Below are 57,671 nucleotides of genomic sequence, written 5' to 3' on the forward strand. Positions count from 1 at the left end.
TTTTTATTTATTGATTATTTATTCGTATCAGGTAAAACAAGAGGGCAAGGTCTTGGTAATAAACTCCTTGATAAACTCAAAGATAAAAGAAAACCAATCATTCTAGAAGTGGAACCCGTTGATGAAGATGATCATGATACAGAAAAACGACTTCGTTTCTACAAGAGAGCAGGTTTTAAACATGCTCGTTCAATTGGCTATCGTCGCCGTTCTCTTGCTACAAATGAAGTGAATACAATGGAGATTCTATATTGGTCACCTAATGAAGAAACAGAAGAAGATATTTTAGAGCATATGAAAAGAACATATGAGACAATTCATACTTATAAAGATAAACAATGGTATGGCAGATCTTATCTAAATGCTGATGAAGTATTAAAGCTTCGTGAAGAAGAACATGATAACATTCTAGATGATTTATAAAAAAGACAGGATGAATATTCATCCTGTCTTTTCCTTTTTCTTTATCCTTCTTTGTTCGAACATATAGTATAAAGTTGGAATGAAAATGAGCGTAATAAAAGTAGAAACTGTAAGACCAAATATAATGACAATTGCCATTGGACGCTGGATTTCTGTGCCTTCTCCAATCCCGAACATAAGGGGAAGAAGGCCAAGAACAGATGTGAGAGCTGTCATCATAATAGGGCGGAGTCTTGTAGGGCCAGCGAGTAAAATGGCTGCTTTGGCATCGTATCCTTCTTCTCTGAGCTGCTTTAAATAGTCTATAAGCACAATGGCGTTATTAACCACAATGCCTGTCAAAATAAGAATTCCCACAAGAGAACCAACCCCAAGCGGTTCATTTGTGATGAAGAGCCCAAGAATAATCCCAATGAATGTTAATGGAACGGAAAACATAATTAAAAAAGGATGAAAAAACGATTCAAACTGAGCAGCCATTACCATATAAACAAGTACAACGGCAAGTGCAAGGGCAAGAGATAATTTATAAAAAGCATCATTCATTTGTTCATTTTGTCCGCCAAAGGTTACTTTGTATTGATCATTTGGTAACGGCAAGTTTTCTTTCAATGTTTTTTCAATATCTTTCGTAATGGTACCGAGATCACGATTTAGAATATCAGCATTTACGGTAATCTCTCTTACTCTGTCACTTCTTGTAATTTGAGAAGGACCCGTATCTCTTGAAATGGATGAGACAGCTTTTAAAGGAATAGATGCCCCCCCTTGTGTTTGAATAGTAAGATTCTCAAGCTCCTCTGTTGAGGAAATGTACTTTTCGTCTACGAGAAGACGAACATCAAGCTCTTCACCAGCGTTTCCTGAAAGTTTTGTTGCAACAAGACCTTTAGTGGCGTCTGAGACTGTTTGAGCAACAGAAGCACTGCCAATTCCATATTGAGCAGCTTTATTACGATTAATAGAAATACTAACTTCAGGATTTCCTTCTTCATAATTTGCTTTCGGTTCTCTTACTCCATCTACTTTTGAAATAAGGTTAATTGTTTGGTCTGAAAGGCTTCGCAATGTTTCAAGATTAGGACCTGATATTTTCAAAGAAATAGGATTAGCAGAAAAACCAGAAGTCCCAGAGGAAACCGTAATATCTGCGTTTGGGATGTTTTTTAACTTCTGGCGAATGTCCTCTGCAATTTCTAAATCGGTTCTTGAACGATTTCCGATATCTGTTAATAGAACGCTATAATTTGCTTCATTATTGCTATTTCTGCCACCCATTGAAAAACTGCTGCTGCCACCAATCGTAACGTACGTGTTCGCAATTTCTTCAACAGGTCTTATTCTCTCATTAATTTCCTTTACTTTTCGGTACGTTTTCTCAACTGTACTTCCAGGAGGAAGTTCAGCCTCAATAGATAGATAGCTTTGATCTTGTGAGGGTAAAAACTCTGTGCCAATAAAAGGTATCCCTGCAAAGGAAAGAAGAAAAAGAACAATAACAACACCGACCGTTTTTTTCGGATGTTTTAACGAAGAGGAAAGCAGTGCTTTATAGCGATTGTTGAATTTATCGAAGACACTTTTTTTCTCAATCTCCTTTAACTTTAAAATTAGAGAAGAAAGAAGAGGAACGATAATAAGGGCCGTAAATAGAGCGGCAAACTGAGAGTATGAAACAACAAGAGCAAGCGGTTTGAAAAGTTGAGCAGCAAGGCCATCGACAAAGATAATCGGTAGAAATACAACAACGCTTGTAAGAGTAGAAGCAATAATTGCCTGTCCAACTTGATTGGTACCTTTTATAGCGGCGTCTTTTTTTCCTTCTCCTTCTTGTCTTAAACGATAAATGTTCTCCAAAATAACAATGGCATTATCAACCATCATTCCGACACCTAAGGCAAGCCCACCAAGCGTCAATAAATTGAGTGTTTGGTTACTGAAATACATAAATATAAACGTTGTCATAATGGACAGTGGAATCGCTAAGGAAATAATCATTGTACTTCTAAAGTTTCGTAAAAATAGAAAAAGAACGAAAGCAGCAAGTAAACTTCCTACAATCATATTGCTTGAGACAGCAGAAATGGATTGGTTAATAAACATACTTTGATCGAAGATGGTCTGAATCTGAATGTTGCTTGGAAGCTCTTCTTTCAAATTTTCTATCTCATTATGAATATTTTTAGCAACTTGTACTGTATTTGTTCCTGACTGTTTTAAAATAGAAAGACCAACAGCGTCTTTTCCATTTAAATAACTTAACCCATTTTCTCTTTGTGCTTTTTGTTCTATTCCTACTAAATCGTTTAAAAGAACAATTCCTTTCTTAGTTGGAATGGGAAGCATTTCTAAATCATTTAAAGAGTCAAACTTACCTGTAATGCGAATTGGCAGTGTTTCTTGGTGATCTTCCACATTTCCGCTAGGTAAATCAATATTCTCTGATCCAATGATTTCTTGTAGATTCTTCAATGTGATGCCATAAGAAAGTAGCTTTTGCGGATTTGCAATAAGTTGAACTTCTCTTTCTGGTCCACCTTCAATAGAAGTTGAGGCAATTCCATCGAGCCGGTCAACCGCTGCCTTTACTTCCTTCTCTGCTACTTCTTTTGCGTTTTCAATATTTCCCTTTGTATCTGTTATAGCAAGCTGCATAATGGGAAGATCACTTGGGTTGAAGCGAAGTACTTTTGGTGTTTGGACACCATCTGGTAGAACATCACGAACCGCATCAATTTGTTCTCTCATTTTTAGAGTGGCAAAATCCATATCTGTCCCCCAATTAAACTGAACAAGAACAAGAGCACCACCATTTTGAGAAACAGAAGAAACCTTTTCAATATTTGGAATGGTCCCCATTGCACCTTCAATCGGTTGGGCAAGCAAATTTTCTACTTCTGTTGGACTCGCTCCATCATATGTAGCTGTCACAACGGCTGTAGGAAAGGTAAGTTCAGGAAATAAATCAATAGACATGTTTTTAACGCTAACACTGCCAAGGATAATAAGAAAGAGAATAACCATTGACATAGCAATAGGACGAAGAACAGAGAATTGGACAATTTTCATGAAACGTCTCCTTTGATCACTTCTACATCACTGGTGTCATTTACATCTTCTTTTCCTTCAATAATTACAAGGTCTCCTTTTTTTAGCCCTTTTTTCACTTCATATGCATTATCACTTTTTATTCCAAGTTCAATTTCTCGTCGTTGTGCTTTATTATGATTTGCAACATAAACGTATGGTTTAGAATTGTTATAAAGCAAAGCTTCTACTGGAACTGTAAGAGCATCTTTGACTTCTTGAACAGAAACCGAGGCAGAAACCCGAACACCACTTTTAATGGCACCGTTCTCATTTTGTACAGAAATGGAAGCAGGAAATAGGCCTGTCTCTGGATTTGCTGTTGGAGAAATGCTTGTAACTGTTGCTCGGTAGTTTTCTTTAATTCCATCAAAAGCAAGGGAAGCATTCATATTTGGTTTTATTTCTGCTATTTCATAGCTGTTTAGCTGAAATGTTGCTTGTATTGTATCTTGATTCACAATGACAGCAGCAGGAGAGTTTGGTGAAAGTGGACTTCCTTCCACAGCTGTAATATCTGCAACTTGTCCACTGAAAGGAGCCCTGAGGACAGTGTTTTCAACCGCTGTCTTAGCTTCATCAACCGCTACTTGTGCTTGTTGTTTTTGTAGATTCAACGTTTCTGCTGGGACAGTTGTTGTTTGGTTTTCTAGAATCTTTTGAGAAAGTTGAGCCTGAGTTACCACTACTTCTAGGCCTTTTGCTAAAGCTTCTTGTTGTCTTTTTTCTCCTTGCTCTATTCCCTCTAACAGAGATTTAGAAGCAGAAATAGAGGTTTGCAAATCTTTACGAAGCTTTTGAACTTCAGCACCAATTTCTTCATTTTTAGTTTCATTTAGAATGGAATCAATAGATGATAATGTATCCGATGCTGTATTAAGCTGTTGCTGAGCTTTTGTATCGTTAAGCGTAATAAGCACATCTCCTTTTTCTACGCTATCGCCTACTTTAACATGAACTTTTTCCACAGGAAGGGGGAGAGATGTTACAATAGGAGCCTGTTTGGCAGGCTTAGCTATGCCTGATAGCTCCATTAGCCCTGATATATCTTGTTCTTTTACTTTGGCTGTTTGAATGGGGATGGCTGTTTTCTCAGTATTATCCGTTGTAATTTCTTTTGGAGCACAAGCAGCTAAAGTAAGAATACTGGTTATTAACCATAACTTACGCATATGTTCACCGCCTTGATGAGTTTATGTAGTATCTCTTCATAAATAAATGAACTCATATTTAACGTGCGCTCTTTTTCAACTTTTATAACGAAAAGGGAGGAATATTCCTTCAGATAAGCCAAATTTTACAGGATAACTTCCTTTTTAAGAAAAGAAAAATAATTTGTTCAAAAAGTTGTCACGAATATTTATCAAGAACATGAAACCCCTTATGACGTTTATTCGTATATTAGGTGTGGTAAAAAAAAAGGGAAGCACAAGAAAAATTCGAAAAAGTATACCATTAAGGTCAGATTTGTTGTATAATACTGATAGAGATTCTCAATTTAAACTTATTTTAAATTAGTATCTATTTTAAATAAGTATTATACAAACTATGCTATTTTTAGTATACAAAAAAGAACCGCTTCCATCATGTTTGAAGTGTTTATGATTTTATTCCAATGAGGAGGAATGAAAGAATGGTTACACTATATACTTCACCAAGTTGTACTTCATGTCGAAAAGCAAGAGCGTGGTTAGAGGAAAATGATATTGCTTATACAGAACGTAACATTTTTTCAGAGCCATTGTCTATTGATGAGATTAAAGAAGTTCTGCGTATGACTGAGGACGGAACAGATGAAATTATTTCAACTCGTTCTAAAACGTTCCAAAAGCTGAACGTTCAGCTCGATGCAATGCCATTAAAAGATTTATACAGTCTAATTAAAGACAACCCTGGTTTATTGCGTCGCCCAATTATTCTTGATGAAAAACGCCTGCAAGTTGGATATAACGAAGATGAGATTCGTCGTTTCTTACCAAGAAAAGTTCGTACATTTCAACTACGTGAAGCACAAAAATTGGTTAACGAATAAGAAACATATTTCTTTCTATAAAAAAAGTGGCTTAACAATAAGTTAAGCCACTTTTTTTCGATTTGTCTTTTTTTGATTGACAATAAATCCAATTGCAACGACAAATATAACAAGCAGTGTTGGAACAATGTAGAGAGTTGACGAGGAGTGAAAGAAAAAAGCAAGCTTTTCTTCGTGGGTGATCATTTTACCTGCTGTAAACGCAAGGATACCAGAACCAACGTATACAAGAAAAGAAAATTGCTCCATCAAGTAAAGAACTATTTTGCTTCCCCAGACAATAATTGGAACTGAAACAAGCAAGCCAATGACAACAAATGTTAAGTTTCCGTGTGCAGCTCCAGCGACAGCTAGTACGTTATCAAGACCCATTACAATGTCCGCAAAAACAATCGTTTTGATGGCCGCAAAAATGGACACACTAGCCTTAATATGTTGTTGTTCTTCTTCTTGGATCAGTAGCTTAATGGCAATGCTTATGAGCAAAATACCACCAGCGAACTGTAAATAAGGGATCGTAAGCAAATAGACAGCAACCATTGTCAGAAGAATGCGTACTATAATGGCAAGGCCTGTACCAAGTACAATCGCTTTATTACGCTGATTTTCTGGTAAGTTGCGGCAAGCAAGAGCAATAACAATGGCATTATCGCCTCCAAGTACAATGTCAATGCCGATAATCATTAAAATAATGGTGAGCGCTTCAAGTTCCAATTTGACATCCTCCCATCTTCATTACCTAAATATATTCAAAAAAGTCTCAAGCTTGTCTGTTATTTTTTAATTGAAGAAAAAAAGTGATATGAGAGTCTTCTCAAACATTTTATTTTCTTTCTGAGGTATTTTGTCATACAATGAAGATATAATTTACCGTAGTAATGAATATCTACAGTGAGAGCAGAAGTTTTTAGTACCGAAGTCTTCCACTTCTATTCAAAGTCCTTTTTGGGAAACTAATGTTAAGATTTAAAAAGGGAGAGAGGAAGAAACTTTACGAAAAACGTGTTCTAGTGTAGAATATGTCCAACGCAAAGCAAAGAGCTGATGTATAACGTTTTCTCGGAGCGATTAAGAATGAATGTAAGTGGGTAAAAGAAATACAAAAAAGGGGTCATACCGTCCCTTCAGAAACAGGTCAAATGCCTTGTAATGAAAACGAGAAGGGAGAGAGCTACGAATGGAAATAGAACGCATAAATGAAAATACAGTAAAATTTTACGTTTCCTATATTGATATAGAAGAAAGAGGCTTCGATCGAAATGAAATTTGGTTTAGTCGCGAACGAAGTGAAGAACTCTTTTGGGATATGATGGATGAAGTTCATCACAAAGAGGAGTTTACAATTGAAGGTCCTCTTTGGATTCAAGTGCAAGCAATGGATAAAGGAATCGAGGTTGTCGTTACACGAGCAAGTCTTTCTAAAGATGGTCAAAAATTTGAAGTCCCTGTTGGGGAAGACAAAAAAATTGATATTCCTGTTGATGAAAAGTTGGAATCCTTGCTTGATGATCATAATATAAGTGAAGTTGCTGAAGATGAAAATGATGAAGAATCCCTTCAGTTTGTACTTCATTTTAAAGATTTTGAAGATCTAATTTCTTTAAGTCATCGTATTCAGCTTCCCGAAATTCCGAACAATTTATATGCTTTCGAAAATCGTTACTACTTATACGTAGAGTTTTTCAACTGCCAAGATGACATTGAAAAGTTAGACGATATTCTTAGCATTTTGCTTGAATATAGTGAAGAATCAAGAACAACTGTTCATCATCTTGAAGAGTACGGTAAGCTTGTTATGAAAGAGAATGCACTAGAAGAAGTAAAAAAACATTTCCCACTTCTTGCAAATTCTTAACTTTTAGTTTTGAGCTTGAAGGTTGTGCGATATATATAATATGTGGAGAATGAGTCGTTGCCTTGTTGTGGTAACGACTTTCTGTTTTTTCACAATATAAAATGAAATAGGTGCATATTTGTTGAAGAACGGAATTAAGCTTATTTTATTTGTTTTCGTTACCGTCTCCTTCGTTCTATTAACTGAACGTTTATGGAACAGTACACTGCTTGGCATCTTGAGCGTTCTTATGACAATAAGCGTTATTTTCATTAGCATCCTTATTTCTTTAGAAAATCGCCATCCTAACCAGACGCTTACTTGGCTCGTTGTTCTTGGAAGTTTCCCACTTTTTGGCTTCATTTTTTATATATTTTTTGGACGTAACGTTCGGAAACGAAGACTTTTCGAAAAGAAAGGGAAGTTAGATGAAAAAGTTCTCAAAGAACAAGAGGGAGAACTTTTTAAAGATGTTCAACATCCGTTTAATCAGCACGAAAAACGATTGTTCTATCTTGCTCATAATGTTGGTAAAAGCCCAATTTCCTTTAAAACTGAAACGGAAACATTAACAAATGGAACAGAAACGTTTGCTACCATTATAAACGCTTTGTATAGTGCAAGACATCACATTCATTTAGAATATTATATTGTAAGAAGTGATAAGTTAGGAAATCAGATTAAAGAAATTCTCATTGAAAAAGCTTTGCAAGGTGTGAAAGTTCGTTTTTTATACGATGCAGTAGGAAGTTTTAAACTGAAAAAAAAGTATATAAAAGAGCTTGTAAAGGCAGGAGTAGAAATGGTTCCTTTTCTGCCTGTTACTTTCCCGTTGCTAACAAGCAAAGTGAATTTTAGAAACCATCGTAAGTTAATTATTGTAGACGGCTCTATTGGTTTTGTTGGTGGATTGAATATTGGAGAAGAGTATCTTGGACATAGCAGGCATTATGGATTTTGGCGTGACACCCATTTGAAAATAAGAGGAGAAGGTGTTCGTTCTCTTCAGCTTACCTTTTTACAGGACTGGTATTACATGACAGGAGAGGATTTGTTGAACTCTATGTATCTTTTTTCAACACTTCCTGATGTGAAAAAAGACGGTGGTGTCCAAATTATTGCTGGAGGTCCTGATAGAGAATTTCAAGTGATTAAGCAGCTTTTTTTCTCTATGATTACAACAGCAAGAGAGTCTGTTTGGATTGCATCTCCTTATTTTATTCCTGATGAAGATATTGTGACTGCTTTAAAAGTCGCTTCTTTGAGCGGTGTTGACGTGCGAATTTTAACTCCGAAACGGCCTGATAAAAAGATTGTTTTTTATGCTTCTCGGTCTTACTTTCCTGAGTTGATGGGAGCTGGAGTGAAAATATATGAATATGAAAAAGGTTTTTTACACAGCAAAATTATTATCGTAGATCATGAAATAGCTTCCATTGGGACAGCTAATATGGATATGAGGAGCTTTCATCTGAATTTTGAAGTTAATGCTTTTCTTTATAAAACGGGAAGCACCCAGAAACTTGTGTATGCTTTTTTAGAAGATTTTGAGGATGCGAATCATCTAGAAAGTAAGCAATTTGCTCAAAGGTCTTTAGCCATTCGTCTTATAGAATCAGCGTGTAGACTCCTATCTCCTCTTTTATAAAGTTCTCTTATTGAGAACTTTTTTTATGGGAAAAAGGATTTTAGAAAATGTTGTCGAATAATGACTCGTACTCTAAAAAAACAAAAAGGGGAGGTTTTAAAATTTTGCTTGTTGCTCAAACTGAAACAGGTCAAAAGATTACTTTGTTAGAACGCTATTCATATGATTATTATCAAGCCCTAAAGGAAACAAAGTTTTACTGTCCAATTTGTAAAGGAAAGCTTATATTGAAAGTAGGGGTGAAAAACATTGCTCACTTTGCTCACGAACCGCAATCATCATGTGCCTGCGAATATGAAAGAGAAACACCTTATCATTTAGAGGGGAAAAAAGGCCTCTACAGATGGCTCGAAAAACAAACAAAAGTAAAAATGGAAGAATATTTGCCTTCTATATCACAGCGTCCTGATCTTTTTTTACCTGCTTCTCATATCGCTATTGAATTTCAATGTTCAGCTCTTTCGCTTGAAGCACTTCGAAAGCGAAATAAAGGCTATTACCGTTTAAATGTTACGCCTCTTTGGATCTTAAGTGCGAAACGTTTTAGAAGAAATACAAAAGGAAGTCTGAAGGTATCCTATAATGAATGGAAGTTTCTTCAACCCCCAGTTTCTCATTCATCTCCCTATCTCCTCTATTATTGTCCGAATTTTTCCCGTTTTACTATCGTTAGCGATATTATAGCTTTCTCCCCGACATCTGTATTTGCCACTGTTTCTTACTACAGCACAGCTTCCTTATCTCTCCACTCTCTTTTTCATCCCCGTTACTCAAAAGCTTCTTTCTTTGTGCCTTGGGTTATTAAAAAAGGAGAATGGAGAATGAAATACGCCTTATATCCGAAAAATCCGTACGCCCCTCTTTTAAAACTTCTCTATACTAACCATATTCCTCCTTCTCATTTTCCTAGTGAGGCCGGTCTGCCTGTAAAAAGTGGTTATTTCATTGAGAGCCATTCTTGTGTGTGGCAACTTTATATATTACTTGATCATTTTCTACCTCAAAAAAGAAATTGTATTATCCACTATGAAACCATTCTCAAGCAGTTTAAAAGAAGGATACAAAGTCGACATGTAAAATTACGAGAACTTCCGATGATAACAAAAGGAAGCTTTGAAGACGCTTTGAAAGAATATTTAAGGTTGCTTAGTACTGTTGGATTTATTACTGAGATAGAAACCAATTGCTTTTTAATCAACAGAATGTGGACAACAATGCCTATACACAAGCATCCAATTGATGGGGACTATCAAATTATGAATAAACTCCAACTCAAACAGCAAAAAGGATGACAGCATAGAAAGAAAACGATACGATAAAAGGATAGGAAAAACATCCCTATGTTTGAAAAAAAGCAGGGAAGCATAGAATAAACAAAGAATTTATAAAGAAGTAGTAAATTTTTTAACAACTAAATTTGAACAATTAAGATATGGAGGGAAAATGATGACAGAACAAACTAAAAAACTACCAGCACGCAGCGAAATTCCTGAGAAGGATACGTGGAGACTAGAAGATATTTTTGCAACAGATAAAGAATGGGAAAAAGAATTTGATGAAGTAAAAGAACTTATCCCATCTGTTACAGCTTATGCGGGTAAATTAGGAGAGTCATCAGAGAACCTATATAATGCTTTAAAAACACAAGATGAGGTAACACTAAGAGTAGAGAAACTGTATGCATATGCGCATATGCGCTACGACCAAGATACAACAAACAGTTTTTATCAAGGATTAAATGACAGAATTCAAAATTTATATACGCAAGTAGCAAGTGCCTTATCATTTATGACACCAGAAATTTTAGCTATTGAAGAAGAGAAGATTTCTTCTTTCTTAGAAGAGAATGAAGCATTGCGTCTTTATAAACATGCTTTAGAAGAAATAACAAGACAGCGTCCACATGTATTATCCGCTGAAGAAGAAGCATTACTAGCTAAAGCAGGAGATGTTTTAGGGGCTTCAAGCACAACATTTGGAATGCTGAATAATGCGGATCTAGAGTTTCCAACGATTAAAGATGAAGAAGGAAACGAAGTAGAAGTAACACATGGCCGCTATACAAGATTTTTAGAAAGTGAAGATCGTCGTGTTCGAAAAGAAGCATTTTCAGCAATGTATGATACATATGGGAAATTTAAAAATACGTTTGCAAGCACGCTATCTGGAACAGTAAAACGTGATAATTTCAATGCGCTTGTTCGGCATTATGAGTCAGCCCGTCAAGCAGCTCTTAGTGCAAACAACATACCGGAAGAAGTATATGATAATTTAGTAACAACAATTAATAAACATCTTCCGCTTCTTCATCGCTATACGAAGCTTCGCAAAAAAGTGTTAAACGTTGACGAGCTTCATATGTATGATTTGTATACTCCGCTTGTTAAAGACGTTAATATGAAAGTAACGTACGAAGAAGCAAAAGAATATACGTTAAAAGGCCTCGAACCTCTTGGAGAAGAGTATAAAAGCGTACTTGAAGAAGGATTTAACAATCGCTGGGTTGATGTGCATGAAAACAAAGGAAAACGCAGTGGAGCCTATTCTTCTGGTTCATATGGCACAAACCCTTATGTACTCATGAACTGGCAGGATAATGTGAACAATTTATTTACTTTAGCACACGAATTTGGCCATTCTGTGCATAGTTACTATACAAGAAAAACGCAGCCATATCCTTATGGAGATTACTCTATCTTCGTAGCGGAAGTTGCTTCAACAACAAATGAAGCACTTTTAAATGAGTATTTATTAGAGAATTTAGAAGATGAAAAACAAAAACAATATGTGTTAAATCACTATTTAGAAGGATTCCGTGCAACTGTATTCCGTCAAACAATGTTTGCGGAATTTGAACATGATATTCATGTGAAAGCGCAAAACGGCGAACCGTTAACACCTGAACTTCTTTCTAAAACATACTATGATTTGAATAAGAAGTATTTTGGGGAAGATATGGTGATTGATGAAGACATTAGTTTAGAATGGGCACGTATTCCTCATTTTTACTATAATTACTACGTTTATCAATATGCAACAGGTTTCAGTGCTGCAACAGCTTTAAGTAAACAGATCTTAGAAGAAGGAGAGCCAGCTGTTGAACGCTATCTAGAGTTCTTAAAGGCTGGAAGTTCTGATTATCCAATTAACGTATTGAAAAAAGCAGGCGTAGATATGACAAGTGCAAAACCAATTGAAGAAGCTTTAAAAGTATTTGAAGAAAAACTTGATGAAATGGAAAAACTTCTAAATCAATAAGAAGAAAGGCAGGAGATTATTTCCTGCCTTTTTCTATTTGAATCCTGAAAAGCGCTTTCGGTTATTAAGATAGGAGAAGAAAGCTAAAATAACAAGGAAAAAAAGAGGCGCAGCAATAAGCAAAGAAACAAGGTTTAATAAAGAAAGACCATAGAACAGGAACGAGCAAAAGGCAGTGAAAAAAAGCAAAAGTGGATAAAGTTTTTTCATGTTTTTCTCCTTTCTGTACTTTTGCTACTATATATATGAAGAAGAAATCATAACATCCGTATTAAAAAGTTTGACAAAAATGTGAAATGAAATACAAAGTACTTGTCAGCACTAGATAATATTTGCTATATTATAGATGTGAAATTAATCACAAACATATACCCCTTTGTTTGACCGTGAAAAATTTCTCCCATCCCCTTGTTGTCTTAATGACAACGAGAAAGACCCAGCAAATTTGCTGGGTCTTTCTTTTGTTTAAAAAAGATATAAGGACTGTTTTAGATGATTAAATAATATAGCGCCAAAATGTTCCATGTTTGACAGGGACTTTTTCAACACGCTGTTGAAGCTGAAGTTTTTTTAGCACTTTTTCAGCTTGTTCGATTGATAAATCATAAACAACTGCAACTTCTTTTGTGGCCACAAATGTATAATATTCTAAAAAGATTTCAAGCGGTGGCAGTGGAGAAGGATCAGGCACTTCTTTTAACATTTCAAATAAAATGTTTTTAAATAATTCATAATCATAGTATCCAGAAACTTTAATTCCTTCATCCTCAATATTTTCGTTAAAGAACACAAGTGTTGGACTTTGATCAACGTCCATTTCATACATAATCTTTGCATCACATTGGAAAGCTTTTGCAGAGCTTTCGCTTAATAAGTCTTTTTTAAATTCTTCGACATCAAGTCCTACTTGTGCGGCAAGGTCAAGCAGTACATCTGGGTCTGTAACATTTTGTTTTTCAAGAAAAAGCGTTTCTTGCATTGCTCTTAAAAACCGTATACCATGCTGTTTTCCTTGAAGCCACGCTGACTTAATAGCAATTGAAGCTGCATGTGGAGTAGAGATTGGATTTTCTAGCCACAAGCTTCCATCACAGGACATTCCAGAACGACTCCCTGTTTTTTCCCAAACTTGCGCCATTTTTTCAGGCTTTGCTTTTTTTAACGTATTCAGACTCGTTAACTGAGCAGATAAAACATGTTTAAGACTAAAATACTCTCCGTATTCAATTTGAAGTTTTTTAACAATCGGCTCAAGTGCCCAACATTCTGGACAAAGTGGATCAACAAAAAAGTAGACTTCGACCGGCTTTTTGTTTGATCCTCTGCAAAGGTGTTGTAAAGAGAACGCCTTTCTTTTTTCACATTGTTTATTGTTCAAGGTAATACGCCTTCTTCATCTGGAGTATTCACCATATGCTGAGCAGTGAGCGTGAGCCGATGAAAAATTTGGGTTCGCAACATACCGTTAAGTCCTACTTCATCCATTGCGTCACTCATACAGGAGAGCCAAGCCTTTGCTCGCGCTGGCGTGATTTCAAAAGGCAAGTGCCGAGCCCTTAACATTGGATGTCCATGTTCGTTTGTGTAATCGGAAGGCCCTCCTAAATACTGTGTTAAAAACTGTTTTTGTTTTCGAGCTGTTTCAGTTAAATCGTCTGGAAAAATTGGAGCTAAGTCTGGATGGTTTCCTACTCTCTTATAAAAAGCTTCTACAAGGTCAGAAATCATGTGTTCACCCCCGATAGCTTCATAAGGCGTCATATCTCTTTTTTCCATTGTCATAACTCCTTTATAAAAAATCTCTATTCAAACATAAAATTGTGAATAAATCCAAAATAGCTTTGTTTAGGTTATGTCCGCTTTCGTTAATATATTGCCAAAAACTTAATGATTCTACTATAGCAATAACAGTCAGAAACAACGGTTTACTTTGTTATATTGTAGCAGTCGTCTCTCTTTAACTCAAACTATCCGCCTATAAGCATCATGCAAAAAAAAGCTCCTATCTTAGACAGGAAGCCTTTATACTTGATAATAACCCATTACTTTTTTCACATATTCTTTCGTTTCAGTAAAAGGAGGAATTCCTCCATATTTGTCTACATTGCCAGGACCTGCATTATAGGCAGCAAGAGCAAGGGAGACATCCCCATCATATTTCTCAAGCATCTTTTTCAAATATTTTGTTCCCCCTCTTATGTTTTCAAGAGGGTTTAAAGGATTTAGTACACCTAGACTTTGTGATGTAGCTGGCATAAGCTGCATAAGGCCTAATGCTCCTGCACCGCTCTTAGCATCTTTTTTAAAATTAGATTCTTGTGTAATGACGGCTTTGATGAGTTTAGCATCTACTCCAAATTCTTCACTCGCTTTATGAATAAGGTTCATAAATGGCTCATCCCTTTTTTCTGACGCTTGTGCTTGTACAGGTGGGCTCGTCATACTCAGAGGAGAGGAAAGTGTAAGCTGATTCTGCAAAAAGGCAGTGCCAGATGAACTTTTTTCCACTTCAGGTGATGAAGCGGATGTCAGCAATACATCGCTAAGGATCGATGAAAATAGAGAGTTTAAAGATGATTCATTTGCGGGTAGTTTATTAGATGTCATCGTTTGAAAAGCCTGAAGCTGTAGAATTGCTAAATAAGATTGAATATTATTCATCATGCTCTCCTAGTTGCTTATGTTTTAAGTTGAAAAAACGCTGAATTTTATTGTTCGTTTCTCGCATTGGAATATGAAAATGGTTGAGAAGCTCTAGGAATGCTTTTTTTCCACTTTCCTCATTTCTTACTTCATATTCAAGTTCAAAATCTTCATGATTAAGGTATGTGCTATGATCTAAAACAAGCAGTCCGTCCTTATAAGGAACCTCCGCTCTTCTCGTTGTAAGACTGCCAAATAAGTTAACTTTCCTTACTTCAATACCAAGGGTTTTGATTTGTTTTTCCATTGAAGAGGGAAGAGGGGATTCACCCTTTAATAAACGAGTTGCTTCCTCCTTTGTTAACGTTTCATGGGTTTCAAGAAGGCCAACTTTACTTGGCTGTTTAAGTGTCAAAACATAGCAATCATTTTTACATCGTATCCGAAGAGCAGCTCGGTTTTCTTTAATATCAAACGTTTGAGTATCAAAATAGTAGTTTGTTTGTTCTTTAAACTGACTATTGTCTATATGAAAAGCATCCATAAGCTTATGAAATTCAGTAGAAGTTAATAAATTTTTAAATTCAATCTCAATTTCTTGTTTCATCATATATTTCCTTTCCTTGTAAAAAAATAATATCTTTTCTATTATTCCATGTTTTAAAAGTAAACTCAATTGTCTCTGTTTTTCTTTATTAAGTGCCTTTCTTTACTAGTAGGACTTCTCTACGAATTTTAGCTTTAATATGGTAAAATGAAGGCGGGTAATTCAGAGGTTTCAGTCTAAATATACATAATATGCTCATTTATTGTTGAAGGGAGATTTACTGCTATGTCAAACAGAATCGAAGTAAATGGTACAGAATGGAAAGAGGGACGCTTATATATTAAAACAGAAGCGTTAAACCAAAACATTGAAACAATAGAAGATACAGGTCAAATGATTGTTGATTCTGATAATTTATCTTTCATTTATATTATAGATGTAAACGAAGCGTTTGTTTATGTTAGTATTACGGAGCCATACTGGAATGACATTAAGGAAGCAAAAGAAAATAATACCAATGTTGTAGCTCTTATAGGTGAACATGAAGTACAACTTGAAAATATTTTCACAGAATTAGAAGACCTTGTAGAAAACATCGAAGGAAACTCTAACTATGGAGAAGAATTTATGGGTTCTGTTGAAAAAATATTTTTAAATAAAGCTTAAAAGAGCACATATTTTCTTGAACAAAATTGGTGGTGTAAATCAGTATGTTAAAACATTGGGATTTATTTTTAGCTCCTTATAAACAAGCGGTTGAAGAATTAAAAGTAAAATTAAAAGGAATGAGATCTCAGTATGAGTTGAAATCAACTCATTCTCCAATTGAATTTGTAACAGGTCGGGTGAAGCCGATTCCGAGTGTCCTTGATAAAGCAGCAAGAAAAGGGATTCCGCTAGATCGTTTAGAAGAGGAAATGCAGGATATCGCAGGGCTACGTATGATGTGTCAGTTTGTCGATGACATTCCCTCTGTTGTAGAGATTTTAAAAGAAAGAAACGATTTTGAAGTTGTAGAAGAAAGAAACTATATTACAGAGAAGAAGGAAAGTGGCTATCGTTCTTACCATGTTGTATTACGCTACCCCGTTCAAACGATCGAAGGCGAGAAAAAAATTCTCGTCGAAATTCAGATTAGAACGCTTGCGATGAATTTTTGGGCAACAATTGAACATTCGCTGAACTACAAATATAGCGGCAACTTTCCAAGAGAAATTAAGGAGCGTTTACAACGCGCTTCAGAAGCAGCTTTTCAACTTGACGAAGAGATGTCTAAAATAAGGGAAGAAATCCAAGAAGCCCAAGTTATGTTTTCACGAAAGAAAGAAAAATAACAATCAATGGAGGGAGCCACAATTGAAATTTGTAGTAACGTCAAAAGGTGATGAAACATCGAATACGCTCGCACAAAAAATGCGTACATATTTGCTTGATTTTAATTTAGAGTATGATGAAACACATCCAGATATTGTTATCTCAGTTGGAGGAGATGGAACACTTCTCTATGCTTTTCACCGTTATCAACATCGTTTAGATAAAACAGCTTTTGTTGGAGTTCATACAGGACATTTAGGCTTCTATGCGGATTGGAGACCGAAAGAGATTGAAAAGCTTGTTATTGCAATCGCTAAAACTCCGTTTCAAATTGTGGAATATCCCCTTGTTGAAGTGATTATTCGTTATTTAGGTGGAGGGAAAGAATCGCGCTATCTTGCTTTAAACGAGTGTACGATAAAAAGTGTTGAAGGTTCTTTAGTTGTAGACGTTGAAATTAAAGGGCAGCTCTTTGAAACGTTTCGAGGGGATGGTCTCTGTATTTCGACTCCTTCCGGAAGTACTGCTTATAATAAAGCATTAGGAGGAGCTATTCTTCATCCATCTCTTCAAGCTATCCAAGTTGCAGAGATGGCTTCTATCAATAATCGCGTATTCAGAACAATTGGTTCACCGCTTGTTTTGCCAGCCCATCATACAGGGATGTTCAAGCCTGTGAATGACGTCGATTTTCAAATTACAATTGATCACCTGACGTTGCTTCATAAAGAAGTAAAGTCTATTCAATGTCGTGTGGCTCAAGAGAAAATTCGCTTTGCGCGCTTTCGTACATTTCCGTTTTGGCAAAGAGTACGAGATTCATTTGTTACAGAATAAAAGGAGGCAGCTTTATAAAAAGCTGCCTTTTTTGTATAGTTTATATAAAGAACGAGTTGCGTTTTCTTTTTTAAATAAGTAATAAAAAGTTTTTGATCTATATTAAATAAAGAGGTAGAGATAATGGAAAAAAGGTTTACACTCTTTTGGGAAATTCCAGCACACTATGATGGAACAATAACAAGAGACTTTTTAAAGGAACATTCCATCTCAAAAGCATCGCTTACAGCAATTAAATTTCAAGGTGGATTTATTAAGGTTAATAATCAAGATGAAACAGTACGATATATATTAAAAGAAGGTGATGTTTTAGAGGTAGCTTTTCCACTTGAAAAACGAAGTGAGAATATTAAAGCGGAGAAAATGCCCTTGGATATTCTCTATGAAGATGAGCATTTTCTCGTTGTTAATAAAAGGGCGGGTATTGCGACAATTCCTTCACGGGAACATCAATCAGGTACGTTGAGTAATGCGCTTTTGTACTATTATGTGCAGAACGATATTCATGCGACACTACACTTTGTTAATCGACTTGATAAAGATACATCAGGACTTCTTGTTGTGGCAAAGCATAGATATAGTCATTATTTATTTTCAAAAGCGCAGCAAAGTCATAAAATCCATCGCTTTTATCAAGCATTTGTTCATGGTGTTCCTGCAGAAGAAGGAACAATATCAGCTTCAATTGGTAGAGCAGATGATAGCATTATTAAGAGAGAAGTTGTGGAGCATGGTCAGCATGCTGTAACTCATTACAAAGTGCTTGAACGCTTCAAAGAGGCAGCTATTGTTGAGCTTTCTTTAGAAACGGGAAGAACACATCAAATTCGCGTGCATATGAGCTATATCGGGCACCCTTTACTTGGAGATGATTTATACGGAGGTAAGCAAGGGAGAATGAACCGTCAAGCGCTCCACTGCTGTAAAATGGAATTTAAACACCCATTTACAGGTCAATATTTATCATTTATAGGAGAACTACCAGAAGATATGTTGAAATGTCAAAGAGAGCTTGCACAGTAAAGCAAGCTCTCTTTTTTTAAGAGAAAGTAGAGAATTTCTCTTCAATATACGGCATTGAGGAGGGAATAGACAGCGTTTCATATTGAGGATATCGGAAAGCTGTGAGAGCTCCTCCGAAAACTACTCCCGTATCAATGTTATATGTATTATTCACTTTTCGGACGCTTTTAACAGGGGTATGTCCATAGACAATAGTTGCTTTCCCCTCATAGTGCTGAGCCCAATCTCGACGAACTGGGGAGCCGTTTGGATGTACTTCTCCTGTGATGTCTCCATAAAGAACGAAGGTCTTTACATGATGACTATGTTTTCCAATATCTTTTTCTCGGATGCCAGCATGTGCAACAACTAATTTTCCTTTATTAAGCACAAGATAAAGAGGAGCATTTTCATACAGTTTCATGAACTGTTCACGAACGAGCGCCTGCTTGTCGTTGGAGAGGGAGCTATATTCAGCAACAGTTGTTTCAAGTCCATGGGTGATTTGTACTTTATTTCCTTTAAAGAATCGATAAAGTTTGTTGCAGTGGTTACCAGGACAATAAAAAGCGGCCTTTTTGCTAACGAGTTTTGAAACGGTATCTATAACAGCTAAGGAATTTTTTCCTCGATCTGTTAAATCACCTAAAAATACGAGTTTCCTTCCTTCTGAATGTAAGGGGATATCGGTATTCCACTGGTAACCAAGCTCTTTTGTTAAAAGGACAAATTCATCATAGCAGCCATGAATATCACCGATTACATCAAATCCTTGCGCAGATTGTTTAACCATGTTATCATTCCTTTTTAAGTTTATCCGTAGTTTAATTTTAGAGGATTTTCTTCTATATTTCTCTTTGATATGTGGTAATTCTAGAGGAAACGTTCGAAGTTTCTAGAACTTTTTCAACACATTTTATCATGTCCTATCCGTTTTTTTTCTACTCTAATATTAAAAGATAAAAACTAAAACAAAAGAGGGTACATTGATTTTATCGGAATACATGTATTGTCTAGCTTCTATAGATGAACAACTTCATGGAGGTGGGTTATGATGAATAACGAAAAAGAGCAGGAAAGAAAAGAGCAGACAGAGCTCGTTTTGTTTCATTTACTTCATTTACGTGACATTGAAACATTTAGAGAAGAGTTTCTGAATCTCCATTCTTATGATCAAGCTCAGTTTTATGAAGAGCTTAATGAAGAAGAACGCCTTATTTTATATAGTTTCCTCTCACCAGAGGAAATGGCTTCAATCTTTGAAAGTATTGAAGTTTCAGAGGAAGAGTATAAGGAGCTTCTTGGCGAAATGATGCCGGACTTTGCAGCTAATATGTTAGCAGATATGTACGCTGATGATGCAGTTGACGTGTTAAATGAGCTTGATAAAGAACAAGTTGCAAGCTATTTAACAATTATGAATGATGAAGCAGCAGATGAAATTAAAGAGCTTCTTCATTATGAAGAATCAACTGCCGGCAGTATTATGACAACAGAGTACGTAGCTATTTATGCAAATGAGACAGTAAGTTCAGCAATGAGAATTTTAAAAGAAAAAGCACCTGTTGCTGAAACCATTTATTATGTATTCGTCATAGATGATGAGAAACGCCTTGTTGGAGTTATTTCTTTACGTGATCTTATTGTGGCAGAAGATGACACGTTAATTCGTGAAGTAATGAGCGAAAGGGTTGTATCTGTTTCTGTTGCTGAAGATCAAGAAAAAGTAGCACGTACAATGCGAGACTACGATTTTTTAGCTCTTCCAGTTGTTGATTTTCAGAACCACCTCCTTGGAATCATTACCGTTGATGACGTAATGGACGTTATTGATGAAGAGGCATCTGATGATTATTCAAAGCTTGCCGGGATTTCAGATGTTGATGATACGATTCGCACTCCCTTTTCAGCGGCAAAGAAACGCTTGCCGTGGCTTGTCATCCTACTATTTTTGGGAATGCTAACAGCAAATCTTATTGGGCAGTTCGAAGAGACACTTGATAAAGTGGCAATACTTGCAGTCTTTATTCCTCTTATTGGCGGAATGGCTGGTAATACAGGAACACAGGCATTAGCAGTTGCTGTTAGGGGAATTGCAACAGGTGAAGCAGATAAGGAAAGCAAATGGAAACTTATCGTCCGTGAAGGATTAACAGGGGTAATAACAGGAGGAAGCTGTGGAATCCTAGTCGTTTTTGTTGTTTATATATGGCAACACAGCTTCGTGTTAGGGCTGCTTGTTGGAGCTTCTATTTTTGCAACTCTTATTGCAGCAACAATTGCCGGAGCGCTTGTTCCAATTATTATGCATAAATTTAAGATTGACCCTGCTGTTGCTTCAGGTCCGTTCATTACAACCGTAAATGACATTATTAGTGTATTAATTTATTTTGGGCTTGCAACAACATTTATGAGTTATCTTACTTGATAGTAAATAAATTAAAGAAAGAAGGTGGAGTAACATGGAAGAACATGCTTCAGTTGTCTCACTAGCTATTGTTGTTATCTGTGCTTTCTTAACTCCTATTTTGCTACATCGTTTCAGGTTAAGAGTGATCCCTGTTGTTGTAGCTGAAATTATTGTTGGTCTTATTATTGGAAAAAGTGGATTTGATCTTGTTCAACAAGATATGTGGCTTGAAACATTATCAACCCTAGGCTTTATCTTTTTAATGTTTTTGAGCGGAGTTGAAATTGATTTTTCTGCTTTCACGGGTAGTAAGCAAAAAGAACAGCTTTCAAATGGGAAAAAAGCTCCTAACACATTTGCTGTTTCAAGCTTAATTTTTGGAGGAGTTTTTATTCTCTCTCTTATCCTTTCCTATTTGTTTGTGTGGATGGGATTTATAGACAATGCGTTCTTAATGACCCTCATTATTTCAACTATTTCACTTGGCGTTGTTGTTCCAACCCTGAAAGACCGTCAAATTATGAAAACAAATATCGGTCAAATTATTTTACTTGTAGCTGTTATTGCTGACCTTGTTACAATGATTCTGCTTGCCGTTTTCGCTTCACTTCATGAAGGTGGCGGAGGAAGCATGTGGCTGCTGCTTATTTTATTTGGTGCTGGAATTGTCCTTTATGTTTTCGGGAACTATTTCAAAAAGCGATCTTTTGTTGAATCCTTATCAACAGGAACAATCCAAATTGGGACCCGGGCCATTTTCACTCTGATTATCGTACTTGTAGGATTATCAGAATCAATTGGGGCAGAAAATATTTTAGGTGCCTTTTTAGCGGGTGTTCTTGTTTCCTTATTGTCACCAAACCATGATATGGTACAGAAATTGGATTCCTTTGGATATGGCTTCTTAATTCCAATTTTCTTTGTAATGGTTGGAGTAGAGTTGAATTTAGGGGAGATGTTGAGTGATTCAAAAGTAATTATTCTTATCCCACTTCTTGTTGTAGCTTTACTTATTTCAAAAATCATTCCAGTTTATCTATTAAAGAAATGGTACGATACAAAAACAGTATTTGCGGCGGGTTTCTTATTAACTTCAACATTGTCTCTTGTTATTGCAGCTGCAAAAGTTGGTGAAAACTTAGGCGTTATTGATCAAAAAATGAGCGGAGCTCTGATTTTAGTTGCTGTTATTTCAAGCATTATTTCACCAATCTTATTTGCTAAGCTATTTCGTAACCCATCATCAGAAAATCCAACTGTTCGGGTTAAACTGATTGGAGCAAACCAGCTTACTTTACCTGTTACAAAAGAGCTTAGCCCACATGTATATGATGTTACATTATTTCATCCAGCACAGGAAAAAGTTGAAGATGAAACATCAAGTTCACTATTTGATATTGTTGAAATTGAAAGCTATGATATAGGAGAACTAAAGAAGCAAGATGTATTTGATACAGACATTCTTGTTGTGACATCTGGGAATGAGGAACGAAATGCAGATATTGCTCTTTATGCGAAAGAGATAGGTGTTGAGCGTGTTATTGCGCGAATTGAAACGCCAACTTTACAAGACAAAGTCCGTGACCATGATGTTGATGTTTTTTCAGTATTAACTTCAACAACGTCGTTAATGAAAGCTCTTATCGAGTCACCAAGCTTAATTGGGATTTTAACAAATAGAGATACAGCTCTTTATCAAATTGACGTTCATAATCCAAAGTATATGAACATTCCACTTCGGAAATTTCCATTTACAGGAGATGTGATTTTTGTTCGAATTTTTAGGGGGAACGAGTCCCTCATTCCTCATGGAGACACTGAACTATTAAGAGATGATCGGATTATTGTAACGGGTTCTACAGAGTACGTAGAAGAATTAAAGCGAACATTGCAGTTTGGAAAGAGTCGTTCAATCGAGAAGCCTGAACTTTAAGTTCAGGCTTTTTTTTTTGATAAGCATTTGTTGAGAAGTGATAATGTGGTATACTGAAGATGATATTAGTACCTGATACTAATACTAACAATAAAAAATGTGAGGAGAATCTTCAATGAAAAGTTTATCCTTAGAAGGCCGTACATACGTAGTGATGGGGGTTGCTAATAAACGAAGCATTGCTTGGGCTATTGCACGTTCTTTACACGAAGCAGGTGCTCGCCTAGTTTTTACATATGCAGGAGAACGTCTTGAAAAGAATGTCCAAGACTTAGCTTCTTCTTTAGAAGGAGCAAATTCACTTGTATTACCTTGTGATGTAACAAATGACGAGGAAGTTGAAAAATGTTTTGCACAAATTAAAGAAGAAGTTGGAACAATTCACGGAATCGCTCACTGCATCGCATTTGCAAACAAAGAAGAGTTACAAGGTGAATACATGAACACAACGCGCGAGGGATTCCTGCTTGCGCATAACATTAGTTCTTATTCATTAACAGCTGTTGCAAAAGCAAGCAAAGATCTCATGACAGAGGGCGGCAGCATTGTTACCCTAACTTATTTAGGTGGAGAACGCGTTGTCCAAAACTACAATGTAATGGGCGTTGCCAAAGCTTCCCTTGATGCAAGTGTGAAATATTTAGCATCTGATCTTGGTCAGCATGGAATTCGTGTAAATGCTGTTTCAGCAGGTCCAATTCGCACGCTTTCTGCAAAAGGAATTAGTGATTTCAACTCTATTTTAAAAGATATTGAAGAGCGTGCACCACTTCGTCGCACAACAAACCCTGAAGAAGTTGGGGATACAGCATTATTCTTATTCAGCGACCTTGCACGCGGAATTACTGGAGAAACAATTCACGTTGATTCTGGTTTCCATAGCATGGCACGATAACTAATAAATCAGCTTTTCATTATGAAAAGCTGATTTTTTTTATGTTTTTTAGAGAAACGAACAAACTTTGCTCCCTTACAGCATACATTTTTAAAAGAATGTCGCAATTTTAAGTGAACGTCAGCATGGAAGGGGAGAAGAGTTTGAAAAAGTTTAATAATGAAGGGGAAAACACGCCGCTTATGTATATTGTCCAACCAGAGATGATAGAAAAGCCAAAGCGATCGATGCAATCTGTGTACCAAAACTCCTTTTTTAAGAAAGTGAAGAAAACAAGAGATGAGCGTGAAAAAGTAGCATCGCTTTCAAAAGCACTTGAAGTAGTCCAAAATCCTTTAGCAGAAAAAGAAAAAGAGAAAAAAGAAAATAAAATGTTTCAGAAGATGAGTATTGAAGAAAAAGCGGCTTTTTTAGCTGATTTTCCACCACACCTCTCACAGCCTGTTTGTCAAGTAGAAACAAAAGAACGAACTTATAGTGGCACAATTGTAAAAGTAGAAGATAAGACTCTTTACATGATTAATCCAGCTAAAACGGAACAAACTGTTGTTCCTACAAGTGAGGTAAAAGATATTACCATTTTAAAAATATAGGAATCTTAAGTGAGCTGAACATAATGTCTAGACTATGAAAGGAAGGCAAAAACTTTTATGACGTGGATGACTTTGCTACTGCTCGTTCTTGCTACGTTTCGTCTAACACGACTCATTGTTTTTGATAAGATTACCTCCTTTATTCGTCGTCCCTTTCATGAAATTGTAGAAGAAACGCTTGAAGATGGTTCTGTAACTACGTATATAAAAATGAAAGGAACAGGTTTGAGAAGGTGGATTGGGGAACTGTTAAGCTGTTATTGGTGCACAGGAATGTGGTGTGCTATCGGTCTTTATGTTCTTTATTCAATATATCCAGATATTTCATTTCCATTTCTCTTTGTACTTGCGATTGCAGGTATAGCTGGGATTATTGAATCATTTGTAGAATAAAAAACAAGGTGTGGTTTTGAACCACACCTTGTTTTTCTAAGATGAGAAGTTGAATATCGCTTTATTTAAGAATGGAACGCCTTCTTTGAACTCAGTTGTGTATGCATATCCTTCTAAAATAAAAGACGAAAGACTAGAACTAAGAGTTAGTTGAAAAGAATCAAAGGTAACAGATTCTCCTGGAGGAATTTCATGCGTTTTTAAAGGTTTCAACCAATACTCTCCATTTTTTTGAACACGTTCTTTCCAATCCTTTACAGCGTATTCCCATCCTTCTGAGTTTTGTTCTGAAAGACTAGGTTCTTCTTTATGAGATGAATCTCGAATTTTTCCGCTTATAATACACTTTGGTTCACTTACTTTTAAACATAAAAGGGGAGCGTGGACTGTATCCTCCGTTTCATTTTTAATAACAGCATTTCCAATGAGTGTTACATCTTCTTCTTCTCCTGACGGAATAATTGATGAGTACATAAAATAACATTTCAAAGTTGTGAGAGTGGCTTTAGGAGAAGAGAGAATTCTTTCTGCCTGCAAGCGTTCATTAATCATTTTTTGCTCAGAAAGCTCATTTTTTAATAGAGAAATTTCTTTTTTTAAGACTTCCGTCTGTCCGTCATCTAATGAATGAATAGGTGGGATATATTTCTTTTTCCAAAATGCTACATTTGCTCGTTCTGTCTCAAGATCTTGCTCGTACTTTTTTATTGTATGTTCCAATCGATTAATTTCAGATTTATAGTGAATAAGTTTCTGTTGTAGCTGTATAGATTGATTAGAAGATGAAGTTGTTTTTTTACCCATAGTTTTACCTCCTCTTTTTATATGTATGAAGATACGAAGATAGATTTGTCAATATTCTAAAAAACTCTCTGCTTTATAAGAAAAAGGCAATTGGAGGGGGCCAATCGCCTGTTGACACATCACTTATTGAGGAAAGAGAGGAGAAAAAATCTCCTCTTATTCATATAGAGAGTAGCCAGGGAAAATCTCTGGGCACTGTGGTGGAGCCTGTTTTACAGGGCAAGATCCGTTTGTAACAATGTCGATATCTGGACGTGGATCACAGAACTTTCCTTCAACTTCAATTTTCACATATGCTTCCATTTGGATGTCTAAGCAAAGTGTTAAGCATACATCAAGCTGTTGGAAGCAGTTATGTGGGTTGCTGATAATTGATGCGTGACAGTCAGCAAACGTAACATGACCTATAAGCTCTGTTCCTTCTGGAGCGCATAAGAAGAATGTTTGAATTGTTGCAAAAGGCTGTGGAGCTGAGTAGCAAAGATCGCCATCTTCATCCATAATACGAACAACATAATAACCTCTTACAAGTACTTTAACTCTTTGAAGTGTTACACACTCTCCATCTGGAAGTGTAACTGTTACTTCAGGACGACCACCTGATTGAATAATTTCTGTAATTTCTAATCCTTCTTCGCAGTTGTAGTCAACTGGATTACCAGAAGAATCTGTAATCATACAAGATGCTTCACAAGTTTCTGATAAGAAATCAAGTTCATACGGATCTGTATCTCCTGGTAAGTCGAAATGAAAATCAAAGTCTAAGTTGTCAAATCCATGTTTCCCCATATGACAAGAAACAGGTAATTCAACTTCGCGATTAACCCAATCGTAGACTTTTGGCACGCGGATGCATAGTCTCTCTTTAATAGGTTCCATCGTTTTACCTCCTATAAATAATTGTCCTCGCTCTCATCCCTGAAACACGTTTAGGACTAATACATAGTATGAAGAATGCTCTGTTATGTTCCTTAACGATAGCGGAATTTCATGGGTAAAAGCGGAATTATTTGCTCAGTGACAGCATATTCATAAATGACAAAAGTGTTAGTGTTCTTTTGAAATTATTTTAGATTTTTCGTCGAGATGGATAAATGTTCTGTGCGCTTATATGAGATTTCATCAAAGACAGCAAGGAGTGTATGACAGTGTCTCAAACAAAACCAACATATGAACAGCTAAAAGGCTATCTACAGCGAATGAGGGCAGAGCTTGAATTTTATAAAAGTGAATACAATAAGAATCGTTTGAAAACGTTAAGCTTACATGATATTGAAGAAGAATTAGCGGAGCAGTGGCTTGAGGAAAAAGAACAAATTATGCTTGAAAAAGAGCAAATTATACTTGAAAAAGAAAAATGGCGTGAAAGAGCCGAGGAACTAAGCAAAAAAATTGAAACGGTTGAAAACGAGAAAGAAGAAGAACTTCTTAAACTTCAAAAAGAAGAAACAGCTAAGCTGAAAGAGCAAGTTGCTATTCTAGAAAAGAAAGTACACGATCAGAAGCCAGCTGACCAATCTCCTAACGTAAAGAACTATGATAATGATTGGTTTATGCGTAATTTAAAAGAGCAAAACTTCTATAAAGAGAAGCGAAGACCAAGAAAATAAGGTAAACATCCTATCAACAGAGAGCATTATAAAGAATATAGTAAAGAGAGAGTTTCATATTGTTTTTCATACTCGTGCTAGCAAACGAAAGCATGACAGTAGAAAAGAGGTGAATTAAACATGCAATATCCTCAATATCCTCAAAACGGTCATGTCTATTATCCTTCATCACATAAGCATCCACAAAAGAAACCCAAGCTTTATGCAAACAAACAACAAGTTAAAGACTGTGGATGTGGAAAGAAGTTAAAAGTAGATCCAAAACGTTAATCACGAGATTATACGAAAGAAAGGGCAATGTATTATTGCCCTTTTTTCTTTTTCCGAATAAACATGAAAGTGTGAGGTGAAAGAAATGAGTGATTTCTTAGAGGAGCTTGAAACTTTTTTTGAGAATTTCCATAGTAACAAAATGGAGAAAGAAGAAGAGCAAATACAGAAATTAGAAAGATATGTAGAGAAGAGGGAATACGAGAAAAAAATGCATGACATTGAAAAAAGTGAAGAAGCGTTTGGGAAATATGAGATGAATGATCCTTTTGAAAAATAAAAAAAGAAAAACAACATGCGCCCATACCAAATGCACTCCTTCAACATATCGTGTTAAGGAATAAGGAAAGAGGAGGTGTAAAGATATGGGCTTCGGATATGGTGGTTACGGTTGTGGCGGTAGTTACGGCGGTGGCGGCTACGGTTATGGTGGCGGCTGCGGTGGCGGCTTTGCGCTAATCGTTGTATTGTTCATTCTATTAATTATCGTTGGTGCTGCTTTTTGTAGCTAAACAGAACTTTGGAACACTTCCCTCCTAAACAATACTGTATGTTAAAGAGTGCGAGTAAACTTTTACTCGCACTTTCTTTTTCACCAATTCTTCTTTAATTTCATACGATATATTACTGTGATAAGGAGGGATCATGATGGATAACAATCTCTTTAAAAACATTGAAAAGAAAACAGGCGTAAATATGAAAGACGTATTTGAACTTGCTAACTCTGTGCAAGGAGCAAACTTCAAAGATGAAAAAACAGTACGCAATCTTGTACGCCGCGTTTCACAAATTGCAAACAAACCTGTATCAAAAGAAAAAGAAGATAAAATTGTTAAAGCAATTACAGATAACGGTCAATCACTTGATTTTGGAACAATCGCGAAAATGATTAATAAAAAATAAAACCCCATCTCAAAGATGGGGTTCTTTTTTAAAATAAACCTTTGAGGAAGCGGGATGGATGGGCTTTCTTTCCTCTACGGTGTTCTGGTATCGACAGAAAAAGAGATTGTTTAGCTCGTGTCATCGCTACATAAAGAAGCCTTCTTTCTTCTTCAAGGGGGGCCTCGTCTCCATTTCGATAAGCATCAAGAGCATAGTCATGAGGGAGAGCTCCATCAACAACTCCTAATATATATACATGGTTATATTCAAGACCTTTTGCACGGTGAATAGTTGTAAGTGTAATCGAAGAAGGAAATGTTTTGCTAAGTTTCTTCATTTCCTCATTCATTGCTTTCATGTGATCAGCATGTTCTATAAATTGTTTTACAGTGTTAAATTTTTTCGCCACAACTTTTAAATCCCGAATATCATCAGAACCTTTTTCAATAGCATTTCCTTCATTGCCACGCTTTTTTACAAACTGATTAAAGCCCATTTCTTTTTCAATAATATCAATTGCTCCAAGAGGAGAACGATTTTTTAATGTTGAAAACAGCGGAACAAGCTTCATAAGCTTTCGTTTTTGAAAACTTTGAAGGTTTGTTAAATGGATAAGCGCTTCTACATATGAACAATCATGCAAAATGCTCAATGCTTTTACATCATTCAAAGCAGAAGCTTTTAAAAATAAGGCAGGTAAAAGTTGGCCTAAGGCTTCCTGGTCGTTCTCATTTATACTCAATCGTAAGAAGGCAAGCATTGCTTTGATCATACGTCTGTTATAGAAAGAATCTGCACCATAATCAATTGAAAAAGGTAAATTAGAAGATGAGAGTCGTTCAAAGAGAGCTCTTGACATCGTATGTGTGCGATATAGAATGGCAAAATCACTAGGGTCTGCTCCCTGTTCGATCTTTTCTTTAATATCCGTTACGATCATTGTTGCTTCTTCTTCTTCATCATAAGGAGAAAATGAAAGCGGAGTGAACTCATTTTCAAACTGAGCGCGCATTTTTTTAGTATAGCGATCTTTGTTTCGCTTAATTACCGCATTTGCTCCGTCAACAATAGCATGACTTGAACGATAGTTTTCACTAAGTGTAACAATCTGGGTGCCATTATTGTCATTACTAAAGTTTCGAATAAAACTTGGATTACTTCCACGAAACGCATAAATGGATTGATCATCATCGCCAACAACACAGATATTTTGAGATTTTGCACTTAAAAGCTTCATGATTTCGTATTGCACAAGATTAATATCTTGAAATTCATCAACTAGAAAGTAGTGAAAGCGGTCTTGATAATAAGAACGAATTTCTTCATTTTCTTTTAAAAGCTCATAGCAACCTAGAAGCATGTCATCAAAATCAAACATTCCTTGCTCTATTCGCATTTCTTCATAGCGTCTGTAAAGATATTGAACATCTTTTTCCCATTGATTCTCAGGCTTAACATCACTCGGTAAGATGAGGGTGTTTTTCCAATAGCTTATTTCGTTTAAAGCTTGGTCAAAAGGAAACTGTTCTTCTTCAATATCAAGCTCTCGTGTTGCTATTTTTACAAACTTTTCGCGTTGCCATTCCCACTTCATTAGACGGTCGTTTCGCCACTCTTGTGGCTTATGATAGCTTAATATTCTATAAAAAATACTGTGAAATGTTCCAACTACCATCTTCCCTATCATGGAAGATTGAATACCCTCATATGAACGAAGCCGCTCTTTCATCTCTTGAGCTGCTTTTGTTGTAAACGTTACAAGCATAATGGAAGATGGATCTACTTTCTTCTCCGCGAGCAGGTAGGCAGCACGTGCTGTGAGAACTCGTGTTTTTCCACTTCCAGCTCCAGCCAGAACAAGCAACGGACCCTCTGTCTTTTTTACCGCTTCTTCCTGCTGTATATCAAGAGACAACCCAGCATAATTAATAACCGTGCCTCTCCGTGTTTTGAAGGAACTTTGAGAAACAAGCGCTTTTGTTTTTGTGAAAGGCACATCAACAGTTGCTGTATTGCCACTAATTGTTCTACTTGTAGGTAAGCGAAATCCAGCACTTTCACGGTAGACAGGTTTTGTTTCTTTTACAACCTTTTTTTGCACCTTTTCTTCTATGCTTTTTATACATTCAGGACGTTCATAAGGTTTTAAAGAATGATAAAAATAAGGTTTTTTTTCCATCCCTATATAAAGCTTTACACTTTCATGACAGTGAGCGCATGTAATGAGTCCACGCTGACTTTCTTCATACAAAGATTGATAAAGCTCTCTTTTCATTGTTGAAAGTGAAATCATTTCATTTTGATAAATGGCTTGATTCATGAAATAGTCTCCTCACTTTGCACTTATCTAAACATTATAATCAAACTTCATCATATCAGAATGGAAAGGAGAACGAAAGAATAACAGTATTTTAAGAGGATTAGAAAGAAACAAATGAGGGCAAATAATAGGGAAGAATAGGAGGGAGAAAGCGTGGGATATATTTTACCAATTGAAAATTACACGTACCTTCAATACACTAATAGAACACTAAAAGGTTATAAGGGCAGAGCAGTGCATAAAATAGTTCCAACACAAGCTTTATACGGAAGTAATGAAAGATTTCAAAAAGAAGAAATAGAAATGAGAAGACAAAAGAATATGGAAATACAAAAGACGATAAGTGAAATAACTGGAAAAGGAAAGTTCTTTAACAATCTTGTATAAAGAGGGGAACATAAGGAAGCTTTAAACTCATTTTAAAGAATATTTCAGGAAAAAATTTACTTTTTATAGTAACTAATACTTGTAATTAACATCGAAAACATATTATCATATAGGATGTTACTAGTAGCATGACATTTTGTGGAATTTAAGAGATAGTTTGATAAGAGTAAGGAGATTTTGCAATGAAAAGCGTACATAATCTTTTTTATTATTTTGTTCAGAGTTTTAAAGTTTCAGCAGCATTGCTTGTTTTTGTAGGAGCCTTTTTTATGTTTAAAATCAAAAAAGCACGGTAGCATCCCTGTAAGATTAGGGATGCTACCGTGCCTTCTTTTTTTATGATGTTATTCGTGTCCAAAACGAAATGTTTCATAAACCGTCCATGAACCATTATCAAGTTGGTAAAGAAGATGAAAACGATCAATAACTTCTTCATGATTAATATCAACTAGTTTAAGTTGACTGTATACATCAAGATGTTCATCATCTGATAGGTTTTGCCCAATTGTAATGTGAGGAATATATGAATATTCTACTTCTTGAGCAAGAGGTCCGCTATGAAGGTGCTCGTATAGCGTTTTTAATTCATCATTTTTTTCAACTTTTAAATAAACTGTATTATTTGCAGGAGAAAAAGAACTAACTTTAGTGACATTAATAGTGATTGGCTTGAGTTTATGAGCGATATCACGAAATGTAGGAATTAACGTCTCAAGCTCCTCATTAGACGTTTCAAATTGTTCTTTAACTGTAATATGTGGCGGGATTAGAGCATATCTAGCATCATAGCGTTTTCGATAAGAGTTTGCAGTATCCTGTAATTTTTTTGATGGAAATAAAACAACTCCGTATTTCATCATACAGTCCCTCCTTAAATTGTATAAAGATGCAGTTTCTTGTTAATTATAGCAAATTTCTGAAAAACATTATATTCTCAAAAGTATGTTGGTTAACTTAACATTTTTCTTAAAGCGCGAGGCATATCTTTCTGCCAATATCTCCACGTATGGTTTCCTTCCATCTCTTCATAAAAGTAAGAAAATCCTTTTGCACTAAGAAGTTGATAAAGGTCTCTGTTAGGTGTTAGGAAGTCAGCAATTTTCTTGTCTGTTGTCTTCACTTCTGTCTCCTGAAGGCCAATTGTATGATAAATATGTAAGGCATTTGGAGAAGAAAAGTCAGCAACTTTATTTAGAAGCGTTTCATTTACAAGTGGTGACTGAGCCACAACTTTGTTAAATGTGTGAGGATATTGAAGTGCTGTTAATAAAGAAACTGTTCCACCTAACGAATCTCCAATAAGTGTTCTTGTTCCTCCCATTTTATGAGTTGGAAGAAGGTCGTCTAAATAAGAAAGGAGTTCATGAGCTAAAAATCGAACGTATTGTTCAACTTTTTCTCCATCAGGATGATACATTTTGCGTCGCTCATCTACTGATTTATAAGGAATACCCACTGCAATTGTTGGTTCAATTTCCTCTTCCTCAGACAATTCATCAAGCGCCCGTGATAGCTTTCCAAACATAAAATAATCTTTCCCATCTTGAGCAATTAATAAGGAATATTTATAAAGTGGAGAATATGTTTTTGGAAGATATAAAAGCAGCGTCATTTCTTCCTGAAGTTCTTCACTATAAAACGTTAGTTCCTCAATTTTTCCAGGGCGATAATCCATTAAAAATCCTCCAAACTTGAAAGCGTTACCTTTATTTTATCACAGGAAAAGCAGCGGGGGAAAGCGGTGTGTGCTGTTTTTCGTTTGTCCTTCTGTCGTATTCTTTTCACTCCCTTTTTCACATGATACAATGAAAAAGAAACACCTTACTGCGTTCATAAGAGGAGGAACTACATAGTGAAAAAAAACCCTTTTGTTTCAAGCAAAGAAATTACAGAAGCAACCTTCAATTTATTAAAAGAACGTGGCGTCACTGTTGTGGATATAGCCGAAATTGTTTTTGAAATGCAAAAGCCCTACAATGATAAGCTAACAATCGAAGAATGCGTTACAAGTGTTGAAAGAGTTCTCACAAAAAGAGAAATTCAGCACGCTATTCTTGTTGGAGTTGAGCTTGATAAGCTTGCTGAAAAGGGGATGTTATCAGAGCCGCTTCAAACGATTGTAGAACAAGATGAGGGGCTGTTTGGTGTTGATGAAACAATTGCTTTTGGGGCCACATTAACATACGGAAGTATTGGTGTTACAACATTCGGTCATCTTGATAAGTGTAAAATTGGTATTATTAATAAACTTGATACAGATAAAAAGAGAGGCGTTAATACGTTTCTTGATGATCTTGTCGCAAGCGTTGCGGCAAGTGCAGCAAGTCGTCTTGCTCACAAACAACGTGATTTGCTTGAAGAAGAACAAGAACGAGTTAATTAATAAAAAGATCATCCTAATTTTGTTAGGATGATCTTTTTATTAATGGAGTTCATAAGACATTAATTTTCCAATTTCTTTCATACCAAGGCGGTTATAAAAAGCAACAGCATTTTGATTAAATGACCACACATTAAGATGAATTGTCCTTGCTTTATTTTGTATAGCCCATTTCTTTACTTCTTCAAACAGTTTACGTCCAATGCCGCTCTTTTGATGAGAAGTATCAACGCCTAAGTAGTACATGTAAGCAGCACGCGAACTAGAACGTCCAATTCCAGAACTAGTTGCCGTAAGTTCAGTTATTGAATATCCAATAAGTTTTCCATACTCTTCAGCCACCAGTATGTGAAAGTTAGAACCATGAATCATTGTCTGATAATCAGGGTAGGGGATGACTGTTCGCGATATAGAAAAAAGCTCTGGAAGTGCATTAGCATGCATACGCTGTGACTCAAATAAAAGCGTGTTTAGGGCTCTAAAGTCTACAAGTGTTGCTTTTCGAAAGTTCATAACCGTCTCCTCTCCGTGTTCATCCCAAGATAAAACAGTATATGAGTAAAAGCCAAATAGGGTGTTAAGTTTATAAAGAAGAGGAAGGAATATGAAAGTAAGTTTGTAAAATATGAAAAAACTGATCTTCTTTGAATGTTTTTTTCGTTTTGGTTTCTTCATGCGCAATTGTTAGCGTATTATCAGAGAGTGTTACACGTCCTCTTGGCGTAGCGATTGTTACAATTCTACGACCTGTAAAAGGAGAAGTAGGAGACGTTTGAGTAAAGATACAGGCTTCTTTAAAGGAATCTGCAGCTTTTTCTTCTGTAGAGAAGAGATATTTTGTTATCCATTTTCCATTCAGCTTTTTTTGTAAGCAAAAGTGTTGCTGAGACTTGGAAATTCGATGTGTTCCACTAACATCGCGAACCATTTCACCTGAAAGAGGCAGTGGTTGCCGAACTGAATCTCCAAATCCAACATCAACAAGATATTCTTTTCCATTAAGAAGAACGAGCGTTGTAGCATGGCTTTCTTCTCTAAATGCTTTTCCTTGTTCATCTTGAACAGTGGCGCTAAGAAGTTTTGCTTGAAATCCGATTTCTTGTAAAAAAGCACAAAAGAGACTATTTAGCTCATAGCAAAACCCACCACGATTTTTCTCAATGATTTTATGAAAAAGAACATCTTCATTTAACACAATCTCTTTTTTATAGACAACATCTAAATTTTCAAACGGAATATGAAAAAGATGCTGTTGTTGTAAATAAGTTAGATAAACGAGCGTGCGCTCTTGTTTAAATACGGCATGAATTCTCTCTAAATAGCGTTCAATATTCATACAAAAGCCCCCTTTTGTTAACAGCCGTTCTTTTATAAGAATATCAAACACTGACTAATTTTGTCATATAAAAAAGGAACAGAGAAGGGCTCTGTTCCTTTTTTATTTCTTTTCTTCATAGGCAATCAATACAATATGCTCATTTAAAGAAGAAGCAATTTCTTGTTCAAGCTGCTGAACTTTTTCAAGCTGAACTTTTGATAATTCCGCAACTGGGTAACCTTCATATTTTTTGTCCATTTTAATCCCTCGTTTTCTAAAGTAAGAAAGCCATTTATTAGAATATCCGAGGTGTTAATTTTTATCCGGAATTTTTTGTATAAAAATAAGGAAACTGTACAGTCTATGAAATGGATAAACATAACAACATGGAGGTTTTTACAATGAAAAAATGGCTTTTAATTCTCGCAGCATCTCTACTCGCAAGTTTTGGTCTTACTGCTTGTAACAATAACGGAAATGACGATAATAATCAGCAGGAAGAAAACGACGTGACCGATGATAATGGCACAGATAATGAGAATAATGATGAAAACATGGACGAGAACATGAATAATGAAGATACGAACACTACAGATGATAATACAGACAATGATAATGATGGAAATACAAATGATGCAGACGACAATGACAATATTGACGATGATGCAAATATTAATGACGATGGCGCTGATAACAATGATGATCCTAATTACAGCGGTGACGAGAATAAAAAAGATGATGACAACAAGTAAGAAAAAAAGGCTGACTAACACTCAGCCTTTTTTCTCTTTTAGGACTGTCTCCTATTTTGTGAGCTGCGTATAAAAAGGTTGACAATAAGGGAAGCAATCCATAAAATTAAGTCTATACTATGTTGATCTGATAGTTCAGCGGGAGAACACTACCTTGACAGGGTAGGGGTCGGGGGTTCGAATCCCTCTCAGGTCATTACCAAAAGCGTATCAAGGGTTTAAGCGGATTTTAAACAACTGAAAATGTTGTGGTCGTGTACGAACCTGTTACGATCATTGGAAGTCACTTTGCAGATAATGCGAGGTGGCTTTTTTTGTTGTTAAAATTTGCGATTCAAGATTTTTTAGACGATAGAGAGTTTAAAAATCTCTCTACTACTACAATTACCAACTACAAAGATATTCTTAAACAATTTTTAGATTTCTGCAACGAGAATGAAGTCTTAAATGTTCAAGATATTACCCCTAATACAGTGAAGAAGTTTCTAATTCATTATCAGAAGAAAGGAAACAATGTCACTACTACTAATTCTAAGCTTCAACGTATTAAAGCCTTTCTTAATTACATGATTGAGATTGAGGTTATTTCTAAGAGTCCTGCGGATAAGATTAGGCGTTCTAAAGAGGATATTAAGATTGAAGTGTTTACGGATTATCACATTAAAACTATGTTGAACTACTACAGACGCATAAAGCAACGAGAGAAGGCTTTCTTTGCCTATAGAGATTACTGTATGATAGTCACTTTGTTATCAAGTGGAATTAGATTAACAGAAATGTGCAATTTGAGATGGAATGATATTGATTTTAGAAATGAAACTTTAGGTGTACTAGGTAAGAACCGTAAATATGAAACAATTCCTTTAACGGATAAGTTAATTAAAGAACTATCTGCCTACAAAATGTATTGTGAACAAACAGTTGGTAAAGATGATGTGAATGAATTTGTATTTACTAATGTTTATAACAAGAAACTTACACCTGACGCAGTTAAAAGTATATTTAAAAGACTATCAAGGGTTATGAATTTTAAAGATGTACGTTTATCTGCTCATACTTTTCGTCACACCTTTTGCCAACGTTGTATCCAGTCGGGAATGAGTACCTTTGCTATACAGAAGCTTATGAGACACAGCTCTATAGCAGTTACAGAGAAATACGCAGCGATGTGGGGGAATGATTTAAAAGAGCAAAATGATAAACATAATCCCCTTAACAATTTAGATATTTAATCAACTGAAGACTTATGTAACGAGTAAACAAAAAAGAGGTAGGACGCTCACAACGTCTTACCCCTTTGTGACATTTTGGACTAACCAAACCAAAACATCAAATATTGACAATTTGATTGTACCTTTTTTAAAAAGTGAGGTCAAGTAGGTTAGTTCAATCTGTCCATTCAATCGAACGTATGTTTCTAATGAGTGGAGGATAATCTAATGAAAAGTGGAAATATTAATCAATATAAAAGTTTGAGTCAATTTGATACTTTGAAGTCTTTTAATAACTCTATAGAGCAGTGGATGGTCGATTGTAAGAGTAAGTTTACTAAGGGTGAATTGGTAGCCCTAAAACGCCTTGTACGCTTCTCTGCTAAGGTGTTTGGAGTATGTAATGCAAAGATAGGTACAATAGTTAAAGCCACTCATGAGGGTACTGTAGGCATTTCCAGAAGCACATTCAAACGAATGTTAAAGAAGGCGCAAGAAATGAATCTTCTTACTGTTCATCATACTTTTAATTATGGTAAACAAGGGCATAGTGTTTATGTATTCAATCCCTATCAATCTATGAATCAACAACAAGATGTATCTATTTCAGAATCAATTGAACCACTGCAACAGGAGCAAATTGAACCACTAGAAAACTATACTTCTCTTAAAACTAACAATATAAATAATAAAGAACGTAGCAGTGATCGATTAGATAAGAAATACACCTCTTCAAATGTGCCTAAAGAGTTCACTGATCTAGCAGGTTGTTATTATGATGACTATAAAGTTATTGAAGAGCTTTATAAATGTGTAAAATTATCTACACGTTATTACTCTTACTATACGCAATCAGACCGTACAGAATTGGCTTGCAATGCCTTTAGACAACTAATTCGTAACATAAAGCAAGGTAAAGGTGTGAAGAATATTTACGGCTATTTCTGGGGCATTCTGAACAGGATTATGGATAATGAATACTCCATGTGGTTGTTCGGAGAGAGTGCTTGATATACCTGACTTCAATTTTAAGGTGTCTATCGTCCTTTCTTAGAGGTTTAAATTTAATTATAGTGTAATTAGTCTCTTTGATATTAAAACACCTTATAAGAGAAAATAAACAATATTAAGTGTAATTATAAAATAAGATAAATTTATCCACTGTAAGTATGTTAAGAAATTTTAAAATCGCTGAATCATGCATCACTGTAGGCTTTATAAAGGTTAGGTGATTTTCTCTTATTATGATATAAGAAAAATTCATGTCCAAAAGCTTGATACCCTCAAATCCCTTGTGAGAGTAAGGCTCAGAGAATTAGCAAAAATTTTTGCTTAAAAAGTGAAAGCCGAAACCCATTGGTACTATTGAGTTTATCGCACATTTGGAGTGAATTTGTAGAATAGTCTTTAAAGGAGACTCTAGGGCAGGACACTGTGTCCAGTCCTGAAATCTCATTTCACAAGTTTGTGAAACAGGGGTCAAATTTAACCCTAGTATCAAATTCGATACACAGGTAAGGTCTTAGGTATTTCTCCTATGACCAAAGAGAGGTCTTCCGATTTTCAGCGACTACCGTATAGAGGTCGTCACTGTTTCAGTTACGAGTGAAGAAAGTTTGTGAAGTGACCACATTCTAAAACGAACCGATTTCCCTTGCCACCATTAGTGTTATGCGCTTTCAAAAAACCAAACTAAGTTTGTGAAAAGTGCTCTCAAGCTATATGGCTCTAGGGTTACGGCTATTTTGAGTTAGCAGTGGTTAAAGGAGGTATTTTATAAAATTTATGTGTATAAACTATAAACGCTCAAACCCCTTGGGAGAGTAAGGCTCTAGCGTTTAGCATCATATTACCTTAAATTACCAAACGTTAAACTCCTTGTCTCTCTAAGGCTCAAGGTACTTCAGAGTCAAAAATCTAGAATAGTCGTTAAAGGAGCATAAAAAACTCTTTACCTAACTAAAGTGTACAAAACTCAATCATATCAAGGGTTAGAGCAATCACTAAATAAAAAGATAACCGTCTTTAAAGGAGACAAAAAAGCGATAGGGTGAGTTTCAATTCAGAATCCCTTTAAATCAACATTAATGACGCTGAGTTTCATTTTACACTTTTTTACATATCGTCAAATCCATTGTCATATATAACCTTTAAGGGTGTCTATATCGAAAAATTATAATAGTCTTTAAAGGAGGCACTAAAAAATGTGTCACGATGAGTTTTAATTCAAAATGTTGTTAAATCAACGTTTATAGAACTGGATTTACTTTTACATTTATTTACATACCTCTAAAACCCTTGTGACTACTACGTTTAAAGGGTGTTAATAGCGAAAAAAGATAATTCGCTGTTAAGGAGCTTTTTTAAAATGTAACGCACGAGTTGCAAAGTGCCCTTTCATCAAGAATGCTCAAACTCCATGTGGGAGTAGAGTTAAAGGGGTGTTGAATGAGGAAAAAGATAATCGTCTTTAAGGGAAGGGTTATATATGTGAAGTTTTAGAAAAGTTCTATATCCTTTATCAGAGTAAGGATTAGTAAGATCAAGCAAATTTCCTTATTGTGATAAGTGATATAAAATTTATGTCCACATTTAGAAAAACGTTGTATCTGTTGGGAGAGTACGACTTAAAGAGTATTGGCAAAATTGCTTATTAAGGTAAGGGGATAAAAACGTGTATAAATAGAAAAGTGCTAAACCTCTTGTCACTCTAAGGATAACAGTTGTATGGTAATTTCTTTTATTATGGTAAGACATATGAAAAATGAATTTAGGAAAATAGAGAATTCCTGAACCTATTGGGAGAGTATGATTACAGGCTACATGGCAAAACGCTTATTATGGAGAGACGAAGAATGTTTGAAGTTTAGACACCCCTCAAACCCTTGTGGCTCTAAGACAATAGGCTACGTTGCCAAAACGCTTATTATGGAGAGACGAAGAATGTTTGAAGTTTAGACACCTCTTAACCTCTTATGGCTCTAGGTGTATTAGTACTATTGCATTTTTCCTTATTATGAATATAAGCTCAAAACAAATTCCGGTTTATAAAAATCTCAAATCTCTTGTCTCCGTTGAGGTTCAGGAATTAGTAAATTTTAAGCACTTTTAGTGAACTCTTGAAAGTCTTGTGGGAGTGAGAGTCTGGCGATTATAAATGTGAAATTTAGAATAGTCTTTTAAGGAGCTTTTCATTGAGTATTGGATAAATCTAATATTGAATGAAGGGTTTTTATTTATTTTTCCCTTCAACTTTACTTAAAGTCATAATAATATTTCCTACTTTCACTTTTTTTACTTTTCTCACTTTCCTTGTTTGGAGTGTCGTCATGGCACTCCTATTTTTCTATCTAAAACTATATTTTTTTAGTTATATTTTTAACCATTAGGAAAGGAGTGAACAGGATGGACTTTAATTCAATCCCCTATGAACTAATTGCAGGACAAGGAGTATTTGGTGTCTTGTTTATTTGGTTACTACTTACAACTATGAAACGTGCAGAGCAGCGTGAAGATAAACTAATTGCTCAAATTGAAAAGCAAAACGAAAGCCAATCACGTATTGTGAAAGCCGTTGAACGTCTAGAAAAACAAATCTCTACATTGAAATCAAAGTTTTAATATGCCCATCAACTTGAAAGGAGTGAGGAAAGTGTAAAAGTGAATAGTAAAACAAAAATATTTAAAATTTTAATCTAAAAGGAGATGGTTATGTGAGTGAATCTTTTACTCAAGAACAGGTTAATGAAGCAATTGAGAACGCCAAGAATGAATGGATTGAACAAGAACTTAATCCAATTGCAACTGAGCGTGACGACTTACTTCAATATAAACCTAAAGAATTATCAGAAGCAGAGAAGGCTTTTCAACAACAACAAGCCGAATTTAATCAACAGAAAATTAGTTTTGCAATTGAAAAAGCAGGATTAACTGAGTTTGCAGAGTTTTTACAGGTAGATGATTTAGAGAAATTAGAAGATAAGATTAATAGCTTTAATGACTTACTAACTAATGTAAAGAATCAAGTTAAAGTTGAATTAGGTTATAAACCTGCCGATCACAGAAAAGATGATGAATACTCCGTCTTTGAACAAAATAAAGACGTAAGAGGTATGATTGGAACTAAGTTTGCCAAATTATTCAAATAATAAATAAAGCTTATATATATAAGGTACGCTTAGTACTAAGTTTGCTAAATTATTTAAATAGTACATAAAAATTATATAACAAAATTGTTTTAAACGTCCTAAAAGGGCGCTTTTTTTATACCCAAAATACAAATTAAAAGGAGAAATGTTAAATGTTTACATCTAAAAATTTCACACAATCTGAGGTTATTTCATTATCTAAGGAAATCGCATTAATTGGAGTAGAAGCAACGCCATTCACATCATTACTAATGAGCAAAGGCAATATTGAAAAGGCACTAAGCACTGTATATACGTGGAGAGAAAAGACTATTGATACTACAGATGATATTAGTGCCGTAGAAGGTTCAGACGATATTGTTTTCTATGAGTCTGCTAGAAAAGAACTTAATAACGTATTAGAAATCTTCTCTAAAGGTGCTAAGATTTCAGGAACTGCAATCGCTATGCAATCAGGTCAATTGGATCAAGAGATTGCGGAGAGAATCCTTGAATTAAAAATTAATATGGAAAAGAAATTCTTATTAGGAACTAAAGATACAGGTGAAGCTTCAGGTATTCGTAGAATGGGTGGCCTTGTTGCATTTGCAGATGAGGGTAACGCAGTTCCAGTTACTGGTGCAGTTACAAAAGATACGATTAAACAGGCTATGCGTAACCTATGGAATCAAAACTTGGCAGAAGGACAATATTACCTATTTGTAAATGCCGACATTAAAGAGCAAATTGACGCTTTATATGAAGGTGCATATGGTTATCAACATAAAGAAACTAACTTTGGTCTTATTGTAGAGACGCTTAATACAAACTATGGAGTTGTAAATGTAGTTCTTTCTAAACATGTACCAGCCGATAAAGCAATTCTATTCAATGATGCTTATGTAGACCTTGCTTATCTACGTCAACCACACTTTGAGCCACTTGCAAAAACAGGTGATAACGTGAAAGGGATGGTTATTGCAGAAGCGACACTTAAAGTAGGTTCTAAGAAAGCAGTAGGAGTTATTACAGTAACACCGCAGGCTTAATAAACTAGTCCAATATTCTAATCTAAAAGGTGGGGTATGGGCTAGTTTTAGTCTGTGCCCCATTTTTTTTTTATTAGAAGGAGGACGCAATGTTAACAGAACGAGAAAGTTATTGGATTAAACGTAAGAGAAACAAAATTAAAATGATTGACCTTGCCAAGTATATAGGCATTAGTCAAGCAGCCGTAAGTAAGTTTGAAAATGGAAAGATAGATTTTAAAGAGAGAAATTTAGAAAAATACAAGGAATTTATAGATAGTTATGAAAGGAAAGGTGAAAAAGGTGAGAGGTTTTAGGATATAGCCACTCTCTTTGTGTACGCTCATTTAGGGTGTTTCAAGGAGATATGGCAAAATCTATATCAATTGTACTTGATGGAGTTGCAACACTTAACACATGGGTTATGGCCAATTTTAGAGCCTAATCCTGTTTATTATGCTTAAAGAAAGTTTAATGAAACAATTACCCCCATTTGTAAATGAAACTCAATTGGAACATGACTTGATGCTTGGTGATGATGTAGATAGCTTCTTGGGGTGTAATTTATTACAAGAGATAACTAACGGTAAATGGAAGGTAAACTATTACTTCAATTTTCAAAACACATATCAAATAAATAAAACGTCCTTAAAGCCTATTGGTGTTGATATGGCTCTAGGACGCTCAATACGCACGTTTGATAATCATTTAACACAATTGTTCCCCAACAGTTATGCTAATCAAAACTGCGTTAATTTGAATGTTTACAATAACATCACTGTCCAATCATATGCTAAAAAATACCCATTGTCAACATTGTTGTTAATTATGAGTATATATGACATTCCATTGCCAAAAACACAGTTAGGTAAAGAAATATTGTTATCTGTAGACTCATCACATAAGGGTTTCTATGCTTCAAATAGCTATTTTAAAAGTATCTATATCAATTGGTTAGAGGAAATTGGCTATACAGAGTTGATAGATGTTTTGGACAAAAGGAATAAAGAATATTTTCATAAGGTACAGAACCATTACAACTTAAATGATAAAATTTTACTTAATGAAGAAGGACGTTTACATACCAACATTATGATAAATGAGATACAGCCTCATTTTGATTACAAATTAAGCTTACCAGAAGAGAAGTTTAAGTTAAAAAAGAAATATAAACATATTAGAACACATGCCTATGATAAGCTACCGCCAACGGATCAAATTATTAACCTTGTTTATCCATATAAAGATAAGGTTATGTACAACTATATTCCGCAGGATTAAGTCTTGCGGAGTATTTATTTTAACTAAGGAGACGATCATATGAAACAATCTAAATACTTTTTTTGCTACAATGCACGTTTATCTACATTTCTAAGAGAGGTTAAGCAATTGGACTACATTACTATTGCCAAACATCCAGCGTCAGATGCGAAGTTTACCCTATTTGAGCAAAGTGAGGCTCTTCAAATTGGAATTAAAGAATATAAACAGTTAACTAAGTAATACCGATATAAAACTTAAACATTAAACTAATACGATTAATCAGGAGAGATATATATGAAAATTGAATTCATAAAAGATGGCAAAGTATTTAAGAATCATAGAGTTATGTGTGAGGAGTTGGGATTAACTTTTAAGAACAATACTAATAGTAAGAAGTCTCAACTCAAAGAATTAAGCTGTTATTGCGATTGGCATAAATCAGGACATTCAATTGTAATTGATAAAGTATTTGAAGTAGCTCATAAGAAGGTGGAGAACAGAGGGAAGTCTAGTGTCTATAGTGATATGGTACAGGCTCTAATCCTTCATACACTTGCAAAGTCTAAAAACAAACAAATTGCGATTAGTCGAAATAATTTACTGTATCATATCAACATGATTAATCAAAACTATGGGTTTTGTAGTATTAATGTTGGTAAGTTATCGAGGTATCTTTCAATAGAAGAAGATGTTGTGTATGACTTTTTTAATAAAAGCAATGGAAGCTTAAAAGGAGTTATAGAAACAGCTATCTGTAACTTAGAGAAAGATAACATTATAAAATATGAAAGAACATTTAAAGTACGTGAGATGGATAATCAAAATCACAGAGAAGCTAAAGCAGAAGAGAAATACATTATCAATGCTTGTAACAAAGAGATATTGGATAAGTTAGGATATAGTTCTATTTCAGATGTAATGATGACAAGAGATTGGTTTGAGTTCAAACATGAGTCTCAAAAAATGATACAGAAACAAGCTAATATTGCTTATTACTATAATGCTTATAAACTAGTACTCTGTGATGAATACTTAAATGAAGATTCTCTTGAAGAGTTCATATTAGCTGAGGATCAAAAAGTACAATTAAGAGAGCAGTTAAATGCCACAGTGAAAGAACAATTTATGTTAAGCGCTCAGAAAAGACATGATAAAGGGTTCAATAGTCGTAAAATGAGTAAGCACCGTATGGATACTAACTATTTAAAGCATATGGATACACTAATTCAATTATTAATTGATGACTCTCAATTAGATATACACCAAGCTATTTCAGAAGTAGATGATTATACAATTGAAGGAGACTTAGCTAGAGAGATGGAAGAATTGTCTTTTGGACTCTAAAAAATCGACCATTTTTCTCTGCTATTATATAAAACCTATAACAGTATATAAGAATGAGCGATTTTATATATTATTGTAGTTTGAATGTAAATAAAGAATATCCAACGCAAATACGTCAGTATTTAAGTTGAGATGTAGACTAAGCTCGCTTAGGATGCATCTGAATAATCACTACATAAAGTTAGAGAACGTAACGAACATATACCATACACATAACGAGAAGCAAGCTACCGCAAGTCTAAGCAAAGTGCGCTTATCCTTTTGCTTGCCATCTAAAAAGAAGAGCACTTTTTATCTGTCACAATTCTTTTTTTTATTAATCAATCACATAACTAATATTTAATCAAATGGAGGAATCGAAATGGAAAATAATCAATCATTCACAGAGTTAGTAGACGAGACTAAAGGTAATATTACTGAGTTAGATCAATTAATCTTAGAGATAAGACAGGATGCAAAGAAATTTCAGGAGGAAATAAAAAATATACCCAATTATTATGATGAAATCTTAGAGGTTATAGCTGAGATTAGAGAGCGAAATGAAGCCTATAGAAAAGAAACGGTGTCTCTTTTTAAAGAAGCAAGAGGTGAAGCAGTATGAATATATATGAAGCATTAAAGCAAGTTGAGGAGAAGAAGGCTCAATACTTTCAGTGGAAGCATGATATTCGTTATGATCGTACAATTCCTAAAAAAACAGAGGAGGAATTCTTAAAGCAGGTTGACCGTAAGACATTGAATCCTTTTATAAAATGGGAGAAAAGTGGAGAATACAAGTCATTAATCTTATTACTTTTAGGAAGCCAAGTATCTCAGGACTTACAAGACGTTTATAACGCTGTCTTAGATAAGGCTAAAAATGGTGATAATATCAACGACTTTATGAAGTTGTATAAGGAAATCAATAGTAACGCAGAATTAGCAGCGAAGAGTTTTAATGTTATTGAAGAAGATGAAGAGGAAGAAGATGACGGATTAGAGGTTTAAAAAGTGATTCACTTTTCGGATTGCAGTTTAAATATATTCGAGTGTGCGCTGATATTTTCGGATTGCACATTGACGTTATCAAACTGCAATCGGTCTTCACGTTTGGAAACTGTTGATATAACTGGTACTATACATTATCGAACTGCAATCAGGTTCAAGTCCGACTGCAAGCATGTTGCCACAGGACTCTACGTTGCAATTAACTTTTGTTTTATGACTAATGATGCAACTAAATGCAAATTTAGATAAGGAGGTAAATAGATGACAATTAAACCTACAACAATGAAAAAGCTTAAATTGATCGAGAAAGATTTTATAAAGTATGCAAAGAACCATATTAAAATTATTGATAACAACAATGACACTATTCCTTTTGTTCTCAACAAAGAGCAAGAGGATTTTTTATATTCAATGACCAAATTCAATATCATTCTAAAAGGGCGGCAAATAGGCTTTACAACCTTTTCATTAGCATACATGCTTTATTCTGCTTGTACTAGACCTGATACCTCTTATCTTATTATGACTCACCATAGTAACGTTACATCTTCTATATTTAATAAATTGAAAAAGATGTACAACTCTCTGCCTCATGAAAAATTTCCAGACTACTTTCCAAAGATTAAAATTAGTAATAGAGCCGAGTTAACACTACAGAATGGAAGTCGTGTCATGGTGGCAACGGCAGGTGGAGATGATTCAATTTCAGGTAACACATTTCAAATGATTCATTTGTCAGAGATGGCAAAGTATCCAACAGAAGCACAGGAGGAAATCATTGCAACGGCTATACCTGCACTTGCCAAGAACCCTGATAGTCGTATTGTTATTGAGTCAACGGCAATGGGTTATAACGAATATCAAAAGATGTTTATGAAGGCTCATAGAAGTAAAGATTCAGTGTGGAAAGCACACTTCTATTCATGGTTGGCTAGTGCTTATTCTAATCAATTTAAGCATACTTTTGATGAAGCCGAAGCATGGTATAAGGCTAATAATGGACGTAGAATGAGTAAGAAGGATTTAGAATTTGATGAGATTGAATTACATAATAGTTATAAAGCAAACTTTAGACAGTTAATGTTTAGACGTTATTACATACAGACTAACTCATTAGAAAAATTTAGACGTGAATTTCCAACTACGCCTGATGAAGCTTTCCTTACAACTAATACATCTGTTTTCGATACTATGAAAATTATTAAGCGTATTGAAAACGTAATGCCACCATTAAAAGGTAGAGAAGTATTAACGGAGTTACCACAAAGTTTAAAGCAGTATCTTAATAAACAACTCTTTATTTATCATCTACCTAAAAAGGGAGAACGTTGTTTTGCAGGCGTGGACGTGGCTAGTGGTAGTGGGGGAGATAATGATTCATCTACTATGAGTATATTTGATAATGAAGGTCAACAATTAGCTTCTTTCTATTCCAATGAGATTCCAGTATATGAGTTTGCAAAAATAGTAAATGACTTAGGCAAGTTCTTTAATTATGCTTTTATTTGTGTTGAGCGAAACTATTTAGGAAAACCGTTACTTGAACGACTGCGTAAAGAGTTAGGTTACATGAACCTGTTGAAACAACGAATGTTTAATGAAAAGAATAAGAACAAGATACAGTTAGGTTTTATGACTACCGATACCACTAAGCCTACATTAATTAGTGATATGAAAACTAACTTTGAGTTAGGCCTTATCAATATAGAATGTGTTCAAACCTTAGAAGAAATGAAGATATATGAAGAGGTTAACGGTAAGTTTGGTAACAAGAAAGGGAAAGGTCTGCACGATGATTTAGTTATATCTGTAGCAATGGCAAGCCAAGCACTAAAAGAAAACAAATACTATGTAGCAATTTAGAGGTTTAGTTCAGTTGAACTAGACCTTTTATTATGAGGAGGAATGTATATGGGCATTGACGAGTATGTACAATTCAAACATAACAGTAACTCAAAATGGTTTATTGAAGAGGTATCCAGTGTTAAGAATCAAGCGAGAGTACAACGTGTACTGGAACTAAAGGAGTACCTTGATGGAGAGCATGATATTTTATATTCACCTAGTTACGAATATAATGGGAAGACATTTGAACCAAGAAAGATTGTTCTTCAATATGCAAAGACTATCCTCAACTTTCAGACCAGCTTCCTTATGGGGAATCCTATAACACTAACAGGTAAAGAGAATGTACAGAAGGAATATCAAAAGGTTTATAAGCGTGGCAACTTCCATACAGTTAATCGCAAGATCACAGATAAGTTGAATAAGTATGGAAGTTGCGCAGAGTATGTATACTTGGATAGTGATAAGAAGATTAAGAGTAAGGTAATTGATCCTTCCGAATTGTATCCAGTGTATGACCATGAGAATATGTTAGTAGCAGTTATACAGGCTAATATGGTTGATAACATTCAATACTATACTGTATTCAAGCATGATACTGTTGAGCGTTATGGTATGAAGGGAGATAAGTTACAACTTATTAGTGTTAACCCTTCTTTAACAGGACTACCTATCATCTATCACACTAATGATAATGAGCAGAATGAGAAGGAAGGTAGAAGTTCATTAGAGGATTATAAGCGTATCCTTGATACGTTAGAGCAATTGATTAGTAAGTTTGTTGATTCTTTTTACAAGACACATTCCCCAGTACTCGTTACAGTTGGCCAAGGTATTGCAAAGGACAGTAATATACCATCTAATATAGCAGGTGTAGGATTAAGACTTGATGACGCAGGTGACGCTAAGTTTCTTGTTCCAACTTTAGATAGTAAGTCATTCAGAGAATCATATGATACGTTATTACAATCTCTGTTAGATGTGTCGCAAACTCCTGCCGTTAGTATGAATAAGACAGATATAAGTAACCTATCAGAGACAAGTATTAAGATGTTATTTCAATTGGCCATTATTCGAGCAGGGATATATGAGGACATTTTAAGAGAAGGTATTGAGCAGCGACATGAAAAGATTAAAGTATTATTAGCCCTAAATGGTGTAAAAGTAAATGAAGATGATTATGACACATTGGATATGGTATTCAATTTAGCTATGCCAAGTAACGATCAAGAGACTATTGAGAAGTTAAGTAAACAATTTAATGATGGGGCATTAAGTGTTGAAAGTTACCTTGAACAATCTCCTTTTGTAAATAATCCTAAGTTAGAGATGAAACGGTTAGGTGAAGAGAAGGACAAGGTTGTCCAAAAGGTTGAAGACAATAAAGATAAGGATATAGATAACGATAAAGTTAAAGAAGAATTGTAAGTTTCAAGATGAAATTGCCTTTCTAAAGGGGTGTCACAAATACGATCCTCCTAAGTTTAAGGCGATAATAGCGCACTCAGGTCATTACTAAGTCTAAGGTGAACTAATGGTACATTCAGGTCAGAATCTATATAGTAGCAACTGGATACAAATGATACATAAGAGTATGAATGAGGATAAGAAACTATTGTAGGTGGGGTAGTAATTGGGAATATGTATGACAAATTAGACGTATAAAGGATTAGGATAATATAGAGTGGTGTAGTTAAAAGAAAACGTTGATATATAGGGGATTATGGTTAAAGATGATATAGCGACTCACACGCACATATTATTGTCATTTATAAAGTTTAAATACTTGACCATTTTCCTCTCCATTTTATTCATTTTTAAAAATTTTTCAGATGGATAATCAACTATTAAACTACTGTTATAAATAAGAACGAATGTTTGTATTTTATCGATTGTCCGTATAATTTAATTTATACGACAGTTAAACACCTTAAAAATATGCAATATTCTTAGTTAGGATGGGGAGAGGGATGACTTAAAAACGTTGGTATATCAACAATGTATAAAATCCTGTATATTCTATAAAATGGGTAGTTGTAGAAACGTTGATATATCAATACTTCACAAACTATCTAACTTCCTAGAACAAGTATTATGTAAACTAAAATTGAATGTGATATACGTTAATATGTATAGAATATGGCTCTATAAGGCTTATATTGAGCAGTATTTAAGGATATATAGCGTTACCCCTAGTTGCCTAAATAAGTCCTTAGCATACCTATTTACACACCCACAAAAAAATAGAAAAATATTAAAGTTTCTTACAGTGCTTCCATCAATCATCTCTTTATGTTACTAGTTTGCTTAGTATAAGGTAATAAATGAGGTGATAATACAACATGACTAAACGTACTGCTTCAGGACTTGAATATGAAATAATTGGTGAGGATAAGACAATCGAATACATAGATGATGAAGGACGACTAGTACAAGAACATCCTAGGAGAAAGTATAAAGGAAGAGGAAAAACAGAATTACAGGCTAGATTTATCTTCCCAAAAATTGAAGGAAAGAGTCCTCAGGAATCAAAGGAGTTAACGATAAAGAAGATAAATGATGTATTCCATGAGATTGGTATTTGAGCCAGTCTCTTTTTTATTGTCTAAAGGAGGAATAAGAATGAATAACATTGATCGTTTAAAAATGGAAATTGAAGGATTTGAATTACCTGATGAGAGGTTAACTGTTCATCTTGAAGAAAATGAATTAATGGCTACAGGAGAATATAATGCTCAATCTAAAACAAATAAACGTAACATTTACAAGGCTGCGCTTTCTGTATTAGAGAGTATGGCCAATAATCCTAACTATATGAAGAACTACAAAGTTGAAGATACGTCTGTTTCGTATTTACATAACAATTTAATGAAGCGTATTGATGACTTGCAACGTAAAATTCGTGTTATGGCTACAGATGAAGATGATAATGAAAATGGCTTTTTTATGTTGTTTTCATAAGTAGAGGAGAAATTATCATAATACCAATCACGAACATCTGTAAGTGGCTTCATGTCCAAAATTCGTCAGCCTAAAAAGAAGGCGAACTCCATTTCAGACGTATTGAGTAAGTATAAAAGGTAACTCGATCTTCTATTTTGATCTTCAATTTTCATTACCCACTTCGTTACCGAACATAAAAAATAACGTTACCCATATCGTTACCGCCTACGTGGGTAATTACCTGAGCGTTGGGTAACGTGAAAATGATGAGTCTCATTTTCGGGTAACGTTATCTCTCTTGTGGAGGAGCTAATTGAATTACTTATATATTGAATCGAACAATGTCTTGTTGGATTAGAGTTTGAATAAGTTGTTTACATTGTTCGGAATCCAATCCAATTTCATCAAAAATATTTTCGTCAATTTGAGCTAATTTGTAGTCGATTTCTCGATCATCTAAATCAGATAAAAATGAAAATAACATCAGCGTCACTTTCCTTTAGGCTTAATTTTTTGACCATCTTTAATTGTTTGATCGATGAATTGATCTAAGTTGCTTTGCATTCAAACACCAACTTCTACATCTATTGTGATAGTTAGCCTGTCCATAACAAAGAGAACTATTCATTTTCTGTAAATATAAATAAAATTTAGGAGGGGATAGGATGTTTAATTATTTTAGTGTTCCTATAAATGAATTTCAATTTATTCTAGAGCAAATGGGAAAAGAAATTTTGATTAATGATGAGACTAGAAAAGTATTGCTAACCAATAAGACATTTAGAAATGAATTTGAACAATACACTCTACATTCTGCTATTCCATTTAAACGTGGAGATCATATTCAATACGCAGATAATCATTACTTAGTTGTAAGTGATACACCTACTCAATGTAACAATAAATATAAAGGCCTTATACAACATTGTAATTATCAATTTGAAATTGAATATCAAGAAGAAGGAACACAAGTATGTGAACGGGTTCAAACAGGTACAAAATGGAATGGAGAACCTATTTATGAAACTGTATGTACAGGGGAGCCTGGTCAAACTGTTTATAGATATATTCCAATGATTATTGAAAACAGAAGTTATACAGTTAATGATGGAGCGATTACTACATTAGATAAGCAGATGACAATGACAGTCCAAGATAATGAAGAGAATAGAACTAAATGGGGAGCAGTAGAGAGTGAATTGATGCTACATGAAGAAACATATCGAGTCATTAATATCGATAAAACTCAAACAGGGTTATTAATCTTAGGATTAGAGAAAACAGTTACCGCAACGACTACTGCATAGAGGAAGGTATAATATATTCTAATTAATATATGTTCCAAATGATAAATATGATTAATATAAGATAACTCTTTACAAGTTTTAACAACCACCTTATAATGAAAATAATAAATAACTACTGTAAAGTGTCTTTCAGTTTAAAATTCAAATATAACACTTGATTGTTACATATATAGGCTTGGACTACCTTGACAGGGTAGGGGTCGGGGGTTCGAATCCCTCTCAGGTCATTACCAAAAGCGTATTCTCAAATTGAGAATACGCTTTTTTATTATGAGAAAGAAAGCCTAGAATAGACTCAAAGTTCCAAAAAGCCTTTAGGCTATGAATATTTTTCTTCTATACCATTCAATTGAAAAAGAAAAATCTATTGAGAAGCTTCTTTCACTGCCCTCATCTGATGACTAATACTCATGTCTTTGTCGGAACGTTCTTCGATTCGCAGGTTCGTTACGACACGGTTAGCATTCCGCTTTAGTGAATGTTTATGAATAGCCTTAGCTACTTCCATTACCTGATCGATCTCACCTTCAATTACCGTAGATGATGGGCCAATGTGATAGTTTAAGCCCTTGTCTTTAATTAACTTAATTGCATCTGTGACATACTCCTTATAACTTGTGCTTTCCGTTCCAACAGGGGTGACACTTATTTCAAGTAATGTTGTCATTTCTTGTTCCTCCTTTTCTTTTCGCCTGTTATTCATTCTTTTACCGATTTTGGACTAAATGAAACGTGTTAAAAGAACAGGAGAATATAGGGAATTTATTATTTTTTTAAAAGCAGTCTATTTTGTTTGCTATCATCAATAAGGGTTTTACTCAATCATCTTTTTAACGTCACATGAGCATACCTTTTAGAGTATTTACGACTATGGTATGGTTAAAGGAGGTCGTCTAGGCAAATTATGATGAATAGGTCAGCAAGGGGGAATAGAAAATGGAGAAATTAGCTGTCATCTTTGATATGGATGGTGTCATTATTGATAGTGAACCAATTTATCGGAGTTGGAACAAGGATGTATTTAAGAAGCTAAAGATTCAGGTGGACGAAGAGACCCAACTTAGTTTTGTGGGAGGAACAGCTAAAAGAAAATGGACAATATTAAAAGACAAATTTTCATTATCACCGAGTGTAGAAGAGCTGATTTGTTTACAAAATGAGATATTCTCACAGAAAGAATGGGCTTTTAAATCATTGTTATTTCCTGCAGTTTTGCCACTTTTACAGGAGTTAAAAGAACACAGTATTCCTACTGCATTAGCCTCTTCCTCTAATAAGAAAAAAATATCAGATGTATTAGACCAATGTGAATTAAGAGCCTATTTTGATGAGGTGATAAGTGGAGAAGACTTCGAAAGAGGAAAGCCAGATCCAGATATCTTTCTCCATGCTGCCGAAAAACTTGAAGTTCCAACCTCAAATTGTGTAGTTATAGAGGATTCATACAATGGCTTAACAGCTGCTAAAAGAGCTGGTATGCATTGCGTTGGCGTTAGGCATAAAGAGATCCATATGAATTTATCACAGGCAGATAGGACTGTGGCTTCCTTAGGTGAGATACATATAGAAGAGTTAAAAGAGCTTTCTAAAAGGTGAGAGTTCAAAATAACATTCACTATTAAAAAAGCGTAAGGTGCCGATACGACAAAGATAAGCTGCTAAAAGGTTGTTCTGTAGCCTTATGAAGGGATGGTCTAAAGCTGAGAGCCCTTGGCGTCTAAATGTAAACACAAAACGAAGCTCAAAAACTTATAGTTCTTATATTTTGAAAAAGGGCGGTGATTTTTTAAAATCACTGCCCTTTTCGTGTATTCCTTTATGAAAGGAGAGCGGAGTTAACATCGGTATGAAATTTCCGCTCTAAGGAAAGCTATTATAAGGGGCCTTCGTGCCTTCTTGATAAGGAGGTTTGAGTATATTGTCCTATTGGTGAAATTAATCAAACTTAATAAAATGTACTCCTTCGCGGAATAAAATGGTATAACAAACATTATAACGTTATATTTACTTTGTTGATTTTCTATGCTAATCTAAATGTGTGAAAAAGAAATAGGAATGTAACTCATTCTGAAAACGTATTCAAATAGATTTGAAGAAAAGGTGAAATGAATGGAAAAGCGATTCGTATTACGTAACGTGAAACGTGTGAGTGGAGAGGCAATCGATATCGTTATCAAAGACGGTAAAATTGCTGAAGTGACAAAGGCTGGGAATGGACAGGGACAGCTAGTATTTGACTACTCAGGTGTGTACGTATCAAGTGGTTGGATTGATTTACATGTCCACGCATTTCCTGAGTTTGATCCATATGGTGATGAAATTGATGAAATAGGTGTGAAACAAGGTGTAACAACAATTGTTGATGCTGGAAGCTGTGGGGCAGACCGAATTGCTGATTTGGTTGCGAGCAGAGAACAAGCCAAAACAAACTTGTTTGCTTTTCTGAATATCTCTCGAATTGGCTTAAAACGTGTTGATGAGTTATCAAATATGGAATGGATAGATGAAGAGAAGGTCATACAGGCTGCTAAAAAGTATCAAGATGTCATTGTTGGACTAAAGGCGCGTATTAGCAGCAGTGTTGTCCGTGATAGTGGGATTGAACCATTGCGTGTTGCAAGAACAATTTCTCACAAAACATCTTTACCATTAATGGTTCATATCGGTTCTGCACCGCCACGTATTGAAGAGGTTATCCCACTCTTAGAAAGAAATGATGTTATTACTCATTATCTTAATGGGAAAGAAAATAACCTTTTCAGTGATAAAGGAGAGCCACTTCAAGTGTTAATTGATGCAATTGAACGTGGTGTGCATTTGGATGTGGGGCATGGGACAGCAAGCTTTTCGTTTAAGGTTGCTGAAGCTGCAAAACAACATCATATCGGTTTGAATACAATTAGCACAGACATCTACCGTGGAAATCGTTTAAATGGTCCTGTATATAGTATGGCAAATGTTCTCTCGAAATTTCTTTACCTCGGATACTCACTTGAAGAGGTGATTGCATCGGTTACTACCCATGCGGCAAACTGGCTTAAAAAACCAGAACTTGGGCGAATTAAAGTAGGAGATATTGCAAACTTAACGCTATTTACAGTTCAAAATAATCCGATTACACTGATTGATTCTGAAGAAGACAAGCGTGTAGCAGAAAGAACAATAGAAACAAAAGGAGTGGTTGCAAATGGTGAACTCATTGAATGCTAAATATGGACTTAAACGTGTAATTAATGCAAGTGGACGAATGAGTATCCTTGGCGTGTCGGCTCCAACAGATACAGTCATGGATGCAATGAAACAAGGCGGACAAAATTATGTAGAGATTGCTGATTTAGTTGATAAAGCAGGGGATCATATCGCAAGAATTCTCGATTCAGAGGCAGCTGTTGTTGTTAATTCAGCATCAAGTGGAATTGCTCTTTCAGTTGCAGCACTTGTGACTCAAGGAAACCGCCGCAAAAGTGAACGTCTGCACCAAGAAGAGATTTCTAAAAATGAAATCATCATGCTGAAAGGACATAATGTCCAATACGGAGCCCCTGTTGAAACCATGATTTATTTGGGTGGTGGAGAGTTAATTGAAGTGGGCTATGCTAATGAAGGTAAAGCAGAACATATTGAAGATGCTATTTCTGAAAACACAGCAGCCATTCTTTATGTGAAATCTCACCATGCTGTTCAAAAAAATATGATTTCAGTTGAAGAGGCATGGGAAGTTGCCAAGCGTAATGGTGTTCCACTTATTGTGGATGCAGCAGCAGAAGAAGATATTCAAAAATATGTAAAATACTCGGATCTTGCCATTTATAGTGGTTCAAAAGCTATTGAAGGACCAACTTCAGGGATTGTTGGTGGTAAGCGGAAATATATTGAATGGTTAAAAGTACAATTACATTGTATTGGAAGAAGTATGAAAGTTGGTAAAGAAACCACCTTTGGTTTACTTCAAGCCCTCGATGAATACGGTGTTAAAGAAGACAAAAGTGAACAAGAAAAAGAGATGTTACAAACGTTGATGTCATTAAAAGAAATTGAAGGTGTCCAAGTTACGATTGTTCAGGATGAAGCAGGTCGAGCTATATTCCGTGCTCGTATTCAAATTAATTCAGAACAAACAAACACAACAGCAAAAGAAGTTGTGCAAGGGTTGCGTGAAGGAGACATTGCCATTTACACACGTGATTATGGTGTAAGACAAGGTTACTTCGATATCGATCCACGTCCACTTCAAGGTGATGATATCGACGTGATTGAATCTCAAATACGTAAATTATTAGGAGGAAAATAATATGTCAACAATTACAGAACGTTTTTATAAGGAACGTGTTGCTTTAAATGTATTAGCAAATAGTGTAGAGAATGCCAAAGAAGTATTTGAAGCAGCCGAAGGACATGTCTTAGTTGGTGTTCTTTCGAAAGATTATCCAACGGTAGAAGAAGCAGTAGCAGCAATGAAGAAATATGGAGAAGAGATTGAAGAAGCGGTATCAATTGGGTTAGGGGCTGGCGACAATCGTCAAGCTGCTGTCGTAGCAGAGATTGCAAAACACTATCCTGGAAGTCATATAAACCAAGTATTTCCTGCTGTTGGTGCAACACGTGCTAATCTTGGTGAAAAGGATAGCTGGATTAATAGTCTAGTTTCCCCAACAGGACGTGTTGGTTATGTAAATATTTCAACAGGACCTGTAAGCGCTGCACAGGAAGAACAGGCAATTGTACCTATTAAAACAGCAATTGCTCTTGTTCGCGATATGGGCGGGAATGCATTAAAATACTTCCCAATGAAAGGATTAACTCGTGAGGACGAATTCCGTGCGGTTGCAGTAGCATGCGGTGAAGAAGGATTTGCGTTAGAGCCAACAGGTGGAATCGACAAAGAGAACTTCGAAGCCATTTTACGCATTGCCTTAGAAGCTAATGTGCCACAAATCATTCCTCATGTGTATTCATCAATTATTGATAACGAAACAGGCAAAACAAACGTCAAGGATGTCCGTGAATTACTTGGAACAGTAAAGAAATTGGTGGATAACCATGGCTAAGAGAGTTGCTTCTTTTGGAGAAGTTATGATGCGCTTGCAAGTGCCAGGATATGAATTCCTGTCACAAGCAAGCACATTAAATTATTCTTTCTCTGGTACAGGAGTAAATGTAACCTCAGCTCTAGCGCGTTTTGGCCATACAGGGTATCTTGTGTCTACATTACCAGATAACGCAGTTGGTGATGCGGCCGCATCCTATCTTCAGAAATTAGGAATTAACCAATCGTTCATCCACCGAAGCGGGGATTATGTTGGAATGTACTTTTTAGAAAATGGATTTGGGGCGCGCCCTAGTCGTGTTACCTATTCCAATCGATTAGAAAGCAGTTTCAATACAGCTTCGGAAGGAACGTATAATTTTGAAGAAATTGCACGTAAAATCGATATTGTGCATTTTTGTGGAATTACACTTGCGATGAATGATTCTATTCGCCAACATATGAAAACATTCGCGAAAGCGGTGAAAGAGAATGGTGGCACAGTTGTTTTTGATTGTAACTATCGCCCGTCCCTCTGGGGTGAGGACGGATATAAAAAGTCAAAAAGATATTATGAGGAAATGCTAGATTTAGCTGATATCGTCATGATGAACGAAAAAGACGCAATGTTTGTTCTTGGTATGAAAACAGAGAAAGAAGAACGTACAGAACAACTTGTGGACCTTATTCCAGCCGTTGCAAAAAAGTACAAAATCTCTGTTATAGCGGGGACACATCGTTCAATTAACGGTGACAATACCCATTCATTACGTGGTTTTATATTTAAGAATCAAACATTCACATTTTCTAAGACCGTCACGTTTTCTGTCTATGATAGAATAGGAGCAGGAGATGCTTATGCGAGTGGTATCATACATGGTGAGATGGAAGACTTTTCACCGGAAAAAACAGTCGCATTTGCCGCAGCGGCGGGAATGCTTGCGCATACGGTTGTAGGGGATACCCCTATATCATCGGAAGCAGATATATTCCGAGCGATGACAGAATCAGTGGG

The 57,671-nt window shown here is 35.3% G+C and carries 62 protein-coding genes and 2 tRNA genes (2 of these 64 running past the window's edge); 45 read left to right on the forward strand and 19 right to left on the reverse strand.

The features are described from left to right. Positions 1–423 carry the 3' portion of a GNAT family N-acetyltransferase gene (locus tag B9N79_RS17020; protein ID WP_040057148.1) on the forward strand. The gene continues 150 nt to the left of window position 1, outside the view, so 423 of the gene's 573 nt are visible here — the last part of the coding sequence; its start codon lies beyond the left edge, outside the window; its stop codon occupies positions 421–423. Positions 424–441: 18 nt separating this feature from the next. Here B9N79_RS17020 and B9N79_RS17025 read toward each other — a convergent pair whose 3' ends face one another. Together B9N79_RS17025 and B9N79_RS17030 are read right to left on the reverse strand one after the other, a co-directional pair. After that, positions 442–3,492 carry an efflux RND transporter permease subunit gene (locus B9N79_RS17025; protein WP_046216717.1) on the reverse strand — a complete coding sequence of 1,017 codons (3,051 nt, stop codon included), beginning with the start codon at positions 3,490–3,492 and terminating at the stop codon, positions 442–444. Beyond that, a complete protein-coding gene (locus B9N79_RS17030) occupies positions 3,489–4,682 on the reverse strand; it encodes an efflux RND transporter periplasmic adaptor subunit (protein WP_046216718.1) in 1,194 nt (397 codons plus the stop codon). Before B9N79_RS17030 ends, B9N79_RS17025 begins: the two co-directional genes overlap by 4 nt. A 461-nt stretch (positions 4,683–5,143) precedes the next feature. Between B9N79_RS17030 and spxA the strand changes: the two genes are divergently transcribed. Next, positions 5,144–5,542, forward strand: a complete 399-nt coding sequence (spxA, locus tag B9N79_RS17035; protein WP_019393828.1) for a transcriptional regulator SpxA — start codon at positions 5,144–5,146, stop codon at positions 5,540–5,542. Between the two features lie 42 nt (positions 5,543–5,584). Here spxA and B9N79_RS17040 read toward each other — a convergent pair whose 3' ends face one another. Further along, positions 5,585–6,256: a TerC family protein gene (locus B9N79_RS17040; protein ID WP_019393827.1), complete on the reverse strand. Its 672-nt coding sequence runs from the start codon at positions 6,254–6,256 to the stop codon at positions 5,585–5,587. A 463-nt stretch (positions 6,257–6,719) separates the two neighbouring features. Between B9N79_RS17040 and mecA the strand changes: the two genes are divergently transcribed. The 4 genes from mecA (at position 6,720) to pepF (ending at position 12,282) form a co-directional block, all read left to right on the forward strand. Further along, positions 6,720–7,397, forward strand: coding sequence for an adaptor protein MecA (gene mecA, locus B9N79_RS17045; protein WP_019393826.1), 678 nt, complete (start codon positions 6,720–6,722; stop codon positions 7,395–7,397). Between the two features lie 121 nt (positions 7,398–7,518). Then, positions 7,519–9,024 (forward strand): cardiolipin synthase, encoded by a 1,506-nt coding sequence (gene cls / locus B9N79_RS17050; protein ID WP_046216719.1) that lies wholly within the window; start codon positions 7,519–7,521, stop codon positions 9,022–9,024. A gap of 104 nt (positions 9,025–9,128) precedes the next feature. Continuing rightward, complete coding sequence (locus tag B9N79_RS17055; protein WP_040057144.1) at positions 9,129–10,316, forward strand: competence protein CoiA; 1,188 nt, start codon at positions 9,129–9,131, stop codon at positions 10,314–10,316. A gap of 154 nt (positions 10,317–10,470) precedes the next feature. Then, a complete protein-coding gene (pepF, locus tag B9N79_RS17060; RefSeq protein WP_019393823.1) occupies positions 10,471–12,282 on the forward strand; it encodes an oligoendopeptidase F in 1,812 nt (603 codons plus the stop codon). 33 nt (positions 12,283–12,315) lie between these two features. On the opposite strand, the gene B9N79_RS26205 is transcribed toward pepF, so the two are convergent. The 5 genes from B9N79_RS26205 to B9N79_RS17080 form a co-directional block, all read right to left on the reverse strand. After that, complete coding sequence (locus B9N79_RS26205; RefSeq protein WP_019393822.1) at positions 12,316–12,492, reverse strand: hypothetical protein; 177 nt, start codon at positions 12,490–12,492, stop codon at positions 12,316–12,318. 286 nt (positions 12,493–12,778) lie between these two features. Then, a complete protein-coding gene (locus B9N79_RS17065) occupies positions 12,779–13,660 on the reverse strand; it encodes a DsbA family protein (RefSeq protein WP_019393821.1) in 882 nt (293 codons plus the stop codon). Then, positions 13,657–14,058, reverse strand: coding sequence for a globin domain-containing protein (locus tag B9N79_RS17070; protein ID WP_040057143.1), 402 nt, complete (start codon positions 14,056–14,058; stop codon positions 13,657–13,659). Before B9N79_RS17070 ends, B9N79_RS17065 begins: the two co-directional genes overlap by 4 nt. Positions 14,059–14,304: 246 nt before the next feature. Then, positions 14,305–14,943: a lytic transglycosylase domain-containing protein gene (locus B9N79_RS17075; protein ID WP_048896698.1), complete on the reverse strand. Its 639-nt coding sequence runs from the start codon at positions 14,941–14,943 to the stop codon at positions 14,305–14,307. Then, the gene (locus B9N79_RS17080) at positions 14,936–15,532 is read right to left on the reverse strand and encodes a CYTH domain-containing protein (protein WP_040057251.1); all 597 of its coding nucleotides are present in this window, start codon (positions 15,530–15,532) and stop codon (positions 14,936–14,938) included. Before B9N79_RS17080 ends, B9N79_RS17075 begins: the two co-directional genes overlap by 8 nt. A 225-nt stretch (positions 15,533–15,757) precedes the next feature. Here B9N79_RS17080 and B9N79_RS17085 point away from each other — a divergent pair, with 225 nt between their 5' ends. The 4 genes from B9N79_RS17085 to B9N79_RS17100 all read left to right on the forward strand — a co-directional run bounded on the left by B9N79_RS17085 (position 15,758) and on the right by B9N79_RS17100 (position 18,646). Beyond that, positions 15,758–16,138, forward strand: a complete 381-nt coding sequence (locus tag B9N79_RS17085; RefSeq protein WP_019393817.1) for a UPF0738 family protein — start codon at positions 15,758–15,760, stop codon at positions 16,136–16,138. A gap of 44 nt (positions 16,139–16,182) precedes the next feature. After that, the gene (gene yjbM, locus B9N79_RS17090) at positions 16,183–16,806 is read left to right on the forward strand and encodes a GTP diphosphokinase (RefSeq protein WP_019393816.1); all 624 of its coding nucleotides are present in this window, start codon (positions 16,183–16,185) and stop codon (positions 16,804–16,806) included. Between the two features lie 22 nt (positions 16,807–16,828). After that, positions 16,829–17,623 (forward strand): NAD kinase, encoded by a 795-nt coding sequence (locus B9N79_RS17095; RefSeq protein ID WP_019393815.1) that lies wholly within the window; start codon positions 16,829–16,831, stop codon positions 17,621–17,623. A 123-nt stretch (positions 17,624–17,746) separates the two neighbouring features. After that, positions 17,747–18,646 carry an RluA family pseudouridine synthase gene (locus B9N79_RS17100; protein ID WP_040057141.1) on the forward strand — a complete coding sequence of 300 codons (900 nt, stop codon included), beginning with the start codon at positions 17,747–17,749 and terminating at the stop codon, positions 18,644–18,646. Between the two features lie 16 nt (positions 18,647–18,662). Here the strand turns inward: B9N79_RS17100 and prpE are convergent, their stop codons facing one another. Next, positions 18,663–19,418, reverse strand: coding sequence for a bis(5'-nucleosyl)-tetraphosphatase PrpE (prpE, locus tag B9N79_RS17105; protein ID WP_040057140.1), 756 nt, complete (start codon positions 19,416–19,418; stop codon positions 18,663–18,665). A gap of 261 nt (positions 19,419–19,679) precedes the next feature. Here prpE and mgtE point away from each other — a divergent pair, with 261 nt between their 5' ends. The 5 genes from mgtE to B9N79_RS17130 all read left to right on the forward strand — a co-directional run bounded on the left by mgtE (position 19,680) and on the right by B9N79_RS17130 (position 24,849). Continuing rightward, on the forward strand, positions 19,680–21,053 hold the full coding sequence (mgtE, locus tag B9N79_RS17110) for a magnesium transporter (RefSeq protein ID WP_026009675.1): 1,374 nt from the start codon (positions 19,680–19,682) through the stop codon (positions 21,051–21,053). A gap of 34 nt (positions 21,054–21,087) precedes the next feature. Next, positions 21,088–22,968 (forward strand): monovalent cation:proton antiporter family protein, encoded by a 1,881-nt coding sequence (locus tag B9N79_RS17115; RefSeq protein WP_046216720.1) that lies wholly within the window; start codon positions 21,088–21,090, stop codon positions 22,966–22,968. Positions 22,969–23,083: 115 nt separating this feature from the next. Then, on the forward strand, positions 23,084–23,863 hold the full coding sequence (fabI, locus tag B9N79_RS17120; protein ID WP_019393810.1) for an enoyl-ACP reductase FabI: 780 nt from the start codon (positions 23,084–23,086) through the stop codon (positions 23,861–23,863). A gap of 143 nt (positions 23,864–24,006) precedes the next feature. After that, the gene (locus tag B9N79_RS17125; protein WP_158512787.1) at positions 24,007–24,456 is read left to right on the forward strand and encodes a CotO family spore coat protein; all 450 of its coding nucleotides are present in this window, start codon (positions 24,007–24,009) and stop codon (positions 24,454–24,456) included. A 57-nt stretch (positions 24,457–24,513) separates the two neighbouring features. Beyond that, positions 24,514–24,849 (forward strand): DUF1360 domain-containing protein, encoded by a 336-nt coding sequence (locus B9N79_RS17130; RefSeq protein WP_019393808.1) that lies wholly within the window; start codon positions 24,514–24,516, stop codon positions 24,847–24,849. 36 nt (positions 24,850–24,885) lie between these two features. Here B9N79_RS17130 and B9N79_RS17135 read toward each other — a convergent pair whose 3' ends face one another. Both B9N79_RS17135 and B9N79_RS17140 read right to left on the reverse strand, forming a co-directional pair. Further along, complete coding sequence (locus tag B9N79_RS17135) at positions 24,886–25,653, reverse strand: hypothetical protein (protein ID WP_019393807.1); 768 nt, start codon at positions 25,651–25,653, stop codon at positions 24,886–24,888. Between the two features lie 156 nt (positions 25,654–25,809). Further along, the gene (locus tag B9N79_RS17140) at positions 25,810–26,532 is read right to left on the reverse strand and encodes a BMQ_0737 family morphogenetic spore coat protein (protein WP_019393806.1); all 723 of its coding nucleotides are present in this window, start codon (positions 26,530–26,532) and stop codon (positions 25,810–25,812) included. A gap of 269 nt (positions 26,533–26,801) precedes the next feature. On the opposite strand from B9N79_RS17140, the gene B9N79_RS17145 reads away from it, so the two are divergent. The 5 genes from B9N79_RS17145 (at position 26,802) to spoVIF (ending at position 28,436) form a co-directional block, all read left to right on the forward strand. Then, positions 26,802–27,263 (forward strand): hypothetical protein, encoded by a 462-nt coding sequence (locus tag B9N79_RS17145; protein ID WP_048896699.1) that lies wholly within the window; start codon positions 26,802–26,804, stop codon positions 27,261–27,263. Between the two features lie 120 nt (positions 27,264–27,383). Further along, positions 27,384–27,533 carry a hypothetical protein gene (locus tag B9N79_RS26210; RefSeq protein ID WP_019393804.1) on the forward strand — a complete coding sequence of 50 codons (150 nt, stop codon included), beginning with the start codon at positions 27,384–27,386 and terminating at the stop codon, positions 27,531–27,533. 85 nt (positions 27,534–27,618) lie between these two features. Further along, positions 27,619–27,813, forward strand: a complete 195-nt coding sequence (locus tag B9N79_RS17150; RefSeq protein WP_040057136.1) for a hypothetical protein — start codon at positions 27,619–27,621, stop codon at positions 27,811–27,813. An 85-nt stretch (positions 27,814–27,898) separates the two neighbouring features. Next, positions 27,899–28,045 carry a YjcZ family sporulation protein gene (locus B9N79_RS17155; protein ID WP_019393802.1) on the forward strand — a complete coding sequence of 49 codons (147 nt, stop codon included), beginning with the start codon at positions 27,899–27,901 and terminating at the stop codon, positions 28,043–28,045. Between the two features lie 136 nt (positions 28,046–28,181). Further along, positions 28,182–28,436, forward strand: a complete 255-nt coding sequence (gene spoVIF / locus B9N79_RS17160; RefSeq protein WP_040057135.1) for a sporulation-specific transcription regulator SpoVIF — start codon at positions 28,182–28,184, stop codon at positions 28,434–28,436. Between the two features lie 28 nt (positions 28,437–28,464). On the opposite strand, the gene B9N79_RS17165 is transcribed toward spoVIF, so the two are convergent. Further along, entirely contained in the window at positions 28,465–30,738 is a 2,274-nt protein-coding gene (locus tag B9N79_RS17165; RefSeq protein ID WP_046216722.1) for an ATP-dependent helicase, read from the reverse strand. A 153-nt stretch (positions 30,739–30,891) separates the two neighbouring features. On the opposite strand from B9N79_RS17165, the gene B9N79_RS17170 reads away from it, so the two are divergent. Then, complete coding sequence (locus tag B9N79_RS17170; protein ID WP_040057133.1) at positions 30,892–31,125, forward strand: hypothetical protein; 234 nt, start codon at positions 30,892–30,894, stop codon at positions 31,123–31,125. A 344-nt stretch (positions 31,126–31,469) separates the two neighbouring features. Here the strand turns inward: B9N79_RS17170 and B9N79_RS17175 are convergent, their stop codons facing one another. Continuing rightward, entirely contained in the window at positions 31,470–31,982 is a 513-nt protein-coding gene (locus B9N79_RS17175; protein ID WP_026009674.1) for a YjcG family protein, read from the reverse strand. 92 nt (positions 31,983–32,074) lie between these two features. Beyond that, positions 32,075–32,800, reverse strand: a complete 726-nt coding sequence (locus B9N79_RS17180; protein ID WP_019393796.1) for an alpha/beta hydrolase — start codon at positions 32,798–32,800, stop codon at positions 32,075–32,077. Between the two features lie 177 nt (positions 32,801–32,977). Between B9N79_RS17180 and B9N79_RS17185 the strand changes: the two genes are divergently transcribed. Then, positions 32,978–33,508: a phosphatidylglycerophosphatase A family protein gene (locus B9N79_RS17185; RefSeq protein ID WP_085118703.1), complete on the forward strand. Its 531-nt coding sequence runs from the start codon at positions 32,978–32,980 to the stop codon at positions 33,506–33,508. Between the two features lie 39 nt (positions 33,509–33,547). Here B9N79_RS17185 and B9N79_RS17190 read toward each other — a convergent pair whose 3' ends face one another. The 3 genes from B9N79_RS17190 to B9N79_RS26215 all read right to left on the reverse strand — a co-directional run bounded on the left by B9N79_RS17190 (position 33,548) and on the right by B9N79_RS26215 (position 35,081). Further along, positions 33,548–34,018: a GNAT family N-acetyltransferase gene (locus tag B9N79_RS17190; RefSeq protein ID WP_167555131.1), complete on the reverse strand. Its 471-nt coding sequence runs from the start codon at positions 34,016–34,018 to the stop codon at positions 33,548–33,550. A gap of 70 nt (positions 34,019–34,088) precedes the next feature. Next, positions 34,089–34,841, reverse strand: a complete 753-nt coding sequence (locus tag B9N79_RS17195; protein ID WP_019393793.1) for an arylamine N-acetyltransferase family protein — start codon at positions 34,839–34,841, stop codon at positions 34,089–34,091. 102 nt (positions 34,842–34,943) lie between these two features. Further along, a complete protein-coding gene (locus B9N79_RS26215; RefSeq protein ID WP_019393792.1) occupies positions 34,944–35,081 on the reverse strand; it encodes a hypothetical protein in 138 nt (45 codons plus the stop codon). 143 nt (positions 35,082–35,224) lie between these two features. Here B9N79_RS26215 and B9N79_RS17200 point away from each other — a divergent pair, with 143 nt between their 5' ends. From B9N79_RS17200 to B9N79_RS17280, 16 genes are all read left to right on the forward strand, one after another. Then, positions 35,225–35,575: a hypothetical protein gene (locus B9N79_RS17200; protein WP_048896700.1), complete on the forward strand. Its 351-nt coding sequence runs from the start codon at positions 35,225–35,227 to the stop codon at positions 35,573–35,575. A 124-nt stretch (positions 35,576–35,699) separates the two neighbouring features. Then, positions 35,700–35,771 (forward strand) — tRNA-Val (locus B9N79_RS17205). 118 nt (positions 35,772–35,889) lie between these two features. Continuing rightward, positions 35,890–36,807, forward strand: a complete 918-nt coding sequence (locus B9N79_RS17210; protein WP_205635671.1) for a tyrosine-type recombinase/integrase — start codon at positions 35,890–35,892, stop codon at positions 36,805–36,807. Between the two features lie 207 nt (positions 36,808–37,014). Continuing rightward, the gene (locus B9N79_RS17215) at positions 37,015–37,797 is read left to right on the forward strand and encodes a hypothetical protein (protein WP_085118711.1); all 783 of its coding nucleotides are present in this window, start codon (positions 37,015–37,017) and stop codon (positions 37,795–37,797) included. Between the two features lie 2,394 nt (positions 37,798–40,191). Next, positions 40,192–40,407: a BhlA/UviB family holin-like peptide gene (locus tag B9N79_RS17220; RefSeq protein ID WP_085118714.1), complete on the forward strand. Its 216-nt coding sequence runs from the start codon at positions 40,192–40,194 to the stop codon at positions 40,405–40,407. Between the two features lie 92 nt (positions 40,408–40,499). Next, positions 40,500–40,934 (forward strand): hypothetical protein, encoded by a 435-nt coding sequence (locus B9N79_RS17225; protein ID WP_085118717.1) that lies wholly within the window; start codon positions 40,500–40,502, stop codon positions 40,932–40,934. Positions 40,935–41,086: 152 nt separating this feature from the next. Further along, complete coding sequence (locus B9N79_RS17230) at positions 41,087–41,962, forward strand: SU10 major capsid protein (protein WP_085118719.1); 876 nt, start codon at positions 41,087–41,089, stop codon at positions 41,960–41,962. An 89-nt stretch (positions 41,963–42,051) separates the two neighbouring features. Beyond that, positions 42,052–42,258 (forward strand): helix-turn-helix domain-containing protein, encoded by a 207-nt coding sequence (locus tag B9N79_RS17235; protein WP_085118722.1) that lies wholly within the window; start codon positions 42,052–42,054, stop codon positions 42,256–42,258. A 157-nt stretch (positions 42,259–42,415) separates the two neighbouring features. Further along, positions 42,416–43,222: a hypothetical protein gene (locus tag B9N79_RS17240; RefSeq protein ID WP_085118725.1), complete on the forward strand. Its 807-nt coding sequence runs from the start codon at positions 42,416–42,418 to the stop codon at positions 43,220–43,222. A gap of 276 nt (positions 43,223–43,498) precedes the next feature. Beyond that, positions 43,499–44,548 (forward strand): hypothetical protein, encoded by a 1,050-nt coding sequence (locus B9N79_RS17250; protein WP_085118730.1) that lies wholly within the window; start codon positions 43,499–43,501, stop codon positions 44,546–44,548. Between the two features lie 361 nt (positions 44,549–44,909). Beyond that, complete coding sequence (locus tag B9N79_RS17255) at positions 44,910–45,149, forward strand: hypothetical protein (protein ID WP_085118733.1); 240 nt, start codon at positions 44,910–44,912, stop codon at positions 45,147–45,149. Further along, complete coding sequence (locus B9N79_RS17260) at positions 45,146–45,535, forward strand: hypothetical protein (RefSeq protein WP_085118736.1); 390 nt, start codon at positions 45,146–45,148, stop codon at positions 45,533–45,535. The genes B9N79_RS17255 and B9N79_RS17260 overlap by 4 nt, the downstream gene beginning before the upstream one ends. A gap of 261 nt (positions 45,536–45,796) precedes the next feature. Then, complete coding sequence (locus tag B9N79_RS17265) at positions 45,797–47,398, forward strand: terminase large subunit domain-containing protein (protein ID WP_085118738.1); 1,602 nt, start codon at positions 45,797–45,799, stop codon at positions 47,396–47,398. A gap of 48 nt (positions 47,399–47,446) precedes the next feature. Beyond that, positions 47,447–48,808 carry a phage portal protein gene (locus B9N79_RS17270; RefSeq protein WP_085118740.1) on the forward strand — a complete coding sequence of 454 codons (1,362 nt, stop codon included), beginning with the start codon at positions 47,447–47,449 and terminating at the stop codon, positions 48,806–48,808. A 914-nt stretch (positions 48,809–49,722) separates the two neighbouring features. Continuing rightward, positions 49,723–49,965, forward strand: a complete 243-nt coding sequence (locus B9N79_RS17275) for a hypothetical protein (RefSeq protein WP_085118742.1) — start codon at positions 49,723–49,725, stop codon at positions 49,963–49,965. Between the two features lie 37 nt (positions 49,966–50,002). Next, positions 50,003–50,341 (forward strand): hypothetical protein, encoded by a 339-nt coding sequence (locus B9N79_RS17280; RefSeq protein WP_085118744.1) that lies wholly within the window; start codon positions 50,003–50,005, stop codon positions 50,339–50,341. A 304-nt stretch (positions 50,342–50,645) separates the two neighbouring features. Here the strand turns inward: B9N79_RS17280 and B9N79_RS26220 are convergent, their stop codons facing one another. Further along, entirely contained in the window at positions 50,646–50,816 is a 171-nt protein-coding gene (locus tag B9N79_RS26220) for a hypothetical protein (protein WP_167555132.1), read from the reverse strand. Between the two features lie 172 nt (positions 50,817–50,988). Here B9N79_RS26220 and B9N79_RS17285 point away from each other — a divergent pair, with 172 nt between their 5' ends. After that, a complete protein-coding gene (locus B9N79_RS17285; protein ID WP_085118747.1) occupies positions 50,989–51,630 on the forward strand; it encodes a hypothetical protein in 642 nt (213 codons plus the stop codon). Positions 51,631–51,782: 152 nt separating this feature from the next. Further along, positions 51,783–51,857: transfer RNA gene (locus B9N79_RS26225), tRNA-OTHER, on the forward strand. A 137-nt stretch (positions 51,858–51,994) separates the two neighbouring features. Here the strand turns inward: B9N79_RS26225 and B9N79_RS17290 are convergent. Continuing rightward, entirely contained in the window at positions 51,995–52,333 is a 339-nt protein-coding gene (locus B9N79_RS17290; protein WP_197064167.1) for an MTH1187 family thiamine-binding protein, read from the reverse strand. Positions 52,334–52,566: 233 nt separating this feature from the next. Between B9N79_RS17290 and B9N79_RS17295 the strand changes: the two genes are divergently transcribed. The 5 genes from B9N79_RS17295 to B9N79_RS17315 form a co-directional block, all read left to right on the forward strand. Next, a complete protein-coding gene (locus B9N79_RS17295; RefSeq protein ID WP_019393780.1) occupies positions 52,567–53,226 on the forward strand; it encodes an HAD family hydrolase in 660 nt (219 codons plus the stop codon). A gap of 513 nt (positions 53,227–53,739) precedes the next feature. Further along, positions 53,740–54,840, forward strand: coding sequence for an amidohydrolase/deacetylase family metallohydrolase (locus B9N79_RS17300; RefSeq protein ID WP_040057130.1), 1,101 nt, complete (start codon positions 53,740–53,742; stop codon positions 54,838–54,840). Beyond that, on the forward strand, positions 54,818–55,921 hold the full coding sequence (locus B9N79_RS17305; RefSeq protein ID WP_019393778.1) for a DgaE family pyridoxal phosphate-dependent ammonia lyase: 1,104 nt from the start codon (positions 54,818–54,820) through the stop codon (positions 55,919–55,921). The genes B9N79_RS17300 and B9N79_RS17305 overlap by 23 nt, the downstream gene beginning before the upstream one ends. Position 55,922: 1 nt before the next feature. Continuing rightward, positions 55,923–56,678: a 2-dehydro-3-deoxy-phosphogluconate aldolase gene (gene dagF / locus B9N79_RS17310; RefSeq protein WP_019393777.1), complete on the forward strand. Its 756-nt coding sequence runs from the start codon at positions 55,923–55,925 to the stop codon at positions 56,676–56,678. Next, positions 56,671–57,671, forward strand: partial view of a sugar kinase gene (locus B9N79_RS17315; protein WP_046216723.1) — the 5' portion only. The gene runs 16 nt beyond the window's last position; 1,001 of the gene's 1,017 nt are visible here — the first part of the coding sequence; the start codon lies at positions 56,671–56,673; the stop codon falls past the right edge of the window. The genes dagF and B9N79_RS17315 overlap by 8 nt, the downstream gene beginning before the upstream one ends.

This window comes from Priestia filamentosa (assembly GCF_900177535.1).
GTDB lineage: Bacteria > Bacillota > Bacilli > Bacillales > Bacillaceae_H > Bacillus_I > Bacillus_I filamentosa.

Excerpts from the sequence above, each read along its gene's own strand:
- B9N79_RS17025 (WP_046216717.1), bottom strand. The coding sequence starts at position 3,492 with ATGAAAATTGTCCAATTCTCTGTTCTTCGTCCTATTGCTATGTCAATG.
- B9N79_RS17030 (WP_046216718.1), bottom strand. The coding sequence starts at position 4,682 with ATGCGTAAGTTATGGTTAATAACCAGTATTCTTACTTTAGCTGCTTGT.
- spxA (WP_019393828.1), top strand. The coding sequence starts at position 5,144 with ATGGTTACACTATATACTTCACCAAGTTGTACTTCATGTCGAAAAGCA.
- mecA (WP_019393826.1), top strand. The coding sequence starts at position 6,720 with ATGGAAATAGAACGCATAAATGAAAATACAGTAAAATTTTACGTTTCC.
- pepF (WP_019393823.1), top strand. The coding sequence starts at position 10,471 with ATGACAGAACAAACTAAAAAACTACCAGCACGCAGCGAAATTCCTGAG.
- B9N79_RS26205 (WP_019393822.1), bottom strand. The coding sequence starts at position 12,492 with ATGAAAAAACTTTATCCACTTTTGCTTTTTTTCACTGCCTTTTGCTCG.
- B9N79_RS17070 (WP_040057143.1), bottom strand. The coding sequence starts at position 14,058 with ATGGAAAAAAGAGATATGACGCCTTATGAAGCTATCGGGGGTGAACAC.
- B9N79_RS17075 (WP_048896698.1), bottom strand. The coding sequence starts at position 14,943 with ATGAATAATATTCAATCTTATTTAGCAATTCTACAGCTTCAGGCTTTT.
- B9N79_RS17080 (WP_040057251.1), bottom strand. The coding sequence starts at position 15,532 with ATGAAACAAGAAATTGAGATTGAATTTAAAAATTTATTAACTTCTACT.
- B9N79_RS17085 (WP_019393817.1), top strand. The coding sequence starts at position 15,758 with ATGTCAAACAGAATCGAAGTAAATGGTACAGAATGGAAAGAGGGACGC.
- yjbM (WP_019393816.1), top strand. The coding sequence starts at position 16,183 with ATGTTAAAACATTGGGATTTATTTTTAGCTCCTTATAAACAAGCGGTT.
- B9N79_RS17100 (WP_040057141.1), top strand. The coding sequence starts at position 17,747 with ATGGAAAAAAGGTTTACACTCTTTTGGGAAATTCCAGCACACTATGAT.
- prpE (WP_040057140.1), bottom strand. The coding sequence starts at position 19,418 with ATGGTTAAACAATCTGCGCAAGGATTTGATGTAATCGGTGATATTCAT.
- mgtE (WP_026009675.1), top strand. The coding sequence starts at position 19,680 with ATGAATAACGAAAAAGAGCAGGAAAGAAAAGAGCAGACAGAGCTCGTT.
- B9N79_RS17115 (WP_046216720.1), top strand. The coding sequence starts at position 21,088 with ATGGAAGAACATGCTTCAGTTGTCTCACTAGCTATTGTTGTTATCTGT.
- fabI (WP_019393810.1), top strand. The coding sequence starts at position 23,084 with ATGAAAAGTTTATCCTTAGAAGGCCGTACATACGTAGTGATGGGGGTT.
- B9N79_RS17130 (WP_019393808.1), top strand. The coding sequence starts at position 24,514 with ATGACGTGGATGACTTTGCTACTGCTCGTTCTTGCTACGTTTCGTCTA.
- B9N79_RS17135 (WP_019393807.1), bottom strand. The coding sequence starts at position 25,653 with ATGGGTAAAAAAACAACTTCATCTTCTAATCAATCTATACAGCTACAA.
- B9N79_RS17140 (WP_019393806.1), bottom strand. The coding sequence starts at position 26,532 with ATGGAACCTATTAAAGAGAGACTATGCATCCGCGTGCCAAAAGTCTAC.
- B9N79_RS26210 (WP_019393804.1), top strand. The coding sequence starts at position 27,384 with ATGCAATATCCTCAATATCCTCAAAACGGTCATGTCTATTATCCTTCA.
- B9N79_RS17150 (WP_040057136.1), top strand. The coding sequence starts at position 27,619 with ATGAGTGATTTCTTAGAGGAGCTTGAAACTTTTTTTGAGAATTTCCAT.
- B9N79_RS17155 (WP_019393802.1), top strand. The coding sequence starts at position 27,899 with ATGGGCTTCGGATATGGTGGTTACGGTTGTGGCGGTAGTTACGGCGGT.
- spoVIF (WP_040057135.1), top strand. The coding sequence starts at position 28,182 with ATGGATAACAATCTCTTTAAAAACATTGAAAAGAAAACAGGCGTAAAT.
- B9N79_RS17165 (WP_046216722.1), bottom strand. The coding sequence starts at position 30,738 with ATGAATCAAGCCATTTATCAAAATGAAATGATTTCACTTTCAACAATG.
- B9N79_RS17175 (WP_026009674.1), bottom strand. The coding sequence starts at position 31,982 with ATGAAATACGGAGTTGTTTTATTTCCATCAAAAAAATTACAGGATACT.
- B9N79_RS17180 (WP_019393796.1), bottom strand. The coding sequence starts at position 32,800 with ATGGATTATCGCCCTGGAAAAATTGAGGAACTAACGTTTTATAGTGAA.
- B9N79_RS17190 (WP_167555131.1), bottom strand. The coding sequence starts at position 34,018 with ATGAACTTTCGAAAAGCAACACTTGTAGACTTTAGAGCCCTAAACACG.
- B9N79_RS17195 (WP_019393793.1), bottom strand. The coding sequence starts at position 34,841 with ATGAATATTGAACGCTATTTAGAGAGAATTCATGCCGTATTTAAACAA.
- B9N79_RS26215 (WP_019393792.1), bottom strand. The coding sequence starts at position 35,081 with ATGGACAAAAAATATGAAGGTTACCCAGTTGCGGAATTATCAAAAGTT.
- B9N79_RS17200 (WP_048896700.1), top strand. The coding sequence starts at position 35,225 with ATGAAAAAATGGCTTTTAATTCTCGCAGCATCTCTACTCGCAAGTTTT.
- B9N79_RS17215 (WP_085118711.1), top strand. The coding sequence starts at position 37,015 with ATGAAAAGTGGAAATATTAATCAATATAAAAGTTTGAGTCAATTTGAT.
- B9N79_RS17220 (WP_085118714.1), top strand. The coding sequence starts at position 40,192 with ATGGACTTTAATTCAATCCCCTATGAACTAATTGCAGGACAAGGAGTA.
- B9N79_RS17230 (WP_085118719.1), top strand. The coding sequence starts at position 41,087 with ATGTTTACATCTAAAAATTTCACACAATCTGAGGTTATTTCATTATCT.
- B9N79_RS17235 (WP_085118722.1), top strand. The coding sequence starts at position 42,052 with ATGTTAACAGAACGAGAAAGTTATTGGATTAAACGTAAGAGAAACAAA.
- B9N79_RS17240 (WP_085118725.1), top strand. The coding sequence starts at position 42,416 with ATGAAACAATTACCCCCATTTGTAAATGAAACTCAATTGGAACATGAC.
- B9N79_RS17250 (WP_085118730.1), top strand. The coding sequence starts at position 43,499 with ATGAAAATTGAATTCATAAAAGATGGCAAAGTATTTAAGAATCATAGA.
- B9N79_RS17255 (WP_085118733.1), top strand. The coding sequence starts at position 44,910 with ATGGAAAATAATCAATCATTCACAGAGTTAGTAGACGAGACTAAAGGT.
- B9N79_RS17260 (WP_085118736.1), top strand. The coding sequence starts at position 45,146 with ATGAATATATATGAAGCATTAAAGCAAGTTGAGGAGAAGAAGGCTCAA.
- B9N79_RS17265 (WP_085118738.1), top strand. The coding sequence starts at position 45,797 with ATGACAATTAAACCTACAACAATGAAAAAGCTTAAATTGATCGAGAAA.
- B9N79_RS17270 (WP_085118740.1), top strand. The coding sequence starts at position 47,447 with ATGGGCATTGACGAGTATGTACAATTCAAACATAACAGTAACTCAAAA.
- B9N79_RS17275 (WP_085118742.1), top strand. The coding sequence starts at position 49,723 with ATGACTAAACGTACTGCTTCAGGACTTGAATATGAAATAATTGGTGAG.
- B9N79_RS17280 (WP_085118744.1), top strand. The coding sequence starts at position 50,003 with ATGAATAACATTGATCGTTTAAAAATGGAAATTGAAGGATTTGAATTA.
- B9N79_RS17285 (WP_085118747.1), top strand. The coding sequence starts at position 50,989 with ATGTTTAATTATTTTAGTGTTCCTATAAATGAATTTCAATTTATTCTA.
- B9N79_RS17290 (WP_197064167.1), bottom strand. The coding sequence starts at position 52,333 with ATGAATAACAGGCGAAAAGAAAAGGAGGAACAAGAAATGACAACATTA.
- B9N79_RS17295 (WP_019393780.1), top strand. The coding sequence starts at position 52,567 with ATGGAGAAATTAGCTGTCATCTTTGATATGGATGGTGTCATTATTGAT.
- B9N79_RS17300 (WP_040057130.1), top strand. The coding sequence starts at position 53,740 with ATGGAAAAGCGATTCGTATTACGTAACGTGAAACGTGTGAGTGGAGAG.
- B9N79_RS17305 (WP_019393778.1), top strand. The coding sequence starts at position 54,818 with ATGGTGAACTCATTGAATGCTAAATATGGACTTAAACGTGTAATTAAT.
- dagF (WP_019393777.1), top strand. The coding sequence starts at position 55,923 with ATGTCAACAATTACAGAACGTTTTTATAAGGAACGTGTTGCTTTAAAT.